The organism is Bacillus sp. Pc3 (genome assembly GCF_000815145.1).
Taxonomy (GTDB): Bacteria; Bacillota; Bacilli; order Bacillales; family Bacillaceae; genus Bacillus; species Bacillus velezensis.
Window position 1 is genome coordinate 1,262,769 of sequence record NZ_CP010406.1, and the last position, 57,671, is coordinate 1,320,439.

General features: G+C 47.6%; 59 protein-coding genes (2 of these 59 cut by a window edge). 23 read left to right on the forward strand and 36 right to left on the reverse strand.

Annotated features, from left to right (window positions below; all coding sequences use genetic code 11):
- From lpdA to SB24_RS05790, 10 genes are all read right to left on the reverse strand, one after another.
- Nucleotides 1–477: the start of a dihydrolipoyl dehydrogenase gene (gene lpdA / locus SB24_RS05750; RefSeq protein ID WP_015239408.1), read on the reverse strand. The gene continues 903 nt to the left of window position 1, outside the view; the window shows 477 of its 1,380 coding nt (coding positions 1–477); its start codon is at nt 475–477; its stop codon lies beyond the left edge, outside the window.
- A 14-nt stretch (nt 478–491) separates the two neighbouring features.
- The gene (locus SB24_RS05755; RefSeq protein WP_039252311.1) at nt 492–1,685 is read right to left on the reverse strand and encodes a dihydrolipoamide acetyltransferase family protein; all 1,194 of its coding nucleotides are present in this window, start codon (nt 1,683–1,685) and stop codon (nt 492–494) included.
- A gap of 14 nt (nt 1,686–1,699) precedes the next feature.
- On the reverse strand, nt 1,700–2,728 hold the full coding sequence (acoB, locus tag SB24_RS05760; RefSeq protein WP_039252314.1) for an acetoin:2,6-dichlorophenolindophenol oxidoreductase subunit beta: 1,029 nt from the start codon (nt 2,726–2,728) through the stop codon (nt 1,700–1,702).
- Between the two features lies 1 nt (nt 2,729).
- Complete coding sequence (gene acoA / locus SB24_RS05765; RefSeq protein ID WP_003155540.1) at nt 2,730–3,731, reverse strand: acetoin:2,6-dichlorophenolindophenol oxidoreductase subunit alpha; 1,002 nt, start codon at nt 3,729–3,731, stop codon at nt 2,730–2,732.
- 256 nt (nt 3,732–3,987) lie between these two features.
- Complete coding sequence (locus tag SB24_RS05770) at nt 3,988–4,488, reverse strand: DUF6884 domain-containing protein (protein WP_039252315.1); 501 nt, start codon at nt 4,486–4,488, stop codon at nt 3,988–3,990.
- 156 nt (nt 4,489–4,644) lie between these two features.
- Nucleotides 4,645–5,628, reverse strand: a complete 984-nt coding sequence (locus SB24_RS05775; RefSeq protein WP_007408522.1) for a tRNA dihydrouridine synthase — start codon at nt 5,626–5,628, stop codon at nt 4,645–4,647.
- Between the two features lie 704 nt (nt 5,629–6,332).
- Nucleotides 6,333–6,632: a YfzA family protein gene (locus SB24_RS05780; protein ID WP_039252317.1), complete on the reverse strand. Its 300-nt coding sequence runs from the start codon at nt 6,630–6,632 to the stop codon at nt 6,333–6,335.
- A 266-nt stretch (nt 6,633–6,898) separates the two neighbouring features.
- A complete protein-coding gene (locus SB24_RS20190; protein ID WP_202631770.1) occupies nt 6,899–7,018 on the reverse strand; it encodes a class III lanthipeptide in 120 nt (39 codons plus the stop codon).
- Between the two features lie 400 nt (nt 7,019–7,418).
- Nucleotides 7,419–8,819: a 23S rRNA (uracil(1939)-C(5))-methyltransferase RlmD gene (gene rlmD, locus SB24_RS05785; protein WP_007408520.1), complete on the reverse strand. Its 1,401-nt coding sequence runs from the start codon at nt 8,817–8,819 to the stop codon at nt 7,419–7,421.
- A gap of 134 nt (nt 8,820–8,953) precedes the next feature.
- On the reverse strand, nt 8,954–9,817 hold the full coding sequence (locus tag SB24_RS05790) for a DNA-3-methyladenine glycosylase family protein (protein WP_031378890.1): 864 nt from the start codon (nt 9,815–9,817) through the stop codon (nt 8,954–8,956).
- A 106-nt stretch (nt 9,818–9,923) separates the two neighbouring features.
- Here SB24_RS05790 and corA point away from each other — a divergent pair, with 106 nt between their 5' ends.
- From corA to SB24_RS05805, 3 genes are all read left to right on the forward strand, one after another.
- A complete protein-coding gene (corA, locus tag SB24_RS05795; protein WP_012117086.1) occupies nt 9,924–10,883 on the forward strand; it encodes a magnesium/cobalt transporter CorA in 960 nt (319 codons plus the stop codon).
- 63 nt (nt 10,884–10,946) lie between these two features.
- Nucleotides 10,947–11,594 carry a hypothetical protein gene (locus SB24_RS05800; RefSeq protein ID WP_039252319.1) on the forward strand — a complete coding sequence of 216 codons (648 nt, stop codon included), beginning with the start codon at nt 10,947–10,949 and terminating at the stop codon, nt 11,592–11,594.
- A gap of 50 nt (nt 11,595–11,644) precedes the next feature.
- The gene (locus SB24_RS05805) at nt 11,645–12,505 is read left to right on the forward strand and encodes an NAD(P)-dependent oxidoreductase (protein ID WP_015417037.1); all 861 of its coding nucleotides are present in this window, start codon (nt 11,645–11,647) and stop codon (nt 12,503–12,505) included.
- A 34-nt stretch (nt 12,506–12,539) separates the two neighbouring features.
- Here SB24_RS05805 and pdaA read toward each other — a convergent pair whose 3' ends face one another.
- Together pdaA and SB24_RS05815 are read right to left on the reverse strand one after the other, a co-directional pair.
- Nucleotides 12,540–13,331, reverse strand: a complete 792-nt coding sequence (pdaA, locus tag SB24_RS05810) for a delta-lactam-biosynthetic de-N-acetylase (protein WP_003155556.1) — start codon at nt 13,329–13,331, stop codon at nt 12,540–12,542.
- 100 nt (nt 13,332–13,431) lie between these two features.
- Entirely contained in the window at nt 13,432–13,617 is a 186-nt protein-coding gene (locus SB24_RS05815) for an SE1561 family protein (RefSeq protein WP_003155558.1), read from the reverse strand.
- A gap of 146 nt (nt 13,618–13,763) precedes the next feature.
- Between SB24_RS05815 and yfkAB the strand changes: the two genes are divergently transcribed.
- Nucleotides 13,764–14,885, forward strand: a complete 1,122-nt coding sequence (gene yfkAB, locus SB24_RS05820) for a radical SAM/CxCxxxxC motif protein YfkAB (RefSeq protein ID WP_039252324.1) — start codon at nt 13,764–13,766, stop codon at nt 14,883–14,885.
- 6 nt (nt 14,886–14,891) lie between these two features.
- Nucleotides 14,892–15,725, forward strand: coding sequence for a mechanosensitive ion channel family protein (locus SB24_RS05825; RefSeq protein ID WP_007408513.1), 834 nt, complete (start codon nt 14,892–14,894; stop codon nt 15,723–15,725).
- Between the two features lie 28 nt (nt 15,726–15,753).
- Here SB24_RS05825 and SB24_RS05830 read toward each other — a convergent pair whose 3' ends face one another.
- Both SB24_RS05830 and cax read right to left on the reverse strand, forming a co-directional pair.
- Nucleotides 15,754–16,548 (reverse strand): YfkD famly protein, encoded by a 795-nt coding sequence (locus tag SB24_RS05830; RefSeq protein WP_023356782.1) that lies wholly within the window; start codon nt 16,546–16,548, stop codon nt 15,754–15,756.
- A 70-nt stretch (nt 16,549–16,618) separates the two neighbouring features.
- Complete coding sequence (gene cax, locus SB24_RS05835) at nt 16,619–17,674, reverse strand: calcium/proton exchanger (protein ID WP_007408511.1); 1,056 nt, start codon at nt 17,672–17,674, stop codon at nt 16,619–16,621.
- A 158-nt stretch (nt 17,675–17,832) separates the two neighbouring features.
- Here cax and SB24_RS05840 point away from each other — a divergent pair, with 158 nt between their 5' ends.
- A complete protein-coding gene (locus SB24_RS05840) occupies nt 17,833–19,011 on the forward strand; it encodes an MFS transporter (protein WP_039252327.1) in 1,179 nt (392 codons plus the stop codon).
- 184 nt (nt 19,012–19,195) lie between these two features.
- Here SB24_RS05840 and SB24_RS05845 read toward each other — a convergent pair whose 3' ends face one another.
- Genes SB24_RS05845 through SB24_RS05855 form a run of 3 tightly spaced genes read right to left on the reverse strand, consistent with a single transcriptional unit; the run spans nt 19,196 to nt 20,860 of the window.
- Nucleotides 19,196–20,035 (reverse strand): YihY family inner membrane protein, encoded by an 840-nt coding sequence (locus SB24_RS05845; protein WP_007408509.1) that lies wholly within the window; start codon nt 20,033–20,035, stop codon nt 19,196–19,198.
- Between the two features lie 11 nt (nt 20,036–20,046).
- Nucleotides 20,047–20,373, reverse strand: coding sequence for a hypothetical protein (locus SB24_RS05850; protein WP_015239397.1), 327 nt, complete (start codon nt 20,371–20,373; stop codon nt 20,047–20,049).
- A gap of 13 nt (nt 20,374–20,386) precedes the next feature.
- The gene (locus tag SB24_RS05855) at nt 20,387–20,860 is read right to left on the reverse strand and encodes a low molecular weight protein-tyrosine-phosphatase (protein ID WP_012117078.1); all 474 of its coding nucleotides are present in this window, start codon (nt 20,858–20,860) and stop codon (nt 20,387–20,389) included.
- Nucleotides 20,861–21,015: 155 nt separating this feature from the next.
- Here SB24_RS05855 and SB24_RS05860 point away from each other — a divergent pair, with 155 nt between their 5' ends.
- From SB24_RS05860 to SB24_RS05880, 5 genes are all read left to right on the forward strand, one after another.
- The gene (locus SB24_RS05860; protein ID WP_003155571.1) at nt 21,016–21,231 is read left to right on the forward strand and encodes a DUF1128 domain-containing protein; all 216 of its coding nucleotides are present in this window, start codon (nt 21,016–21,018) and stop codon (nt 21,229–21,231) included.
- A 336-nt stretch (nt 21,232–21,567) separates the two neighbouring features.
- Entirely contained in the window at nt 21,568–22,761 is a 1,194-nt protein-coding gene (locus SB24_RS05865) for an MFS transporter (protein WP_015417032.1), read from the forward strand.
- 26 nt (nt 22,762–22,787) lie between these two features.
- Nucleotides 22,788–23,549, forward strand: a complete 762-nt coding sequence (aroD, locus tag SB24_RS05870) for a type I 3-dehydroquinate dehydratase (RefSeq protein WP_031378887.1) — start codon at nt 22,788–22,790, stop codon at nt 23,547–23,549.
- A gap of 64 nt (nt 23,550–23,613) precedes the next feature.
- Nucleotides 23,614–24,498 (forward strand): shikimate dehydrogenase, encoded by an 885-nt coding sequence (locus SB24_RS05875; RefSeq protein ID WP_007408504.1) that lies wholly within the window; start codon nt 23,614–23,616, stop codon nt 24,496–24,498.
- Nucleotides 24,499–24,633: 135 nt separating this feature from the next.
- Entirely contained in the window at nt 24,634–25,665 is a 1,032-nt protein-coding gene (locus SB24_RS05880; RefSeq protein ID WP_039252333.1) for a LacI family DNA-binding transcriptional regulator, read from the forward strand.
- A 20-nt stretch (nt 25,666–25,685) separates the two neighbouring features.
- Here the strand turns inward: SB24_RS05880 and SB24_RS05885 are convergent, their stop codons facing one another.
- Nucleotides 25,686–26,201 carry a type 1 glutamine amidotransferase domain-containing protein gene (locus SB24_RS05885; protein ID WP_039252337.1) on the reverse strand — a complete coding sequence of 172 codons (516 nt, stop codon included), beginning with the start codon at nt 26,199–26,201 and terminating at the stop codon, nt 25,686–25,688.
- A 220-nt stretch (nt 26,202–26,421) separates the two neighbouring features.
- Here SB24_RS05885 and SB24_RS05890 point away from each other — a divergent pair, with 220 nt between their 5' ends.
- From SB24_RS05890 to SB24_RS05900, 3 genes are all read left to right on the forward strand, one after another.
- Entirely contained in the window at nt 26,422–30,714 is a 4,293-nt protein-coding gene (locus SB24_RS05890) for a multifunctional 2',3'-cyclic-nucleotide 2'-phosphodiesterase/3'-nucleotidase/5'-nucleotidase (protein ID WP_099686867.1), read from the forward strand.
- A gap of 208 nt (nt 30,715–30,922) precedes the next feature.
- Nucleotides 30,923–32,062, forward strand: coding sequence for a YibE/F family protein (locus tag SB24_RS05895; protein WP_007408501.1), 1,140 nt, complete (start codon nt 30,923–30,925; stop codon nt 32,060–32,062).
- Nucleotides 32,059–32,820, forward strand: coding sequence for a YibE/F family protein (locus SB24_RS05900; RefSeq protein ID WP_007408500.1), 762 nt, complete (start codon nt 32,059–32,061; stop codon nt 32,818–32,820). The genes SB24_RS05895 and SB24_RS05900 overlap by 4 nt, the downstream gene beginning before the upstream one ends.
- Before the next feature lie 35 nt (nt 32,821–32,855).
- Here SB24_RS05900 and SB24_RS05905 read toward each other — a convergent pair whose 3' ends face one another.
- The 4 genes from SB24_RS05905 to treP all read right to left on the reverse strand — a co-directional run bounded on the left by SB24_RS05905 (nt 32,856) and on the right by treP (nt 37,568).
- Entirely contained in the window at nt 32,856–33,521 is a 666-nt protein-coding gene (locus SB24_RS05905) for an NAD(P)H-dependent oxidoreductase (RefSeq protein WP_020955501.1), read from the reverse strand.
- A gap of 132 nt (nt 33,522–33,653) precedes the next feature.
- Nucleotides 33,654–34,370, reverse strand: coding sequence for a trehalose operon repressor (gene treR / locus SB24_RS05910; RefSeq protein ID WP_007408499.1), 717 nt, complete (start codon nt 34,368–34,370; stop codon nt 33,654–33,656).
- 21 nt (nt 34,371–34,391) lie between these two features.
- Nucleotides 34,392–36,077, reverse strand: a complete 1,686-nt coding sequence (gene treC, locus SB24_RS05915; protein ID WP_007408498.1) for an alpha,alpha-phosphotrehalase — start codon at nt 36,075–36,077, stop codon at nt 34,392–34,394.
- A gap of 75 nt (nt 36,078–36,152) precedes the next feature.
- A complete protein-coding gene (gene treP / locus SB24_RS05920; protein ID WP_020955500.1) occupies nt 36,153–37,568 on the reverse strand; it encodes a PTS system trehalose-specific EIIBC component in 1,416 nt (471 codons plus the stop codon).
- A 270-nt stretch (nt 37,569–37,838) separates the two neighbouring features.
- Here treP and SB24_RS05925 point away from each other — a divergent pair, with 270 nt between their 5' ends.
- The 3 genes from SB24_RS05925 to SB24_RS05935 are packed head-to-tail and all read left to right on the forward strand — an operon-like array spanning nt 37,839 to nt 38,803.
- Nucleotides 37,839–38,099, forward strand: a complete 261-nt coding sequence (locus SB24_RS05925) for a spore germination protein (protein WP_014417185.1) — start codon at nt 37,839–37,841, stop codon at nt 38,097–38,099.
- Nucleotides 38,100–38,113: 14 nt separating this feature from the next.
- Nucleotides 38,114–38,356 (forward strand): spore germination protein, encoded by a 243-nt coding sequence (locus tag SB24_RS05930; protein ID WP_003155595.1) that lies wholly within the window; start codon nt 38,114–38,116, stop codon nt 38,354–38,356.
- Nucleotides 38,357–38,371: 15 nt separating this feature from the next.
- Nucleotides 38,372–38,803: an Hsp20/alpha crystallin family protein gene (locus tag SB24_RS05935; protein ID WP_038457280.1), complete on the forward strand. Its 432-nt coding sequence runs from the start codon at nt 38,372–38,374 to the stop codon at nt 38,801–38,803.
- A gap of 9 nt (nt 38,804–38,812) precedes the next feature.
- Here the strand turns inward: SB24_RS05935 and SB24_RS05940 are convergent, their stop codons facing one another.
- Nucleotides 38,813–39,190, reverse strand: coding sequence for a DnaJ family domain-containing protein (locus tag SB24_RS05940; protein ID WP_039062771.1), 378 nt, complete (start codon nt 39,188–39,190; stop codon nt 38,813–38,815).
- Nucleotides 39,191–39,435: 245 nt separating this feature from the next.
- On the opposite strand from SB24_RS05940, the gene SB24_RS05945 reads away from it, so the two are divergent.
- Nucleotides 39,436–41,373 (forward strand): lipoteichoic acid synthase, encoded by a 1,938-nt coding sequence (locus tag SB24_RS05945; RefSeq protein WP_007610031.1) that lies wholly within the window; start codon nt 39,436–39,438, stop codon nt 41,371–41,373.
- A gap of 40 nt (nt 41,374–41,413) precedes the next feature.
- Here the strand turns inward: SB24_RS05945 and SB24_RS05950 are convergent, their stop codons facing one another.
- Together SB24_RS05950 and nagE are read right to left on the reverse strand one after the other, a co-directional pair.
- Entirely contained in the window at nt 41,414–41,857 is a 444-nt protein-coding gene (locus SB24_RS05950) for a YfmQ family protein (protein WP_007408492.1), read from the reverse strand.
- A gap of 125 nt (nt 41,858–41,982) precedes the next feature.
- Nucleotides 41,983–43,365: an N-acetylglucosamine-specific PTS transporter subunit IIBC gene (gene nagE / locus SB24_RS05955; protein WP_015417023.1), complete on the reverse strand. Its 1,383-nt coding sequence runs from the start codon at nt 43,363–43,365 to the stop codon at nt 41,983–41,985.
- A gap of 164 nt (nt 43,366–43,529) precedes the next feature.
- Here nagE and map point away from each other — a divergent pair, with 164 nt between their 5' ends.
- The 4 genes from map to SB24_RS19460 all read left to right on the forward strand — a co-directional run bounded on the left by map (nt 43,530) and on the right by SB24_RS19460 (nt 45,199).
- Nucleotides 43,530–44,279 (forward strand): type I methionyl aminopeptidase, encoded by a 750-nt coding sequence (map, locus tag SB24_RS05960; protein WP_003155605.1) that lies wholly within the window; start codon nt 43,530–43,532, stop codon nt 44,277–44,279.
- Between the two features lie 56 nt (nt 44,280–44,335).
- Nucleotides 44,336–44,647, forward strand: coding sequence for a DUF3243 domain-containing protein (locus tag SB24_RS05965; RefSeq protein ID WP_003155607.1), 312 nt, complete (start codon nt 44,336–44,338; stop codon nt 44,645–44,647).
- Nucleotides 44,648–44,729: 82 nt separating this feature from the next.
- Nucleotides 44,730–44,885 (forward strand): hypothetical protein, encoded by a 156-nt coding sequence (locus tag SB24_RS19940; RefSeq protein ID WP_003155608.1) that lies wholly within the window; start codon nt 44,730–44,732, stop codon nt 44,883–44,885.
- A 179-nt stretch (nt 44,886–45,064) separates the two neighbouring features.
- Entirely contained in the window at nt 45,065–45,199 is a 135-nt protein-coding gene (locus SB24_RS19460; protein ID WP_003155609.1) for a YflJ family protein, read from the forward strand.
- A gap of 40 nt (nt 45,200–45,239) precedes the next feature.
- Here SB24_RS19460 and SB24_RS05970 read toward each other — a convergent pair whose 3' ends face one another.
- Entirely contained in the window at nt 45,240–45,899 is a 660-nt protein-coding gene (locus SB24_RS05970) for an MOSC domain-containing protein (protein WP_015239385.1), read from the reverse strand.
- Nucleotides 45,900–45,966: 67 nt separating this feature from the next.
- Between SB24_RS05970 and SB24_RS05975 the strand changes: the two genes are divergently transcribed.
- A complete protein-coding gene (locus SB24_RS05975) occupies nt 45,967–46,239 on the forward strand; it encodes an acylphosphatase (protein ID WP_003155611.1) in 273 nt (90 codons plus the stop codon).
- Here the strand turns inward: SB24_RS05975 and nosA are convergent.
- From nosA to SB24_RS06025, 10 genes are all read right to left on the reverse strand, one after another.
- A complete protein-coding gene (gene nosA, locus SB24_RS05980; RefSeq protein WP_015417020.1) occupies nt 46,233–47,324 on the reverse strand; it encodes a nitric oxide synthase in 1,092 nt (363 codons plus the stop codon). The two genes, SB24_RS05975 and nosA, sit on opposite strands and share 7 nt — an antisense overlap.
- 123 nt (nt 47,325–47,447) lie before the next feature.
- On the reverse strand, nt 47,448–48,242 hold the full coding sequence (locus SB24_RS05985) for an MBL fold metallo-hydrolase (protein ID WP_033574973.1): 795 nt from the start codon (nt 48,240–48,242) through the stop codon (nt 47,448–47,450).
- A gap of 51 nt (nt 48,243–48,293) precedes the next feature.
- A complete protein-coding gene (locus tag SB24_RS05990) occupies nt 48,294–49,592 on the reverse strand; it encodes an Mg(2+)/citrate complex secondary transporter CitM (RefSeq protein WP_015417018.1) in 1,299 nt (432 codons plus the stop codon).
- 192 nt (nt 49,593–49,784) lie between these two features.
- Complete coding sequence (locus SB24_RS05995) at nt 49,785–50,747, reverse strand: tripartite tricarboxylate transporter substrate binding protein (RefSeq protein ID WP_033574972.1); 963 nt, start codon at nt 50,745–50,747, stop codon at nt 49,785–49,787.
- Nucleotides 50,748–50,759: 12 nt separating this feature from the next.
- A complete protein-coding gene (locus SB24_RS06000) occupies nt 50,760–51,440 on the reverse strand; it encodes a response regulator (protein ID WP_015417016.1) in 681 nt (226 codons plus the stop codon).
- Nucleotides 51,437–53,041, reverse strand: a complete 1,605-nt coding sequence (locus SB24_RS06005) for a sensor histidine kinase (RefSeq protein ID WP_033574971.1) — start codon at nt 53,039–53,041, stop codon at nt 51,437–51,439. The genes SB24_RS06000 and SB24_RS06005 overlap by 4 nt, the downstream gene beginning before the upstream one ends.
- A gap of 183 nt (nt 53,042–53,224) precedes the next feature.
- The gene (locus SB24_RS06010; RefSeq protein WP_033574970.1) at nt 53,225–55,141 is read right to left on the reverse strand and encodes an NTTRR-F1 domain; all 1,917 of its coding nucleotides are present in this window, start codon (nt 55,139–55,141) and stop codon (nt 53,225–53,227) included.
- A 114-nt stretch (nt 55,142–55,255) separates the two neighbouring features.
- Nucleotides 55,256–55,954, reverse strand: coding sequence for a hypothetical protein (locus tag SB24_RS06015; protein ID WP_031379289.1), 699 nt, complete (start codon nt 55,952–55,954; stop codon nt 55,256–55,258).
- Between the two features lie 106 nt (nt 55,955–56,060).
- Nucleotides 56,061–57,497, reverse strand: coding sequence for an anion permease (locus tag SB24_RS06020; RefSeq protein ID WP_015417012.1), 1,437 nt, complete (start codon nt 57,495–57,497; stop codon nt 56,061–56,063).
- A gap of 124 nt (nt 57,498–57,621) precedes the next feature.
- Nucleotides 57,622–57,671, reverse strand: the 3' end of a protein-coding gene (locus tag SB24_RS06025; RefSeq protein ID WP_033574969.1) for a pectate lyase. It continues 1,216 nt past the right edge of the window; the window shows 50 of its 1,266 coding nt (coding positions 1,217–1,266); its start codon lies off the right edge, out of view — the gene reads right to left on this strand; its stop codon occupies nt 57,622–57,624.

Consider the following 57,671-nt stretch of genomic DNA (forward strand, 5'->3'; position numbering starts at 1 on the left):
GTCGATCACCCAATCGCCGTCAAATGGGGCAAACGGCAGCTCCGCCGGTTCAGATCCGGATGCAATCAATATCCGATCCGCTTCCAGAATGTCTTTTGCGCCTCCTTCTCCTTCAACAAGCAATGTCTGCTCTGTGAGAAATGAAGCTGTCCCGCTGATGACTTTAATCTGATTTGCTTTCATTAAGTATTGAATTCCCTGCACGAGCTGGCTGACGATTTGCCGTTTGCGCCCCTGCATGCGGGCCCAATTGAGTGTAATGTTTTGCGGCAGTTCGATGCCGAATGTATCTGCGTGCCTGATTTTATCGAGCACATTCGCGCTTTCCAAAAGCGACTTTGTCGGAATGCACCCCTCATTGAGACAAGTGCCTCCGAGCGGCCCTTTGTCAATCAGAACGACTTCTTCTCCCCTCCGCGCGGCAGTCACGGCAGCTGCATATCCGGCAGGCCCGCCGCCGATAATGGCTAGTGTCAATCTCTTCACCCTCTCTATAAAATCAATCCGGCCGGCTCTTCAAGCAGCGCTTTGACCGTTTTCAGGAAGTCCGCAGCCGGTGCGCCGTCACATACTCTGTGATCAAAGGTAAGGCTCAGCGGCAGCATGGTGCTTTTGACAAGTTCATCTCCTTTAAACGCAGGCGTTTCATAGCTTGCGCCTACTCCGAGAATACCGGCTTCAGGCGGATTAAGAATCGGGGTGAAATGCTCAATTCCATAACCCCCGAGATTTGTAATAGAAAATGTCGATCCGTGCAGGTCATCTCCGGAAGCATTGCCTTCCCGCGCCCGGCGTGCCGATGTGCTGATGTGATCCGCAAGCTCAAGGAATGAAAGCTTTTCCGCATCCCGAATCACCGGCACAACGAGACCGTTTTCAAGAGAAACCGCCATCCCGAGGTGGACATATGGATAGGTGATGATCCGCTCCTCTTGATAAGAGCTGTTCAGCTCAGGATGCTGTTTCAGCGCAAGCACCGCGGCCCGGGATACGAAATGTGTGACCGTCAGTTTAACACCGCTCCGCTTTTTCGCGCTGTCGGCGAGCTGCTGCTGCCATTTTACAAGCTCCGTAATGTCCGCTTTCATAGTCAGCGTCAGCTGGGCGCTGTTTTGCAGGCTTTTGTGCATTCGGTCTGCAATTACTTTTCTCATCGCTGAAGCCGGTTTTCCCTCCGGCTGTGCCGTCTGAACCGAAGACTGCGGTTCAGCTTCCGTCTTCATGGCCTTGATGACGTCAGCTTTTACGATTCTGCCTCCGGGCCCCGTCCCGTTCAGCGTTTCAACTTTCAACCCGGCTTTCTCCGCCATTTTTCGGGCAACGGGAGATATTTTCACGCGGTGTTTACGCTTTTGCCCGGCTTTGGGAGCGGGAATATGTTCAGGTTCAGATTGCGGTTTCCCTGCATTTTCAGGAGCCGGCGTCTCCTTCTCCCGCACTTCTTCGCCGTTTTCCCCGATATAACAGATGGGCGTTCCCGGCGGGACTCCTTCTCCCTCTTTGACTTTAATATGGAGAAGCGTGCCGCTTTCAGGCGCTTCTATTTCCATTTCTATTTTTTCCGAGTTGATGCTGGCGATGCTTTCTCCCTTTTCAACCGGGTCGCCGACTTTTTTATTCCAGACGGATACTTCACCTTTCTTCATCGCCATTCCCAGCTTCGGCATTACTACTTTTACAGCCATTCTATATCCCTCCTTTAATTCATTGCCGGCTCGCCAAGCAATTCAAGCGTGACGCTGACAATTTGGTCTGGTGTCGGCAAATATTGATCTTCAAGCACCGGCGAAAACGGCACTGGTGTATGCGGCGCTGTAATCCGCTTAATCGGCGCATCAAGCAAATCAAAGCCCTTATCGGCGACAATCGCAGCAATATCCGTGGCGATGCTGCAGCGCGGATTGGCTTCGTCAATGATGATCAGCCGGTTTGTTTTTTCTAACGATGTGAAAATCGCTTCCTCATCTAAAGGAGACAGACTCCGGGGATCAAGCACCTCGGCGTCGATGCCTTTCTCAGAAAGCTGCGCAGCCGCTTCAAGCGCAGTATTGACCTGCTTGCCGACCGCAAACAGTGTGATGTCGCTGCCTTCGCGTTTGATATCCGCTTTTCCGAGCGGAATTGTATAATAATCTTCCGGCACCTCGCCCTTCATGTTGTAGGACGTTTTATCTTCAAAAAAGAATACCGGATCATTGTCTTCTATTGCCGAAAGCAGCAAACCTTTGGCGTCATACGGATTGGATGGAACAACTGTCTTCAGTCCAGGGATGCTCGTGAACAGGCCATACAGCGCCTGCGAATGCTGAGCGGCTGCCCGGAACCCGGCTCCGTATGTGGTGCGGACGGTGATCGGCACTTGCGCTTTACCGCCGAACATATAGCGGAATTTCGCCCCTTGGTTGATCACTTGGTCAAAGCACGTTCCGATAAAATCGTTAAACATCAGTTCCGCAATCGGTCTCAGCCCCGTGGATGCCGCAGCCATGGCCGCACCCATGTAGCCCGCCTCAGAAATTGGTGTGTCCAGCACCCTGCTTCTGCCGAATTCCTGTACGAGCCCCTTTGTGACCCCCAGTACACCGCCCCATGCTTCATCATCTTGCAAGTGATCGACCGCCGCTCCCCCGGCGACATCTTCACCGATTACAAGCACATTTTCGTCTTTTCTCATCGCAAGCTTCATTGCTTCATTGAGCGCGTCCGACATGCTTATGACTCTCGCCATCTCACATTCCCCCTTTTTCATATGACACGTAGACGTCTGTCAACAGCTCTGACTCTTTCGGATATGGACTCTTTTCGCTGAACGAGACGGCTTTTTCAATCGATTCGCTGACACGCTGTTCGATGTCTGACAGTTTATTTGCATCTGTTTCTTTTAGAAGATAGTTTTTAAAGCCTTGGATGGCATCCTTTTCTTCAAGATGCTCAGTCTTTTCATCCTTTGTTTTATAAGTTTGGGCATCCCCTTCGAAATGTCCGTAGTTTCTGTAAGTCATACATTCAATCAAAGACGGGCCTCCGCCGTTTCTTGCTCTTTCTATCGCTTCCCCGGCTGCCTGATAAACTGCTAAAATATCTTTTCCGTCCACCGTGACCCCCGGCATGTTGTAGGCAGCCGCCCGATCGGCGATTGAATCACAGGCTGATGCGTACTCAAATGTCGTGGCTTCGCCGTAACCGTTGTTTTCGGCGATGAACACGACAGGAAGATTCCATACTGCCGCTAAGTTCAGCCCTTCATGGAAGGTCCCTTGGTTATTGGCTCCGTCCCCAAAAAAGCAAACGCTTACATTTTTAGTTTGTTTATATTTAGCCGTGAGCGCTGATCCGCATGCGAGCGTGAATCCGCCCCCGACGATTCCATTTGCGCCTAACATGCCTTTATCAAGATCCGCAATGTGCATAGAACCGCCTTTGCCTTTACACAGTCCGGTCGCTTTTCCGAATATTTCCGCCATCATGCCGTCCAGATCACAACCTTTGGCGATACAATGGCCATGTCCCCTGTGTGTGCTTGTAATGCTGTCGCCATCATCTAAATGAGCGCACACCCCCGCAGCTACCGCTTCTTCACCGGCATACAAATGGACGAATCCGGGAAGCACTCCTTGCGCGAACAGTTCATGCACTTTGTCTTCAAAGCCCCTGATTTCCAGCATCTTTTGGTACATCCACAGCGCTTTCTCCTCAGTTAATGACAAGCCTTCTCGTTTTAACAATTCCATTTTGTGCGCCTCCTTCTATTTAGGGTTCACACTTATAAATGCAAGAAGCATGCCAGCCTTTGAAGCCCGTAAAATGAATGTTTTTATTTTTACAATGGAGACAGTTTGAGACAGGTGTCTCATTTTGTCTCGATCTGTTCCCTTTGTCTCGTTTTATGGCATACAAAAAAGACCGGGCATCACCCTGTCTTTGACAATGATCGACGTATTTATTTCCTCGGAAATCTTTTAACTGCTTCATTCTTTTGCATACAGTCTATCGCGGCGTTTGAGTGGTTACACTCTTTTTTTTCATATCCGCGTGCTGCAGTTCATGCTTTTCTTCAACAGCCCGATTCAGCGCTTGAAGCATGTAGCCAATGCCTTTATACGATGACAAAGGCCAGGTGATATGCTGATGCTCTCCGATGACGGCGTTTAGGACGCTTCGGTATTTTTTCCCGCCAAGCATGATAAACTCTTCGATGTCGGAAAAGCCTTTTTCATGAAATTGACGGCGCAGCTCGTCCGCTGCCATGATCTCCGGATGACCGGTTCCAAAAGTGACATCGTAATTTCCGGGAACCATATCATCCGGACGAAGGAATCCGTGCTTTGCCGACAAAATTACCCACTCATCGAAAAATGCTTTCGCATATCGCTCGCACGCCTGATGAAACGGGCTGAGATAAGCGTCTTCCGCCCTTACCGGACCTGTATCTGAATGGACATCCCAAATTTTTTTCTTGCCGCAGGGGATGATGCACAGTCGTTTCATTTTTCTCTCCCCTTTATGATGTATGTCCTATCAATGTACCATGATTCGTTTATTTCTGCATGACGAAACTGGCCATGGATCTGTCTGGGTAAAAACTGCACACAAAAAGACCCGGAATTCAAACCGAAATCCGGGCCGGATGAAGAGTTATTTATGTCACTCTTGCTCCATCCCATCAAGATACTTTCTCTCAAAGTCATCGAGCAATGCACGCACTTCATCTGTTGACTTTGTATTCATGCATTGATTTCTTAATTCACTTGCTCCACGGAATCCGCGGAGATATATCTTGAAAAAGCGGGGGAGCGGTTTATATGCTCGAGCTTCTGCTTTTGAATATTCATCATGAAGATCCAGGTGCAATCTCAAAAGATCAAGCAATTCCTTACTGCTATGCTCTCTCGGCTCCTTTTCAAAGGCGAATGGATTAGTAAAAATGCCTCGTCCAATCATAATCCCGTCAACACCGTATTGTTCAGCGAGTTTCAAGCCGGTTTCACGGTCAGGAATATCCCCATTGATCGTCAATAGGGTATCCGGCGCTATCTCATCACGAAGTTTCTTGATTTCCGGGATGAGCTCCCAATGCGCATCTACTTTACTCATTTCCGCTCTTGTACGCAGATGAATGGAAAGATTCGCAATGTCTTGTTTCAGTATGTGTGTCAGCCAGCCGCGCCATTCGTCTATATCCGTGTAGCCAAGTCTGGTCTTCACACTTACCGGCAGACCTCCTGCTTTCGCCGCCTGTATTAATTCGGCTGCAACTTCAGGACGGCAAATCAGGCCGCTTCCCTTTCCATTCCCCGCCACATTAGGTACAGGACAGCCCATATTGATATCCAGGCCCTTAAACCCTAATTCCGCCATCCCAATACTCATTTGGCGAAAGTTTTCAGGCTTATCTCCCCATATGTGGGCAACCATCGGCTGTTCATCCTCCGTGAAAGTCAAACGGCCGCGCACACTATCCTTCCCATCCGGGTGACAATAGCTTTCTGAGTTTGTAAACTCTGTGAAAAACACATCAGGTCTGCCTGCTTCACTCACAACATGGCGAAAAACGACATCCGTCACATCTTCCATTGGTGCCAGTACAAAAAATGGCCGTGGTAATTCACGCCAGAAATTATCTGTCATAACAAATCCAAATCCTTTCATGATGGGATACAGCCAAACCTTTATCCCAAAATTAAAAACTGACCATGCTTCTTTTACACTTATAGCATGTGTCAGCACTTCTTATCAAACGATAGTAAATTTTGAACATTTCACTTTTTACACGTAAAAAAGTGAAAAAGCAAACTGAAGCAGAACGCCTTAATTGAGTTAACGTAATAGACTATCGCTATAGTTAACCCCATATCGTTCATTTCTGATCAACTCAGCCAACTCCTTAACCTTTAAAAGGGTTTGAGAGAGAAAAAAGTGTGATGATTATCTACACCTATTTTTTTATTTATATTGTGGTTTATTAATAGTAGCGCTGACCTTCGTCTTTCTTAGCGGCCTTACTTTTGCTCTTTTTGGATAAAAGGATTCCAACCTAAATAGAATATCATATGAGTTCTCCCTATTACCAATGCAAAATAATTGTCCATATGTCAATATCTTTATAACGTTTTAGTTTTAAAGTTATTACTTATAAACAAAATATCTGCATAAAAAAAATAAATAATTACATTTATAAGGTGCCACAGTAATCATCTATAAATGTTTGTATAAGGTTACGATTCGGTAATCCTGATCCAAAACCAATAAAATAGACTGCTGACTAAGTGCCGCAGTCTCATTCATAAGATTAATAAAAAAGTGTTCATTTTCTTTCATTATTAAATAAGGCATCAGAAGTTATTGCTTTCATTTCGAATATCCTTTGTTATACCTGTGATGATTTGTATAACAGTGAAAACCCCCAAGAAAACAGTGACAATATTAAACCATGGATTATCATAGAATGAAAGATATGTTTGAAAGAAATCCAGCTCAACTATGTTTGCTGGGAATCCATTCATTTCTCTATAATTAGGACCCCATCCCGTTAATTCTGCAAAATTAAAATAAAGCTGTGAAACTAAAAATGCCAACAACGTTTGAAACCAACTTCTTTTAAATAACGGTCGTTTTTTGTTTACTTTATCCATTTCATTATCCATTTCCTTTTCTGCAATACTTTTTAGCCAAGTGTCAATCTAACATCATTATATGATGAAGTATGATTGTCGCAATAATTACTTATTAAGGATATAACCATCGCAGGTATTACTGTAATAGTTGTTATCACTTGCGTTTCCGCCTCGGATTTATTTCTTCTTTGGGAATAAGGAAAATAATCGGGGTCCTTTTTTCCTGTTTAGGCTTTCATATCATGTTAAACGACCAAACATGCTTTTTTAGTGTGTTTGATCTTTTATCCACAGTTGTTGCTAATAGTAGATGTTCCAACTGCCGTTGTGATTAGTGTAAGTAAGCCAACCTTGCCTTTTACACCTTCTGCTTCAGAACCTTCGTTCAGTGGTTGAGGTTCCAATATCTCTCATTCGGTTTCACCTCCTTTTTATCATTTATTACAACTATCGCCAATAGTAGAAGTGCCGATGAGTGTCGGGAACTTTATTCTTTAAGAAAGAAGTTTACAAAATATTAACTGAGATTACAAGTATTCACGGAACATGAACGACTTGTTATTGCTTCTGGTTCACAACAAGATCTTCATATTTTGTCTGTAATGCCGTTTCCAAACGAAAAAAAGAAAGTGAAGCAGCCTACTTGGCTGTTTTTCACTTGCTTTTCCATACGTTTTTTCAACTCTTTTTATCAGTTAAATAAAGACAAAAGACAGATAGGACAAGGGCACAAAACATAAAAAAACCCGGAAATCGGAATTGTTTAATTTACCGAAATCCAGGTCTGATTACGAATTGTTTATTTTAGTTAGACGATTTTAATACAAGCTTCGCCACGGCTTCCACATGAGCCGTCTGCGGAAACATATCAACAGGCTGAATATATTCGACGCGATAGTCCTTCGACAGCGTCTGCAAGTCTTTCGCCAGTGTGGAAGGATTGCAGGATACGTAGACGAAGCGTTTCGGTTTTACTTTTTTGATGGTATCTAAAAATGTTCTGTCACAGCCCGTTCTCGGCGGGTCGACGATGACCACGTCAGGGCGGAAGCCTTCTTTCGTCCATTTCGGGAGCCAGTGTTCGGCTGTTCCTGTGACATATGCCGCGTTTTTGATGCCGTGTTTCTTGGCGTTTTTCTTCGCATCGTCAATTGATTCTTTAATGACGTCCATGCCGCGGATCTCTTTTGCGCCGCTTGAAACCCACATGCCGATCGTACCGACGCCGCAATACGCGTCTACGACTTTTTCTTTTCCTGTCAGCTGAGCCGCTTGTTTCACTTCGTCATACAGCTTGACCGTCTGCTCCGGGTTGAGCTGGAAGAAGGCGCGGGCGCTCAGTTCAAATGACACGTCACCGAGCACTTCTTGAATGGCATGGCTTCCGGCCAACGCTTTTGTTTTGTCACCGAAAATGACGGATGTGCGCGCGCCGTTGACGTTTTGAATAATCGATTTCACTTCCGGCAGACGGTTCTGAATGGCTTTGACGATTTCGTCTTTATTCGGCAGTGTCTCTTTCGCGGTGACAAGCACGACCTGCACTTCGCCTGTTTCAAAACCGACTCTCGTCACGATGGTGCGGACATCGCCTTTTTTGGTCCGTTCGTTATAAACGGATACGTTGTGTTTTTCCAAAATACGGCGGACGATACCCGTTGTTTTGTTTGTCGCCGGATGCTGGACAATGCATTCCTTAATCGGAACGATTTTATGGGAATCCAGTCCGTATAAGCCGGCAATGATGCTGCCGCTTTGCGAGCGTCCGACTTGGAACTGGCTTTTGTTCCGGTAATTCCAAGGGTTGTCCATTCCGATCGTATCTTTAATGTTCATTTCTTCGACATTGAATCTCGTATGACGTTCCAGAGACTGAATGACGATGTCGCGTTTTTCGCGAAGCTGCTGGGTGTATGCCAGATGCTGAAGCTGACAGCCGCCGCACTGGTCGTAGACCGGGCATGGCGGCGTGACGCGGTGTTCAGACGGCTTGCGGATTTTTTTGACGCGTGCTTCTGAAAATTTCGGCTGCACATTTGTCGCTTCGGCAACGACTTCTTCACCGGGCAGAGCGCCGGGAACGAAGACAACTTTTTTCTTAAAATAGCCGACGCCCTCTCCGTTAATGCCGAGACGTTTGATGGTCAGCGGAAATGTCTGTCCGATTTTCAATTCGGCAGGCGCCTTTTTTTGATGTTGATTCACGTTTTTTTCTCTCCGTTTCTATATAAAGCCTTTCTCATGGGAAAACGGCTGATTTGAAATATCACATCTTTTCAGTATAACATGCAGCCGGCGGTTCCTTCATGTTTTTCACTGGAAGTTTCCAAAAATCCTCATCATTCAATACTTCTCCACAAGTACAAGGACGCATAGCTTAAATACGGCGCCCATTCGCTGCTTACCTGGAGCATCACGTCTTTTGACGGTTTATCCTCAAGGGCGAAGCGGCGTTTGACGGCGTTTTGCAGGCCGATATCCGCCAAAGGAAACAGATTCGGGCGGCCGAGGCCGAACATGAGGACGTTTTGGACGGTCCACGGGCCGATGCCTCTGATGGCGATCAGCTTTTTCATAATGTCTTCATCCGATAAATGGGTAAGTTCCGCCAGATTGAGCGCTCCTTCTGCAATCATCCGTGAAATGTCAATCGCATATTCCGCTTTTCTCATGCTGAACTGGAGCTCCCGCAAGTCCTGATACTCAAGCGCCGCGATCGTTTTCGGCTCGGGATAGCACCAGACGCCGTCTTTTTGTTCACCGAAGGCATGGACGAACCGTTCCGTTAAAGTAAAAGCGAAGGACAGGTTGAGCTGCTGGTGGATGATGCATTTCATGAGACAGTTGTAGACGTCATATTCCAAGACGAGCGGGGTTCCCGCATGCTCCTCAAAAAGCGCCGACAGATTTGTTTTTGAGAAATGATCAAGCACAGGCTGAAGCGGCTGCTCCCACTGAAAAATGTGTTTGATCCGTTCAATCATCTCCTCGCGGTCCGTTTCTCCGCTGACGAGAAAGACCGGGTCTGCGGCGGTGCCTTCCGCTTGAACCGTGATGACGGACAGTTTGCCGTCCCGTGTTCTGAGCGGCACTTTGATTGATCTTGCATGAAGATCGACCGCATTCAGCGGATCGAGCGACAGCCTTTCAAGGACTTTATCAAAATGATACGGCGGTGTGACCGAAACCGTTTCCTTCCACATATGCTCCACCCCTTTTTGTCCAAGTATATCATGAAGCGGCCGGGCGGCAATTCGTATACTTTTCTTCATAACGCCGCATGATATAATGGCAGGCGGAGGGTTGTTTATGATACATATAACCGCAATCACAACACATAATGAGATATTAGATAATATCCCCCTATCACGTACAGAACAACCGGACATCGCATGGTACTGGATTGATTTTTTCGGCGCTGAGATGCATGAAACCGAGCTGCTGCGTGATTATTTTCACTTTCATCCGCTTGCGATCGAGGATTGCTTTCAGCATATGCAGCGGCCGAAAATCGACCATTATGACGGCTACCGTTTTTATGTGCTCCACGCCTTGAACCCGGACACACTGGAAATGGAAGAGGTGGACATTTTTCAGTCCGACCGTTTCATCGTCAGCTTCCATTTGCACGAATCGCCCGGCGTCTCAAAGGTGAGAGAACGGTTTTTCGCTTCTCCGGGATTAGCCAAAAAAGGGCCCGGGCACATCACTTATATGATGATGGATCAGCTTGTCGATGAATATTTCCCCGTGCTGTACAAAATTGAAGACCGGCTGAATGAAATTGAAGACAGCAGAACACATAAATCTTACGGCACTTTAATGAATGAAGTGTTTGAATTGCGGACTGATCTTTTGAACCTGAGGCGGACGATCATTCCGATGCGCGATTTAATGTACCGGATTTTGAGCCTTGACCATGTAAAAGAAAGCCGTGAAACGAAAGCGTATTTCAGCGATATTTATGACCACCTGTTAAAACTGGCTGAGCTGATCGAGTCAAACCGTGATATGACGTCAGATTTGCGGGACAGCTACGTGACGCTGAATTCAAACCGGATGAACGCCATTATGATGACATTAACCATCGTCTCGACCATTTTTATCCCGCTGACGTTCATCGCGGGGGTTTACGGCATGAATTTCGATAACATGCCTGAGCTTCACTGGAAATACGGGTATTTTATCGTTTTGGGCGTCATGGCCGTTCTTGTGGCCGCCATGCTGTTTTGGTTCGCCCGTAAAGGCTGGTTTAATATTTTCAAGTAAGAACGGCTGCCGGCTGTTCTTTTTTTTGAGAAAACATGATAGTCTGAAAAAAAACGTAAAGAGGTGTGCGCCGTTACCATCCTTTCTCACAAAATCATTTCTTCTGTCCTCCTGGCTTTCAGTGTCATGTCCATTGCCCCGCTGTATAACGGCCGTACGGTGTCTGATTACATCTTTGAGTTACTCGGCTTTTCCTCTTGGCCGGAAGATGGAGCCCATATCTCCGTCATTCCCGGGGTTGTGCTTTACTTTGCGGCGTTAATCTGGTGTGCCGCCGCGTTCAGGCGGACGCTTCCCGCGGCGGGGCTGTTTCTGATCTTTCTCAGTATGGGGGCCGCTTCCGGTATCAGTCCTGCCACCGAATATGCCGTTTTTTCCTTAAAACAGTTCGCGCCCGAAAAAGAGGCTGTCGAATATGTGAAGCACCGCAGCGAATGCAGTCATCTGGTTGAGCGAAAAAGAGCGGGCATGAGCTGCACGCTTTATATCAATCATTACGGAAAAGGGGAACAAACTATTTCTGTCACCCCGGATTTATCAGAAAACATAAAGGACGTCACATTCAAATCAAAAACGTTCACTGTAAAACCCCGTTCAAAAACAATCATCAAAATCCGATTTACCGGATTTTATAAGGGGAAAGCCGCCTCAGACTCCGGATGGTCTTCACAACCTGAACTGAAAGTGGCAATCCTGTACACAGCAGATTAACCATTTTGCATGTATAATGGTGGAAAACTTTTCATTGGAGGGACTGTGAAATGAAGATCGCCATCGTCGGACTCGGCAATATGGGCCGCCCCATCGCCGAAAATATCATGAAAGCCGGATACAGTCTGACTGTATATAACCGGACGAAAGAAAAAGCGGCTGACCTGCTGGATAAAGGGGCAGAATATGCCGAAACGCCCCGACAGGCAGCTGAACATGCGGACATCGTGCTGTCCATGCTGTCAGACGATGACGCCGTAACAGACGTGACTTTCGGAGCTTGCGGCATTATTGCCGGGTTATCTGAAAACGGCATTCATATTTCAATGAGCACGATCAGTACGGCGCTGTCAGAACAGCTTTCCGCCGCACATTCGGGCAGAGGGCAGTCCTTTATTGCCGCTCCCGTCCTCGGCCGCCCCGATGCCGCCGAGAAGGCCGAGCTTCGCATCATCACAGCCGGACCGGCGGAAGCGAAGAAAAAGGCCGAACCGCTGCTTAACATCCTGAGTCAGCAAGTATTTGACACTGGTGAAGAAACAAAAACGGCCAATGCCGCGAAAATCAGCGTCAATTTCTTGCTCGTGTCCATGCTTGAGGCGTTATCTGAATCGTTCTTAATGATGGAGAAGTACGGGTTAGAACAAAAACAATTTTTAGAAATCGCCGGCGCGCTCTTTGGCTCTCCCGTCTATCAAAATTACGGCACGATCATGGCTGAGGAGAAATTTGAGCCGGCCGGTTTCAAAATGTCTTTAGGGCTGAAGGATACCAACCTGGCGCTCGCCGCCGCAGAACAGGTTTCCGCAAAACTCCCTCTTGCCGAACTGGCCAAGAGCCATTTTGAAAGCGGGATCGCACAAGGCTTCGGGGATCTGGATTGGGCCGCTTTGATTAAATGCCTGAAATAACAAAACACCTCTCCATTACCAGGAGAGGTGTTTTCTACAGGCGCGGCAGCTTCATTTCTTTCTCAAACATCAGGTCATCAATGCTTTTAAACGTGTAGCCTTCTTTTTTCAAATCGGTAATGGCATCGTCCAGAGCTTCTGAATTGTCCTTTGAAACGGTGTGAAGAAGGTAGATCGCGCCGGGATGCGCCTGCTTTATCATGTGATCATAGGCGTATTGTTTCCCTTTTTGCTCGTTAACCTTCCAGTCGACAAATGCGACGGACCAGAAAACGGTTTGGTAGCCGAGGCGCTTCGTTTCTTTGAGGACATATTCGCTGAATACGCCGCGCGGCGGACGGAGATACAGGTTGTCCCGCTTTCCGGTAATGTTGTACACGGCTTCCGTGACTGAATCGAGTTCGTCTTGAATCTGATCGCCCGTTTTTGTCGTCAGATCAGGATGATGAAAAGAATGATTGCCGATGATATGGCCTTCCTTTGACATCCGTTTAATCAAATCAGGCTGCTCTTTCACAAAATGACCCGTGACAAAAAAAGTGCCCGTGACGTGATGTTTTTTTAACACATCAAGCACTTTCGGGGTGTACCCATTTTCATATCCGTTATCAAATGTTAAATAGATGGTCTTTTCTTTCGTATTGCCCAAATAAAAGGCATCATATTTTTTGACCAGATTGTCCAGCTGTCTGCCGGCATCCGGCGGCTGATGATTGACGCTGCGTTTAAAGCCCCAGTTTATCCGTTCATTCGGCACGGCTTCTGCGCTGTTGATGCCTCCCGCAAGTAAAACGGCCATGCAGCAAATTGAACAAAACCATTTCATGACCAGCACTCCTTCTGCATTTTTCCTTATTTTGCAGTAGGCCCTGCCCTTTTATACAGCCGCATTATGGAAAAAGAAAAACCCCGGCATCCGCCGGGGTTTATTCCCAATCCTTTTTAAAGCGTTCGTATTTTGCTTCCAGATCATCAAGCATGCCGATGAGCCGGTCTATATCTTCAACGTCCGTTGATTCAGGGTCTAATGAATCAATGACATTCATAAACATATCGAGTCTGTTCTTCAGGTAATCGAGCTGCTGATCTTTGCTGTTTACTGCATTCCCCATACTTCCACTCCATTCATTTTTTATAATGGTAGCGTATTTTTTGCCGTTTTTCAATGGTTCCGCTACTTGCGATCTTGGCAGATCAGGTCTAAAATTAACAGTTGGCAGACGTTAGTATGCCCCATTTATAAAGGAGTTAGATAGTCATGACACAAAACACAACACTGCGTCCGATCACACCGGAGTACGATCCTTGGGAAGCGTACATGGATGTCGACCAGTATGGAGATATGAAACTGACGAACGTTGAATTCACAACGACGACTTTGTGCAATATGAGATGCGAGCACTGCGCCGTCGGGTACACGCTCCAGCCGAAAGACCCGAATGCGCTGCCGATCGACCTTTTATTAAAGCGGCTTGATGAAATTCCTCTGTTACGCTCTATCAGCATTACGGGCGGCGAACCGATGCTTTCGCTGAAATCGGTAAAGGAATACGTCGTCCCGCTTTTGAAATATGCCCATGAACGCGGCGTCCGTACACAGATCAATTCAAACCTGACGCTTGATATCGGGCGCTACGAACGGATTATTCCTTATTTGGACGTCCTTCACATTTCTCACAACTGGGGAACGGTCGAGGACTTTGCCGACATCGGATTTGCGATGATGGAGAAGAAACCGACATTTGAACAGCGGGCGCGCTATTTTGACAAAATGATTGAAAACAGCCGCACGCTGGTCGAAGCAGGCGTAATGGTTTCAGCGGAAACGATGCTGAACAAACGGACGCTGCCGCATATTGAACATATTCACCGGCAGATTACGGAAGAAATGAAATGCCAGCGGCACGAAGTCCATCCGATGTATCCGAGTGATTTCGCCAGCGCTCTTGAATCACTCAGCCTGAAGGACATGAGACAGGCCATTCATCATCTGCTCGACATTCGCGATGAAGAGACATGGATGCTGTTCGGTACGCTCCCGTTTTACGCATGCAGCCCTGATAAAGAAGATCAGAAGCTCCTCCTCCGCCTGCGGGAAGCGAAAAACGTTACGGTGCGAAACGACCCTGACGGCCGCTCCCGCCTGAATGTCAACATTTTTGACGGAAATATCATTGTCACGGATTTCGGCGATACACCGCCGCTCGGCAATATTAAAACAGACAGCCTTCCCGAAGCATATGACAAGTGGAGACAGACGAAGCTGAGCAAAGAGCTGAACTGCCGCTGCACAAACGTCCGGTGCCTCGGCCCGAACGTCCTTGTCAAAAACAGTTATTATCAGGACACGGATTTTTCATTACGAAAAGCCAGAGGTTAACAAAAGATGGAAACGACAATTACGGACATTTTGAAAAGCAAAGTGGTTGAGATCATCATCGTCGCTCTCGTGCTTTACGCCGGTGTTTTTCTGATCAACCGCTTTGTCCAGGTGTTATTTAAACGCACGGATTTCTTGGAGGAACGGAAAGGGAAGACGATTGAAAGCCTCGTCCGATCCATCACCCAGTATACGGCGACGATCGGTTTTATCTTTTACGTCATTTCTTTATTCGTTCATGATTTCGGCCGAATTTTAGCCGGGGCGGGTGTTGCCGGTATCGTCATCGGTTTCGGCGCCCAGTCGTTAATCAAGGACATATTGGCCGGTGTCTTTTTAATATACGAACGCCAGCTTCATAAAGGTGATTATGTGACGATTAACAATCTGTTCAACGGCACAGTCGAAGAAATCGGACTCCGTTCCCTCCAGATCCGTGAGTGGACCGGCAAGCTGCTTACCATATCTAACGGTGAGGTCAGACAGCTTCAAAACTATAACATTGATTTTATGCGGATTACCGAGTCCGTCGTGATCAGTTACAAGGAAGATCCCGAGCGGGTATATGCCGTCTTAGAAAAAGCCTGCGATATGCTCAATGATGAGCTTCGCGATTCACTGAAGCGGGATGAATTTCTCAATGCGACGGAGCCGTTTCAAGTGCATGGAATTATGAGTTTGAACAAATTAACCAGAGGCATTGAATTTACAGTGAAAGGCATGGTTCAAGACACAGAATACTTCTCGGCGAGCCTTGCGGTGAGACGCGTTCTTGCCCGGGAGCTGTACAACAACAATGTGCAATTGCTCGAGGAAATGTATCACACACAAAAAAGCTGATTCCCGAACCGGAATCAGCTTTTTTTATTTATCTCGGCTGCGCTGTCATTTGAAAACCGAATGTGACGTGATCCTGCACCGGAATCCAAGCCCCGATTCCTTGCGAAGTCACATTTTTGACGACAAGTTTCCGCTTGCTGCCTTTCAGCACCAAATACACTTCACCGTATGTTACTTTTCCTTTTTCATTAACGGCCGGAGCGTAGGCGTGCAGGTAGCCGAGCCGCTGCGGAGAAATTTTGTAGGTTTGATCGCGTTTTGTGCCTGCGCCGATAACCGTTTCAAACGCGAGCGGCAGTTTTGTTTTCTTCATCGCTTTTTGCATCATCATGCTTTTTACGTCTTCTGCGTTCGGCACCTTCGCTGTGAGACCGCCTTTGATTTTGTATTGCTGTTCTTGGGCGTATGAGATAACCGCGGTTTGCTGTCCGCCCCGGTTATCCGCTCTGTTTGTGTTGATTTTTTTATATTCCCAGTTGGCGACCGTTTCGTTCGACTGATAGCCGAGCGCCCATTTCCCGAGAAATATTGTCGCCCGGTATCCGATGGCAAGCGGTGAACCGGAAACCGAGGATTCATTCAGCATCTTTATCAGATGTGGATTTTCGATGTTGATCTCGGATGTATCTAACAATTCCTTTGCCAGTTTGCTCGGCTGAAGCATCGGCTGGTCCTGTGAAGCATTCGGATACGTATTTTCCTTTGAAATGCTTACGACAGAGTTGGGAACCTTAAACGGTTTTTTTGCAGCGGCAGACGGCGTTGCGAAAAAACTAAAGGATAACAGCAGAATCAGTGTGGCATGAAACAGCTTTCTCATCATATCACTCTTTCTATAGCATTTTCCTTTAGTCTTTTCCTCCGCAATCGTTGTTATCCGCATTTTTTACAGGTTAAAGCAGGAAAAAACCGATCGCCATAATGACATAAGCGGCAAGGAGCGTAGCCCCTTCAAACCAGTTCGAATCACCGTCATTTGAAATCATCGTCATCAAAAGGACGGATGAGATCATCGCGACAAGCTCGGGCAATGTGAATACAAGCGGCATATTGACCGGAAAAAAGATGGAACAGATCACAAGAACCGGAGCCACAAACATGGCGATCTGCAAAGTCGAGCCTACCGCGATTTCAACGGCGACATCCATCTTGTCTTTGTACGCCATAATAATCGCCGACGCATGCTCTGCGGCATTTCCGACGATTGCGACGATAATCACTCCGATAAACAGCTCGCTCCAGCCGAACTGTTCAGCCACCGCATGAAACGTATGGACAAGGTTTTCAGATATGTAGGCGACGATAATGGTTGAAATAAATAAGACGGCTGTCGCTCTTTTCCCCGACCACTCAGGCTGCTCCTCTTCTTCCTTTGCCTCCGGCTGATTCGGCTGATAAACACCGCGGTGGGTGACGAGCTTGAAATAAAGAGCTGCCACGTACAAAAGGATCATGATGATGCTGATGCCGACACTCAAATCAAGCTTGTTTTTTTCCCCCATATCCATGGAAAACACTTCGGGAATGACAAAAGCAACGATAATGGCAAAAATCAGCAGGCCAGAATTATGCCGGGCATCATGAATATTGAATTCCTGCCGCTTGTATTTCAAACCGCCGATAAAAAACGACAGTCCCGCGACGAGCAGAAGATTGCCGAGCACCGAACCGGTCAGTGAAGCAAGCACGATGCCCGTCAGCCCTTCTTTTAAGGCGAAAAGCGATATAATCAGCTCTACCGCATTGCCGAACGTGGCATTCAGCAGACCGCCGATCCGCGGTCCCGCGATAATGGCAAGAGATTCAGTCGCTCTCCCCATATAACTTGCAAGCGCAATAATCGTCAAGCAATAAATAATAAACAAAACCGCTGACGGCCAGTGCATCAGGCCGCCGATGACTGAAAGCGGCACTCCCGCCGCAGCTGTAAAGAAAAAAATCCGATTCATATCTGCCTGGCTCCTTTTTTCGAATGAGTCTTTTTATATCCTTCTCAAAAACTCCCTCAATTACACTTCCGCGGCAGCCCGAATTGGCATTTTTAGGTTGCCGGACGCGACAAATCCGTGTACGATCAAGAAAGATACTGAAGAAGGAGAAATACGCGATGTCACGACTGTACTTCTTTATTTTGGTTCTGCTTGTTTCCATCTCCGGATTTTCCCAAGGCATGCTTCTGCCGGTGATCTCCGTCATTTTTGAAACGAACGGGGAATCAGCCGCTATAAACGGACTTCACGCAACCGGCCTTTATATCGGCGTGCTTCTGGCGTCGCCGTTTATGGAGGCCCCGCTGCGCAAGCTCGGATTCAAACCTCTGATGGTCATGGGCGGATTTCTTGTTATCATCAGCTTATTCAGTTTTATTTGGCTTCAATCCATATGGTTATGGTTTTTTCTTCGGCTGCTTATCGGAATCGGTGATCATATGCTGCATTTTTCAACCCAAACGTGGGTGACGTCAAAGTCAACGCCCCGAAACAGAGGAAGAAACATTTCGCTGTACGGACTGTCCTTCGGGCTCGGATTCGCTGTCGGCCCGTTCATGGTCCCTCTTGTGAAAACAAGTCCGCCCCTTCCGTTTATCGTATCCGGCTGTATCAGTCTTGCCGCCTGGCTGTTTGTATTTGTCTTACGTAACGAGTACCCGGCGCAAGGTCCGGATGAAACATCCGGGGATAACAGCGCAAAACGGTTTTACCGCGCCCTTCTTTTCGGCTGGGTCGCTTTTCTCCCGGCTTTCGGGTACGGTTTTTTAGAAACGGCGCTGAACGGAAGCTTTCCCGTGTACGCCCTGCGCTTAGGCATATCCGTCGATGCCGTCGCGCTGATATTGCCCGCTTTTGCCATCGGAAGTATTGTATTCCAGTTCCCTCTCGGTTTATTAAGCGATCGATTCGGGAGAAAACGTGTCCTGCTCGTCATCTTATTAACGGGTGCCCTTTGCTTTTTGACGGCCGGACTGTTTCCGTCGCCTTCTGTCATCGGCTGCTGCTTTTTCACGGCGGGAATGGCGGTCGGCAGTATGTTTTCCCTCGGCATCAGCTATATGAGCGACCTGCTGCCCTCCCATCTGCTGCCGGCGGGCAATCTGCTCTGCGGCATTTCCTTCAGCCTCGGCAGCATGATCGGCCCGGTGGCGGGCGGCTGGTATATGCAGCGGTTTGAAAGCGCCAATTTGTTTTACTTTATTACGGTGATTCTGGTCTGTATTTGGCTTGCGCTCGTCTTCGGGAAAACAAAGCACAGTCCCGCATCCGAATCCCATTCTTTTCCATCCTCATAAAAAAGCCGCCTGATCTAAGTCAGGCGGCTTCTTTCTAGTGGTATCCGTTCTGCCCGTTAGCGCTTCCGCTTGTTTTATTCTTCGGGCCGTTTTTGGAGTTTTGTTTATTATGGCTTCCGCCTTTTTTCGTATGCTTGGTCATAGCCGATTCCCTCCGTTTTTCAGCTTGAACGTCTCCGTTCCTCTATAGCTTGCTCCCGCGGTACGGATTTTCATCAGGAAGCTTTTTACGTTTATGTAAAAGCGCGTTGATTTCGCCTCCTAAAATCAGCAGTGTTCCCGTAAGGTAAAACCAGATCATAAGGACGATAATTCCCCCGATGCTCCCGTATGTAGCGCTGTAGTTGGCAAAGGTGCCGACGTAAAATGAGAACAGCATACTGACGATAATCCAGCCGGCTGCCGCAAATACGGCTCCCGGCAGCACAAAACGGAGGGAAAGCCTTTTATTCGGCGCGAAAATGTAAAGCGCGGTAAACACGATTAAAAGGATAAGCGGACTGATACCCCAGCGGACAACCGACCACACCTGCAAAAACAGGCCGGAGGCGCCGATGAAATCTGCGGCCAGCATTCCGATTTCTCTGCCGAACACCGGCAGAAGCAATGCGATTAAAATCGTAACCACCATCGCGATGGTTAAAAAAATTGAGGTCAGGCGAATGATGATAAATGAGCGGTTTTCCTCGACTTCGTAGGCATGGTTAAATGCTCTGACAATCGCGTTCATACCATTCGAAGCCGACCAGATGACGGCGATAATCCCGAATGACAAAAGCCCGCCGCTGCGCTTGTTCAGCGTTTGCTCCGTTATGGATTTCACCATAGACATGGCGCTGTCGGGCGCGTATTGATCGACCGCCCCGAGCACGTCTTCTGCCGATATGGGAAGATAGGCGGTGAGCGTCAGCATGAAAATCATTAACGGAAACAATGACAGCAGGAAAAAATACGCCAGCTCCGCCGATTTACTTTGTCCTTCATGGAGAGAAAACCTTGCAAACAGCTCCTTTATAAAACTCATGACATCCCACCTCAATGATCGTTTTTCGAAAAATGCTCCTTCGTTTCTTTTAACAGGTCAATGACCTGCGGTGTCGTCTGCTTCAGCTTAGTGATCTGGCCGTTTAAAAAACTCAGATCATCCGATACGGTATTGGCGATGGTCTTCACTTGATCAAGTTTTGCAGATGCCTGCTGTTTCAGCACTTCAGGATGTTTTCGGTAGAATGCCGCACGCTGCCTGCACGCGTCCATGTTCCGGAAACATGCCTCTCTTGTCGGCTTATGTAATAAGGACAGTGCTCCCCCGGCGGCAGCGCCGATAAGAATCGCTTTTGCCATGATGCGTGTCTGCTTCATCGGTCAATCCCCCTTATAAATGATGGTCTTTCTTTATTGTCTCCAGCAAATGACGGCACCCGGACTCGACCAAAGCGTACACCTCGCTGAAATTCCCGGTATAATACGGATCGGGCACGTCCGCAAGGTCCGACTCCGGTACATAATCAAGCAGCCTTGCAATACGCGGCGCCGCTTTTTTATAACCGGCCATGCTGCGCAGATGTCCGATATTTTCTGCATCCATCGCAATGACGTAATCAAAATCGGTCAGATCAGACTCACGCACCTGCCTCGCCGTGATGCCGCTTGCGCTGATCCCTTTCTTCTTTAGGATCTCCTTTGTCCCTTCATGCGGCGGATTTCCCGCATGCCAGGCGCCGATTCCCGCTGAATCAATGTTAATCTGCCCGTTCAGCCCGTTTTTCTTCACCATATCAGAAAATACCGCCTCTGCCATAGGAGACCGGCAAATATTTCCCAGACAGACAAACAGCACATGTATCATATCGATAACCTCCCTATTCTTTCCCCGCATTTTGAGGATCAAAAACCTTATCATCATCTTAGCAACTTTTCTGCCGCTGTGGAAATAAGCTTTTATTCTAAATGAATTCTGTTAAAATAAAGGGTACGAAAACGGTCATGAAAGGATGCATGAATTTGCCGAGCCAACAAACAGAAACGTTAAACAAAATGATTGAAGACATTTCGCAAAAGCTCAACATGCTCAATGTCGGCGTCATCAGAGCGGAAGATTTCAGTGATGAAAAAATAGAAGATCTTACATACCTTCATCAAATGGTCATGAAAAAAGCATCATTCAGCCCGAGTGAAATGCAGGCCATTGCCGAGGAGCTCGCCTCTCTCAGAAAATAAACCCATGTCAGACCTGCCGAAAAACGGCGGGTCTTTTTTTGATTTAAAAAAGTAAAAAATAAAAGTTCATCGGTTTGACACATATAAAAAGAAGGAGTATAGTAACTGTGAACTTGGTAGAACGATATACTAAATGAGCGGGCCGCTTATCTTTTTTTATTTAGTAGAACGATATACTCGTTGTTATATCAGCGTTAGTCAAGTTTGTATCTGCAACCGTTTTATCAAACCAGTTTTCAAAGAAAGGCAGTGGTTCAATAAAGGGGAATGGTTCTGTGCTTTTGTTAATTTAAAAATTAATTTAATTCTTTATTAACCGCATTAGGGGATGTCATCATGAAAAACATATACACCAAAATGGCAGCGGGTCTTTATATTAATTATTTCCTGCTGGGCATGATCAATATTATTATCGCTTCCAATATGGAGGCATTATCAAAACAGCTTCATACATCCGCAGCCGGGGTCAGCTATTTGGTCTCCGCCATCGGGATCGGGAAGCTGATTTCGCTTCTGTTTGCCGGGAAGCTTTCGGATACATTCGGGAGACGGCCGTTTATCGTATCGGGCGCCTTTCTGTATCTGATTTTCCTAATCGGAATTCCGCTTTCGACAAACTATACGGCCGCGTTTATCTTCGCCATTTTCGCCGGGATCGCCAATTCCTTTTTGGATTCCGGGACATATCCGGCGCTTATTGAAGGATTTCCGAAAAACGCAAGCTCTGCAACCGTGTTAATCAAAGCGTTTGTATCCATCGGCGCGACGGTGCTTCCGTTTTTTATCGCGTTTATTGCGGACAGGCATTTGTTTTACGGCTGGACGTTTTTCGTACCGGGCATTATTTTCTTCCTGAACGGCTTTTTCCTGTTAAAAGTTCCGTTTCCGAATCATAAGCAAAAAGAAGGCGGCGGCCGGACGGAAGCTTCTCCGTCTGATGACGCGTTCACATCACAGCCGTCGATATGGCGCGAAGGCCTTGCGATCATTCTGTTAGGCTTTTCATCTACGGCGCTGTTTATGCTCGTTCAAGTATGGCTTCCTAAGTTCGGGCAATCCGTTTTGGGCATGCCTGAGGTGCAGGCCGTCAAATTGCTGAGCTATTACAGCATCGGTGCGCTTGTGTCCGTGTTATTGCTGGCTGTGCTGTTAAACAGAGTGATTCAGCCGATTACGGTAATGGTGCTGTACCCTGTGATCGCGGCAATCGCGCTGCTTGCTCTGATTTTCATTCATCAGCCGGCCGTATCAGTCATCAGCTCCTTTGTCATCGGACTTTCAACTGCGGGCATTCTGCAATTGGCGATGACGGTTATGGCTGTTTTATTCCCTAAAAATAAAGGTACGATCACATCTTTTGTTAATATAGCATCAAGCTTATCTTTTATTGTCATTCCGCTTGTAACGGGAGCGATATCCAAAGCGGCCGGCCTGACGCCTGTTTTTCTGCTTGATATCGGAATTGCGGTTGTCAGCGCCCTTCTCGCATTGTTTATCGGAATCCGCTTTAAGCAAGTGATGAAAGCCTGACTATTTTTTAAGGGAGAGGATTTATCATGCAATCTATCACGATCAGAAACACGGTCATCGGCGAAGGGCTTCCGAAGATCATTGTGCCGCTGATGGCGCCCGGAGAGAAAGAACTGCTCGAAGAAATTGAAGCCGTCAACAGGCTTCGCCCGGATATCATTGAGTGGCGGGCGGATGTGTACGAGCACGTTGACAGCCTGGACGCCGTAAAAGGCATGCTTGAAAAGCTGCGGAAAGCCGCAGGCGCAACACCGCTGCTTTTCACATTCAGAACTCATAACGAAGGCGGAAATAAAGTTATTGATGATCGCTTCTACATTGAATTGCTTAAAACCGCCATCGAAACAAAACACATTGACCTTGCAGACGTTGAGTTGTTTACGGGAGAAGCGGAAGTCAAATCAATTGTGAAAACCGCTGAAGACAACGGCGTATATGTCGTCATGTCCAATCATGATTTTCATCAGACACCGAAAAAAGAAGAAATCATTTCCCGGCTGCGGAACATGCAGGCGTACGGCGCGCACATTCCGAAAATCGCGGTGATGCCGCAAAGCACTGAAGATGTTTTCGTCTTATTGGATGCCACTCACACGATGAAAACACAATACGCAGACCGGCCGATCATCACGATGTCAATGGCGGGAACAGGTCTGATCAGCCGCCTGGCCGGCGAAGTCTTTGGCTCAGCGTGCACGTTCGGAGCGGGCAAAGAAGCATCAGCGCCCGGACAGATTCCCGTTGAAGAATTGCGCAGCGTACTCAGCATTTTAAATAAACATATGTAATCAGCGTTTTTTGCCCTCAAAGCGGGTTGAAAAACAAATGAATGGACTAACGGAGGAATACATCATGAAGAAAGATTTAGGACGGATTAACGGAAAAACTCAGCTTATCGGATTATTCGCGACACCGATCGGACACTCTTTATCTCCGGCGATGCACAACCTGGCGTTTAAAAAATTAGGATTGAACTACGCTTACCTCGCGTTTGAAGTCGGCAATGAACAGCTGGAAGATGTGGTAACGGGAATGCGGGCCTTAAACGTCAGAGGATTCAATGTCTCGATGCCGAACAAGATGAACATTCTCCCTTACCTCGATGAACTCGCGGATTCAGCGAAATTCACCGGCGCGGTAAATACAGTCGTTAATGAAAACGGCAGACTGATCGGACACTCCACCGACGGTATGGGATACGTCCGCAACTTAAAAGAACACGGCATCGATATCACGGGCAAAAAAATGACGCTGGTCGGTTCCGGCGGGGCCGCCACTCCGATAGCGATTCAATCCGCATTGGAAGGCCTCGGAGAAATCTCTATTTTCGCCCGCAATGACGCATTTTTCGAAAAAGCGGAAGAAAACGTCCGCATCATCAATGAAGAAATGAAGGGATCTTCTTGCAAAGCGAAAGTCTTCCCGCTCGAAGATCAAGATGCGCTGCGTGCTGAAATCGCTTCAAGCGATATTTTCACAAACGGAACGGGTGTCGGCATGAAACCGCTTGAAGGCTTGAGCGTCATTGAAGATACATCCATGCTCCGTCCGGATTTGATTGTGACAGACGTCGTTTACAACCCCGTTACGTCGAAATTGCTTGAACAAGCTCAAGCGGCCGGCTGCAACACCATTAACGGCCTCGGCATGATGCTTTGGCAGGGCGCCATGGCGTTTGAATATTGGACAGGCCGTGAAATGCCGGTTCAGTATATTAAAGAGCAAATGTTTGAATAACCTATTGTGACAGAAGCGCCGAAGGACAATCCGTCTTCCGGCGCTTTGTCATTTTCTCCCCTCTCTCTTTCTTCTCATGCGCCAAAACGCTTATAATGGATGTAACGAATAAAAACCAAGTGAGGAATGCGACGTATGAAACAGCAAAAAAAACGCCGGGTGACATTGCAGCAGGTCGCTGAACATGCCGGCGTCTCAACATCCACCGCTTCATTAATCGTCCGCAATAATCCGCGAATTTCCGAAGCGACCCGTGAGAAAGTGCTGCAATCCATGCGGGAGCTGGGGTACGTATATGATCGGGTCGCCGCGAATTTACGATCACAGACGTCCACAACGGTAGGATTGATTATTACTGACATTTCCAATACGTTTTTCTCAGAGTTTCTGATCGGCGTTCAGAATACGCTTGAGGAAGTCGGATTAACGGTGCTGTTAGGCACGACATTTGATTCCGTCGCCAAGCAGGAGCAGCTGATCTCGACCATGCTGGAGCACAGGGTCGGCGGATTGATTTTGTGTCCGGTTTCAGGTACGGCTGAGGAAACCCTTTCCCGCCTTGAGCAGCTTGACATTCCGGTCGTGCTCGCCGTCAGGGAGATTGCCGATGCCGACTGTGATTTTGTCGGAGCCGATTATGAGGAAGGCACCTATAAGGCAGTGTGTCATTTCATTGAGAAAGGCCATCAGGAGATTGCGTTTCTGGGCGGCGTGAAGCACTCATCAACATGGACGAAGCGCATGAAAGGGTTTAAAAAAGCGCTCCGTGAAGCGGATCTGGAAGTGAAAAATGAATATGTCATTGACAGCGCGCCGACCCGCGAAGCAGGCTGTGAAGCCGTGACGGAGCTCCTCCGCCGGTCTGAGCGCCCGACCGCGATTTTCTGCTTCAGTGATTTGGTCGCGTTCGGCGTCATGCAAGGGATCAGAAAAGCCGGGCTCATTCCGGGCGAAGATATTGACATTGTCGGCTTTGATAACGTGCCGGAAGCTGAAATTTCTTATCCCCCGCTTACAACCGTTTCTTCCTTTCCGCGGCAGTCGGGAAAAGAAGCGGCTCAATTGCTGCATCATAAAATCACCAGTTCCCAGCACAAAAAACAACGCATTATTCTGGCGCCTGAGCTGGTCATCCGGGAATCTTCACAAAAAAAGCGGAACGCCTGATACGGCGCTCCGCTTTTATATTACGCAAGCAGTTTTAATGATTCGCGGTTGAATGCCGGTATGTCATCCGGTGTGCGGCTTGTGACCAGCTGGTTCTGGCAGACGACGACTTCTTCATCCACCACATTTGCGCCCGCGTTTTCCATGTCGATTCGGATTGATGTAAACCCTGTCGCTTTGCGCCCGTCCAATGCTTTCGCGTTGATGAGAAGCTGAGGTCCGTGGCAGATGGCGAACACCGGTTTTTTATCATCCATAAACGCTTTGGCAAATTGGACGAAACGGTCATCCGCACGCAGCATGTCAGGAGAGAATCCGCCCGGGATCAGCAATGCGTCAAAGTCTTTCGGATTTACATTATCGATGGACGCGTCCACTTTCACTTCGGCTTCCCCTTGTTTGCCTTTGACTGTTTTTCCTTTTTCCTGTTCAATTACGGTTAATTCATGACCCGCATCTTTAAAAGCTTTCGCAGGTTCAGTATACTCGACATCCTCAAAATAATCGGTTAATACAACTGCAATTTTTTTACCCATAGTTACTACCTCCTGCTTGATGAAGTCTACATAAATCCATGTACCCCAGCCACACTAACATCAAACATAGGTAACGCGTTTGCCGCTCATCCGTTTTACATAGGTCATTATCCTCATTTTTCATCTTTTTACAAGAATCATCATGAAATCTATATAAACTTTCACAAAATATTCTTACAATGGTACTGCATGACAAAATTTGTTGAAAGGTGGAGAACAGGTGAGAATACAGAAAAGACGATGCAGCGTCAATATGACACTCCGTATTCTGCTGCCCCTAGTTATGATACTTAGTCTAATCCTCCCAACATCACCCATTAAAGCAGAAGAAAACAAATCCTCCAGTGTGAATCTCAGCATTCTAGCCACAACTGACGTTCACGCTAACATGATGGACTACGATTACTACAGCGACAAACCGACAACGGAATTCGGGCTGGCCCGAACGGCTCAGCTTATTGAGAAGCACAGGCGCGAAAACCCGAATACGCTGCTTGTCGATAACGGAGACCTGATTCAGGGGAATCCCCTCGGAGAATACGCCGTAAAATATGAGAAAAATGATATTATTTCAGGCGCAAAGACCCATCCGATCATTGAAGTGATGAACAGTCTGCATTATGACGCAGGAACACTCGGCAATCATGAATTTAATTATGGGCTTGAATTTCTGGACGGGACAATCAAAGGCGCTGATTATCCGATCGTTAACGCCAATGTGAAAACATTAAGCGGCGAAAACCGTTATACGCCTTATGTCATAAAAGACAAAACCGTCACGGATGAAAACGGCGGCAAGCATCAGATAAAAGTCGGCTACATCGGCTTTGTTCCTCCCCAAATCATGACGTGGGATAAGAAAAATCTCGAAGGCCGCGTTCAGGTCGAAGACATTGTGGAATCCGCAAAGAAAACCGTTCCGAAAATGAAAGCTGAAGGAGCCGATATCGTCATCGCCCTCGCCCACAGCGGCATCGAAAAAAAAGCGCAGTCTTCCGGAGCGGAAAACGCCGTTTTTGACCTGGCAACGAAAGTCAGCGGAATTGATGCGATCGTATCCGGCCATCAGCACGGGCTTTTCCCTGATGCCGAATACAAAGGCGCTGATCAATTTGACGTCGATAAAGGCACGATTAACGGCATCCCCGTTGTCATGTCAAGCAGCTGGGGCAAATATGCGGGCGTCATCGACCTCCGGCTTGAAAAAACAGACAGCGCGTGGCATGTGGAAGATGCAAAAGGCAGCATCGAGCCGATTGCCGGCAATGTGACGTCGGAAAACGAAACCGTCGTCAATACCGTCAAAAAAGCGCACGAAGGCACATTGAAATACATCAGAGAACCCGTCGGCCAGACAAAAGCCGATATCAACAGTTTCTTCGCCCAAGTCAAAGATGATCCGTCCATTCAAATCGTAACGGATGCGCAAAAATGGTACGCCGAAAATAAGATGAAGGATACGGAATACAAAGATCTGCCTATCCTCTCGGCGGGCGCCCCGTTTAAAGCCGGCGGGCGGAACGGCTCAAATTACTATACAAACATTTCCGCTGGCGACCTCGCCATCAAAAACATCGGCGATTTGTACCTGTATGACAACACGGTTCAGATCGTCAAGCTGAACGGAAGCGAAGTGAAAGACTGGCTCGAAATGTCCGCGGGGCAATTTAATCAGATCGATCAGGCAAAAGGCGGCAGCCAAGCGCTTTTAAATGACGCCTACCGCTCATACAATTTTGATGTCATTGACGGTGTCACCTATCAGGTCGATGTCACAAAACCGGCGAAATACAACGAAAACGGAACAGTCATTCATCCCGATGCAAGCCGGATCGTCAACCTTTCTTATCAAGGAAAGCCCGTCAGCGCCAAGCAGGAATTTCTGATCGTCACAAATAATTACCGCGCTTCAGGCGGCGGAGGATTCCCTCACTTAAGCAATGATAAAATCGTATACTCTTCTGCCGATGAGAACAGGCAGGTCTTAATGGATTACATCATCCAGCAGAAAACGATTAATCCGCAGGCTGATCATAACTGGTCCATCCTTCCGGTCAAAGGGGCAAACATGACATTTGAATCTTCCTTGGCCGCAAAGCCGTTTGCCGACCGCGCAGATGACGTCGCCTATATCGGTGAATCACAAAACGCGGGCTACGGACAGTACAAGCTCCAATTCAAAGATGATGAACCGGGCACAGATCCGCCGAAAGATGACGCATGGAAACTCACCGTTATGCATACAAACGACACGCACGCCCACCTTGATAACGCGGCGAGGCGGATGACGAAAATCAAAGAAATCAGAAGCGAAACCGACCGCAGCATTTTGCTGGATGCGGGAGACGTTTTCTCAGGCGATCTCTATTTCACAAAGTGGCAGGGGCTGGCTGATTTAAAATTGATGAACAGCATGGGTTACGACGCAATGACTTTCGGAAATCATGAGTTTGATAAAGGCCCGGGTGCTCTCGCCAGCTTCCTGAGCGGGAACGGAAGCGCGGCTGACCCGTCCGGAAAATACAATTTTCAAGCGCCTGACTTTCCGCTCGTCAGCTCAAATGTCGATGTGTCCAAAGAGTCAAAACTCAGACCATTCATGAAAAAAGCAGACACATTTACGGCAGGGAAAAAGAAAAAAGCAGGCATCTATCCATACATTCTGCTTGATGTAAACGGAGAAAAAGTCGCCGTATTCGGCTTAACGACAGAAGATACGTCCGTCACATCAAGCCCGGGAAAAAGCATTGTCTTTCATGATGCCTTCCAATCCGCACAAGATACGGTAAAAGAAATACAGAATAAGGAACATGTCAATAAAATTATCGCCCTGACCCATATCGGGCATCAGCGTGATCTCGATCTTGCCAAAAAGGTAAAAGGCATCGACTTGATCGTCGGCGGACATACGCATACGCTTGTAGATAAAATGGAAGTTGTCAAAAACGAAGAGCCGACCATCGTCGCCCAGGCAAAAGAATATGGCGAATATTTAGGCCGTGTCGATGTCGCATTTGACAAAAACGGCATCGTCCTGCCGGAACAATCCTCTCTTCAGGCGCTGCCAGTGAACGAGCAGACGAAAGAAGACCCGGATCTGAAAAAAGAGCTTGATCCGTTTAAAAAAGAGCTCGTCTCCGTCAAAAATGAAAAAGTCGGCTCAACAAAGGTCGCACTTGACGGCCAGCGCGAGCATGTCCGCTCCAAAGAAACCAATCTCGGAAACTTCATCGCGGACGGCATGCTGCAAAAAGCGAAGGAAGCGGCCGGCGCCCAAATCGCGATCACAAACGGGGGCGGCATCCGCGCGGGCATTGATAAAGGAGACATCACACTCGGCGATGTGCTGAATGTGATGCCGTTCGGCAACACGCTTTACGTCGCGGATTTAACCGGAAAACAGATCAAACAAGCCTTGGAGCAAGGGTTAAGCGGAATTGAGGCTCAAGGCGGCGCCTTCCCTCAAGTTGCCGGTTTAACATACACGTTTACACTGAATAAAAAGCCGGGACACCGCGTTCTTCAAGCTGCGGCCGTACAGGATGACGGCAGCGTAAAGCCGATTTCTGATAAGAAGACATACAGAGTCGCCACCAGTAACTTTGTCGGTGAAGGCGGAGACGGATATTCCGTCTTTAACGAAGCGTCCCATAAAGAAGACCTTGGCTTTGTCGACTATGAGGTCTTCACCGAGCAGCTTGAAAAAGCGGGAAAAGCGGTGGAACCGAAAGTTGACGGCCGCGCGCAGGAAGTGTACCTGCCGACGAAACAAAAAAACGGTTCGTGGACGCTTGAAGATGACAGCGCATTTGCCGCCTATGCCAAAAACGCAAACACGCCGATCGTGTATTACGATAAGAATGACGGCGCCAAAAAGCCGATTGATCTCAGCGTGACCAAAAAACAAATCGGCCTGTTAAAGGACAGAACATCGGATTCTTCCCTTACGATCCTGCATGACAAGTTCAGCATGAAAATGCCGATGGCAAACGCTGCTTCAGCTGATACACAATTCGGCGTGACGCCGAAAGGAAAAGTAAGCGGGGCGCTTTCAAATGTATACGACTTTACAATGAAGCAGAAAAACAAAGACATCAAAACATTTAAAGCGCCGGTAAAGCTCACCCTGCGCATTGAGAATACGAAAAAGGCGAAACAGCCGGGCATTTACCATGTAGACCGGAAAAAGAACGTCTATACAAAAACAGACAACGGTTCGGTTTCAAACGATCTCGTCACGGGCTATACAAATCATTTCAGTGAATACACCATATTAAACGCAAACACGAAGAGCGCACCGCCGACAAGCGGAGATCACGGCTCCGGAAAGCAGCCAAGCGGACAAAAACCGTCATCCGGCCCTGCACAGGACGGGGTATCGCCGGGCGGCCTGCTTCCTGATACGGCCACAACGATGTATTCCATCCTTCTTGCCGGGTTACTCATCAGCGTGCTCGGAACGGCACTGTATCTGCATCAAAGAAGAAAAGCAAAAAAAGTGAACGACGCATAAAAAGACCGCTTTTATCGGGCGGTTCATCCAAAAGCTCTCCTGATCTGGTATCAGGGGAGCTTTTTCTCTCGGTCCCCCTCTGAGTCGACAGCCGTACGGCCGAGTGATAAAATATGAACGTTATTCGCGAAAGACTGCATCCGCATCGTTTAACACTTCACGGCAGGGCCTCTCTTTCATACGGCGCCGCCTGTTTGGAGGACTTTTTTTGAAGATAACAGGACACAAACGAAACCGCATGTCTTACAAGAAAAAGCTGTTTTACGTGATAACAGCGCTCTGTTTTATCAGCTCGCTCATTTTTGTCACTCACAATGCTTCTTTTTATGAGCGGCCGATTGCCAAAGTGACGAAAACAACATTGGAACATCAGTCTGACGTACAGGACATGCATAAAAACAAAGATAAGATTTTCAATCAGACGATCACTGCCAGACTTGAAAACGGCAGTCAGAAAGGACAGCTCATTCATTTGTCCAATCAGTATTCATCATCCGGAGCGAATGATCAGAAATATTCGATTGGCGATGAAGTATTCGTTTCTATTGATAAAGGGAAACCATCAAACAAGGATATATCGGGAAGCATTATAGATAAAAAACGGGATAAACAGCTTTTGCTGATCGCTTGGGTTTTCATCTTCACCTTGCTTATCGTCGGCAAAAAACAAGGCTTCTTTTCGATCGTCAGCCTGATGTTTAACGCCGTTTTACTGTCGTTTGCATTAGATTTGTACAGGAAGCATCCTAATATAGGGTTAATTTTCATCTGCGGTATCTGTATTCTCATCTTTACTGTCATCTCATTGCTGCTTGTCAGCGGTTTTCACGCGAAAACATACGCAGCCATTGCCGCGACGCTCGCAGGCACTTTCGTTTCCCTGCTGATTACGTATCTGGTAATGCTGGCAACCGGTGAGAAAGGTCTCAGATATGAGGAAATGCAGTATTTAACCCGCCCTTATCACACGGTGTTTATGGCCGGGGTATTTATCGGATCACTGGGAGCGGTCATGGATGTAGCCATTACCATGACGTCATCTGTCTTCGGATTATATGAAGAAAACAAGGGAATCTCATTACAAGCTCTCAGACGTTCCGGGATGGAGATCGGAAAAGACATCATGGGGGCGATGACCAACATTCTGTTTTTTGCTTATATAAGCGGCTCTATTCCGATGATGCTTTTGTATTTGAAAAATGATTCCCCGATAGGATTCACTCTTTCTATGAACATTTCCTTGGAAATAGCCAGAGCATTGGCCGGAGGGATCGGAATCGTATTAGCCATACCCGCCAGTCTGTATGCTTCTATCTTTTTTATTAAACGAAAGAAGGCAAGCTCATGAATGTCATCGTAATTCTCGCGGCGATTTTATTTCTATTGATGGTCATCATCGGCGGAAAAAAAGGAGCGAGGTCTTTTATTGCGTTATTCTTAAATTTCGGTGTTCTCTTTCTCACCATCATTTTCATGACAGACCCGCATATCAATCCGATTGTTTTAACATTGCTCTCTTCCGCCGTGATTTGCAGCATTACTCTTTTTTATATTAATGGAGGAAACGTCAAAACCGTAACCGCCTTTATTTCTGCAATGCTGACGATTGTACTGCTGCTGTTTTTTATTATGTCTGTAACAAAACATACTTCAATTCAAGGATTCGGTGAAGAAGAATTGGGTGATATCGGCATATTCACACTGTTTGTCGGGGTGGATTTTGTGAAGGTTACCGCAGCCATGATCATCATGGGCACGATAGGGGCGATTACCGATGTCGCGATTTCCATTACTTCACCCATGCGGGAAATTTACAGTCATAATCCGTCCATGAGCAGAAAAGATCTGTACACATTCGGATTAAGCATCGGGAGAGATATTTTAGGAACGAATACGAATACGTTATTCTTTGCTTTTTTCGGCAGCTATTTGGCTTTAATTATCTGGTTTAAAGACTTATCATACTCAGCTGAAAAAATAGTGAACTCAAAAGTATTCAGTGCGGAAGCCGTCACCATTCTTTGTGCCGGAATCGGGATCGGCATCATCATTCCCGTTACGTCCTGGATCACCGCCTGTTTTTTAGCAAAACCAAATAAACGTTAAAAGCTGCCGGGACACGCCCGGCAGCCTTTTTTATCTTATACCCACTTTACAACGTCTTTTGAGGCAGATCTTGTTTTCGGGCGCGGTTCTCTGACACGGTAGCCGAATGCGGCCATAACAGAGATGTCGAAACTTCCGTTTTCCAGAAGCCCTTCTTCTTCAAGAATCCGGTGAATTTCTTTGTAGTTGAAGCCTTCTACAGGGCAGGAGTCGATTCCGATCTGCGCAGCGGCTGTCATCATATTGCCGAGAGCGATGTATGTCTGTTTGGATGCCCAGTCAAACAGCGCGCGATCTGATTCAATCAGATTGAAATCATTTTTCTGGAAATCTTCCGTTTTGCTGATATAGCCTTCATACATATCTTCCGGCATTTTTTTGACTTCCCGCAAGTGGTTTTTGACATAGTCGGCGTCAAAACGGATATCCTTTGCCGTCCGGGCAAGCAGAAGTACGAAATGGCTTGCGGTCGGCAGCTGCTTTTGCGCGCCCCATGTGAACTCGCGGAGTTTTTCACGAAGCTCCGGATTTTGAACGACGACAAATTTCCAAGGCTCCAAACCGAGTGAGCTTGGGGATAATCTTCCCGTTTCTAAAATGAATTCAAAATCGCTTTCTGAAATTTTTTTCTCAGGATCAAATTCCTTTGTGGCGTGTCTGAATTGATACGCTTCGATGATCTGCTGTTTTTTATCTGACATTCATGATCTCTCCTTTTCAATCGTTATGTACTATTGTAGCCATTATTTTTGAAAGTACCAGTACGCACATTTTTGTTGGATAGTATTCATTTTGATACTGACAAAAAAACGGGCTGCCGCGGCAGTCCGTTTTTATTTTTCTCTTCTCGCAAAGTCGACGAAACGGAATTTATCGAGCCTGTGCCGGCTTTCCGTGTACTGAAAGAGGCTGGTATCCTCCAAAAAGACGCGGTTTTTCACGACCGCCATATGGCTGAACCCGCCTAGATCCAAATACTTCCGGTCCTCCTCCCCCGCCGGCTCCACGACAATTTCCTTTTGCGCGTAGCTGATGGAGAGGCCAAGTTCTCCTTCGAGATACTCATAGATCGAATCTTCACAAATCGCCTTCGTCAATAGAGGCACATGTTTTTTCACAAAGTAATCCTTGTCCAAAATAATATGTTCTCCGTCAATCCGTCTTGATCTGACGACTTCCCACACCTTTTCATCCGCTTCTGTACCAAGCTCTTTTGCGGCTTCTGAGGGAGGCAGGATCAGCCCGAGACGGTGAACCGTCGTTCTCGTCTCTTTTCCGAGCGTTTCCGAAAGCTCTTTGAAGCTGATCAGGCCTGAGACGGGAAAACGCATTTTTTCTCTGTCTAATATGACGGAGCCTTTGCCTTTGATTTTCTGGATGTAGCCGTTTTGCGCCAGCATATTGAGCGCTTTGCGGACGGTTTCTCGTGATGTGCCGTATTGATCGCACAAATCATTTTCAGACGGAAGAACGTCTTCAGCCTGCCGCTGGCCGCTTTCGATCTGCCGCACCATATCTTTATAGATTGTGATGTATTTATTCACTTTCATTTGACCACCCAGATTAGTGTATCACGCTTTTGTCAGATGATAAACGATCGATTCATACGGACGGAGCGTCAATCGTTCCGGCCGCCCTTCCCTCGGTTCATCATTCGTCAGCAGCACCGTAAACCGCCAGCCGTCCGTGTCTTTAAACGGAACCGTAAAGTCCGCTTCTTTCCCGTAGAAGTTGTTGATGCACAGCAGTTTTTCATCCTTGCCGTGTCTGACGTACGCCAGAACCGCCGGATCGTCTTCAGCAAGCAGCTCAAACGTTCCTTCAGTCACGATGTCATATTCCTTTCTGAGCATGATGAGCTTCTGATAATGGTAGAAAATTGAATCCGGGTCCCGCAAAGCCGCTTCCGCGTTAACGTCCCGATAATCATCCGCCGCCGGAATCCAAGGCGTGCCCGTCGTGAAACCGCCGTGCGGCCCGCTGTTCCACTGAATGGGGGTTCTTGCATTGTCTCTTGATTTCTCTTTTAAAATGGCGATAATGTCTTTTTCGGGCACGCCTTCTTCCTTCATCTTTTTGTAAATATTCAATGATTCGACATCGCGGTATGAGCCGATGTCATCGAATTTCGGATTGCCCATGCCGATCTCTTCACCTTGATAAATGTAAGGCGTGCCCTGCATCATATGAATGGCCGCCGCCAGCATTTTGGCTGATTTCGTCCGGTATACGCCGTCGTCTCCGTATCTGGATACGGCCCGCGGCTGGTCATGGTTGCACCAGAATAATGCGTTCCAGCCTCCGCCTTTTTGCATCTCCGTCTGCCAAAACGCTAAAATCCGTTTCAGCTTCAGAAAATCAAACGGAGCGAGCGCCCATTTTTCACCATTCGGATAATCCACTTTTAAATGGTGAAAGTTAAAAGTCATATCGAGTTCTTTATTCTCAGGGTTTGTGTACCGGATGCAGTGGTCAGCCGTTGTCGAGGACATTTCACCGACCGTCATGCTGTCATATTTCGAAAACACTTCCCGGTTCATCTCATGGAGAAATTCGTGCACGCGCGGCCCGTCCGTATAATAAGGGCGCCCGTCACGCCCATCCTCGGCATCAGGAAACGATTGGTCTTTAGAAATGAGGTTGATCACATCCAGCCGGAAACCGTCGATTCCTTTTCGGAACCAAAAATGCATCATGTCGTAAACCTCTTTTCTCATCTCTTCATTTTCCCAGTTCAAATCGGCCTGCGACACATCAAATAAATGCAGATAGTGCTGGCCTGACGCCGGGTCGAGCTCCCAAGCGGAACCGCCGAATTTTGATTCCCAGTTGTTCGGCGCCCGGCCGTCTTCCTTTCCGTCTTTCCAAATGTAAAAATCCCGATACGGACTGTCGGGTGACGAGACCGCTTCTTTGAACCACCGATGCTCGACTGATGTATGGTTGACGACAAGATCCATAACGACCTTGATTCCTCTTTTGTGCGCTTCATCGAGAAGGCGTTCAAAATCCTCCATCGTTCCGTACTCTTCATAAACGGTGCAGTAATCGCGAATGTCATAACCGTTGTCATTCTGCGGCGAATCGTAAATCGGCGTAAGCCAAATGACATCAATCAAAAGCTTCTGCAAATAATCAAGCTTCTCGATAATACCGTTCAGATCACCGATCCCGTTTCCCGTCGTATCATTAAAGCTCTTCGGATAAATTTGATATACCGCTGCCTTTTTCCACCATGGTGTGCTGTCTGTTTTCATTTTTCTTCACCGCCTGTAATGTTTTGAATTGAAAGGGAAAAGGGACAGCCTGATAGAAGGCGCCCCGCAGGTTTTCTATTTTTGCCGTTTCAGCCGCGCATACCCGTATGTTCCCGCAAACGGGAGAATCAGCACGATCAGCATTCCGATCGCAAACGGACCCCAGTACCGGCTCATAATGGAGAAGATCCCCGGCACGCCGCCGACTCCGACCGAGCTTGCGAGAACGCCTTTGACGGAGATGAACATCCCCGCGATTCCCGAACTGATCATGGCAATCACAAACGGAAATTTGTAACGAAGATTCACGCCGAAAATCGCCGGCTCGGTAATGCCCAAATATGCGGAAATGCCGGCCGTCAGTGAAAGCCCCCGCTGTTTTTTATCTTTTGTAATCAGCATCATGGCCAAAGCCGCCGATCCTTGAGCGATATTTGACAATGCGAGCATCGGCCATAAAAATGTGCCGCCGAGCTTTGATCCGATTAATTGAAGATCGACCGCGAGAAACGTATGGTGCATCCCCGTGATCACAAGCGCCGAATACAGCCCTCCGTACAGCAGGCCTCCGATGGCGGAGAATTGTCCGAAAACGGCAATCAATCCCGCCGTCAGCGCGTTACCGATCGCAAAGGTAATCGGACCGATGATGACAAAGGATAGAAAACCGATGACCAAAAGCGTCACCGGCGCGACGACCAACAGCTGAATGCCCTCCGGCGTCCGTTTCGTCAAAAAGAGCTCAAGCCTGGCAAGTAAATAAGACGCCAGCAGAATCGGGAGCACCTGACCTTGATACCCGACTTTCTGCACCTCAAGGCCGAACAGGTTCCACACCGGAATATCGCCGCTCTGCTCGGCAGCCCCGTAGCCCCATGCGTTTAACAGATCAGGATGCACCAGCATCAGCCCGAGCACGATGCCCAAAAGCGGGCTTCCTCCGAACCGCTTCACTGCCGACCAGCCGATTAAAGCCGGCAGAAAAGCGAAAGCCGTCCCCGCGATCAGATTAATCATATTGGCGAGATCCGCCCATTGCGGATACACTTGGACAATCGATTTCGTGCTGTAGAAAATGCCTTCCGCCGTTAAGATATTGTTCAGACCCATTAACAGCCCGGCCGTGACGATCGCCGGCAAGATCGGAATAAAGATGTCCGCAAGCGTTTTCACAGCACGCTGTAAAGGATTCATTTTTTGCGCCGCCGCCTTCTTCACGTCATCCTTGGACGCTTCACCCATCCCCGTTTCCTTCACTAATTCCGCATATACTTTGTTGACCGTCCCCTGCCCGATCACGACTTGAAACTGCCCGTTTACCGCAAAAGATCCTTTGACAATGTCTATTGCATCAAGCATTTTTTGGTTTACCTTGGTTTCATCTATTAATGCAAACCGCAAACGCGTCACACAATGAGTCGCCGCCTCAATATTTTCAATTCCGCCGACAGCTTCAGCGATCTGCCGCGCAGCCCGGTTAAACTCACCCATGCCAACCCCTCCGTAACCGTTTTCATTTTGTCTCGCAAACTTGTATATACATGTTTATGACTCTATTGTAATGATGTATATACATGTCGTCAATCTATTTTTATAGCGCTTTCATCACAAATATACTGCGAAAGACCCTGAAACAAAAAAAGCCCCGCCGGAACCGGGCCTTGACTTCTTGTTTGGTCGGGAACATGTCCGGGCGAAATTCACAACAGGAGCACAAAAAGCATACAGTACTGTACAACTAAGTTAAAGAGGTGTGAAGAGATGCCATCCACTGTTATCAACCTGTACTATTTGAAGATTAACAGTATTTCTGGCAACGGATCTATTACGATTGGGGAAGCGGCATACAACAGTCCCACCACAAATAACAAATCACAAGGACTGAACTCTTCATTCGGCGATACGTCACCTATAGAATCGATGATGGAGAACTTGTTAAATGATCCTGATGTCAACGACCAGACAGAAATCGGAACCGCAGATACCGCAAATGTTATGCCGGTACCGCCGACTATAGATTAAAGGGGTTTTTATGAATGCCTTACCAAATTAACGTCGTCAATATAAAAGTAAACGGAGCAACGCAAAACGGAAACGTCGATATCGGTCAGACCGTACAAAACAGCCACACCGCCAACAGCAAATTTGTCGGCGCGAACTTTTCTTTAGGGGATTTTTCGCCGGCCGCCGGATGTTTGAATTCGGGCCATCTTGACCCTGACGTGAGCGATCAGGATCAGATCGCCAACCCGTCAATGCCGATCGCAAATCAAATATAGGGAGGTTCTGCCGAAGTGGATATCGAAAAAATGAGAAAGTGGCTTGAGATTACGAACGAGCACAAGCCCAGCGACTTTTGGACCAATGTCCTGAAACGGAAATCTCCCGAAGATTTTTTCTCCTTACAAAAAAACACCCTGACTTATGATATTTATCAGGATGAACAGTACACATTTGTCATTGTGGAAATGCCCGGCGTTTACGAAGAAGAATTGACATTGAGGCTGCTGTCAAGGACACGGCTGCATATAAAAGGCAACATCACACCCCTTTTCCCAAAGAACATGGGAGTTTGCCAGAACCGATATTACGGGGAAATCGATGAGACGATTGAGCTTCCTGAACCGGCTGAGCCCCACCTGTTACAGGCGCAGTGCGTAAACGGCCTGCTCCACATTTCCTGCCCGCGCCTTATGGAGCACATTCCTTTTCAGAAAAACATATAAGGAGCCGGCTTACGGGCGGCCCAGCCGTCTGTACACTTTCTCCTTATAATGAGAAGATGCGGGTTTTGAGAACATGGCTTTCTCCTCCGTCAGTTTGTCGAGTCTGACTTGTTTTTCCGTCCGTTTGTTCCGCAGGTGATCCAGCTCCGTTTCATTGCGGCACTTGGCGATCAAATAATCGAGCGTCATCAGCTCTTTCTTCAGCGCGCCCTCATCCTCGGCGACCCCGGCGTTTTTTAATATGCGGTAGCCCATTCTGAGCGACTCCGGAAGATGTGCGGCATCGTCTTTCGGCAGGGGCTTTCCCATTCCTTTGATGCCGGCGAATTCTCCATCCTTAATGGCGCGCTTGATTTTATCTTCAGCTACGATATGGGCAATATCCATCACTGTTCACCTCTTTTTTCAATAGAACCGGGTATGATTAAACGGAAACACAAAGCCCAGTTTGTGCCATTTATATGTTTTAAAGCTGTCATTCAACAGATCAACCCCCGTTGCGACAGCGTTTTTCGCCCTTTTTCCGATGAGCCTTTTCCACCTTTTCTATTTGCTGGTTTCATGGTATATTGATTACGTTCGTTTTTTCTATCGTTCCGTGTAAACCGTGATCGGAAAAAAGGAGTGTAACAATGAAAACATTTATAAAAGAAAGAGGACTTGCCTTCTTCTTGATAGCGGTCGTGTTATTGTGGGTGAAAACATATGTCGCTTATATTTTAAACTTTAACCTCGGCATAGACAACACGATCCAGAAAATATTGCTTTTTGTGAATCCGCTGAGCTCCAGCTTGTTCTTTCTTGGATTTGGGCTTCTTTTCAAGAAAAAATTACAGCAGACAGCCATTATTGTGATTCATTTTTTATTGTCTTTTTTGCTTTTTGCAAACATCGTCTATTATAGATTCTTTAATGATTTCATTACCATCCCGGTCATGATGCAGGCAAAGACAAACGGCGGCCAGCTCGGAGACAGCGCGTTCTCGTTAATGAGATGGACAGACGCCTTCTACTTCCTGGATACCGTCATTTTGATTATTTTGGCCCTTAAGATGAGAAAACCGGCTGAAAAACCGGCGAAGAAATCATTCAGAATCGTTTTGGCTTCCGCCGTGCTTATGTTCCTGATCAACCTCGCCGTCGCGGAATCCGACCGTCCTGAGCTTTTGACACGCTCATTTGACCGAAACTATCTGGTGAAATACTTGGGCACGTACAACTTTACGATTTACGATGCCGTGCAGAATGTGAAATCAAACAGCCAGCGCGCGCTTGCCGATTCAAGCGATGTAACGGATGTGGAAAACTATATGAAGGCCAACTATGACGTGCCGAATAACGTCTACTTCGGAAAAGCCGAAGGAAAAAACGTCATCTACGTCTCATTAGAGTCTCTGCAATCCTTTATCATTGACTATAAAATTAACGGCAAGGAAGTGACGCCGTTTTTAAATAAGCTGGCGCACGATAATCAAACATTCTACTTTGATAACTTTTTCCACCAAACGGGACAAGGTAAAACATCTGATGCGGAATTTATGATGGAGAACTCTCTGTACCCGCTTTCGCAAGGTTCGGTTTTCGTCAATAAAGCGCAAAACACGCTGCAGTCCGTTCCTGCGATCTTAAAAGGCAAAAAGTACACGTCTGCCGCTTTCCACGGAAATACGCAGACTTTCTGGAACCGTAACGAAATGTACAAAGCGGAAGGCATCGATAAGTTTTTCGATTCCGCTTATTATGACATGAGCGAAGAAAACACGAAAAACTACGGCATGAAAGACAAACCGTATTTCAAAGAATCCATGCCGCTCTTAAAGAGCCTGCCGCAGCCGTTCTATACGAAGTTCATTACGCTGTCCAACCACTTCCCGTTCGGAATGGATAAAGAAGACACGGACTTCCCGGCGGGAGACTTTGGCGATTCAGTCGTTAATAATTACTTCCAGTCCGCGAACTATCTGGATGAATCAATTGAACAGTTCTTTCATGACCTGAAAAAAGACGGCCTGTACGATAAGTCGATTATCGTGATGTACGGAGACCACTACGGCATCTCCGAAAACCATAATAAAGCGATGGCGAAAGTGCTCGGCAAAGATGAGATCACTGAATACGACAATGCCCAGCTTCAGCGGGTGCCGCTCTTTATCCACGCTCCCGGCGTGAAAGGCGGCCGCAATCACAAATTTGCCGGTGAAGTCGATGTCGCGCCGACCGTTCTTCATCTGCTCGGCGTCGATACGAAAGATTATCTCATGTCAGGTTCAGATATCTTATCGAAAGAGCACAGAGAAGTCATTCCGTTCCGTAACGGAGACTTCATCTCACCGAACTATACGAAAGTGTCCGGCAAGTATTACGATACGAAAACCGGAAGACTTTTAGATGATTCAGAAGTCGACAAAAAAGAAGACTCTCTCGTCAAGACTGAGCTTGAAATGTCTGATAAGATCATCAACGGCGATCTGCTTCGTTTCTATCAGCCGAAAGGCTTTAAGAAAGTGGATCCTTCACAATTCGATTATACGAAGCGTGAAGATTCCTCAGCAGATGATCAAAAAGAATAAACAAAAGCCAGATCATATCAATGATCTGGCTTTTTTATGTTCAGCTCCCGGCGGCGGCCATAGAGCGCTTTTGCAGGCTGTCGGAAAGAACTGAATAAGCGACGACTTTCTTTTTCTGCTGTTTGACGACATCTACATGATCTTCGTAGCTGTATACAAACACCGTCACATCTTTTTTTCCTTTTCTCGTCTTAATGACAAGCGGATCGGCTCCGTTTTGCGGATGAAGATAACGCTCTTCATCCCCTGGGTATATATAATGCCGTTCGATAAACACGGCTTCGTTAAAATCATCAATCACCCGGCGTTTGTCTTCGCCTTCCAGACGTTTTCCGCCGAGGGAAACGGCAGCGGACGCGTCACTGAGCTTTGAATGGGTTTCAAACTTGCGGAGGATCCATTCCACCGCTCCGGTAGGAAGGCATGTCAGCACAATCTTAATCAGGCTTATGACAACAATTGAAACAACTGCAATCCATGTCACCTTACATCATCTCCATACTTGTTCTACATGAATCTTAACATAGAAGAAAACATTATTTTTTGTACATTATGTGAAACTTGATATATGTTCAAAAAAATCCGGATCACAAAGGTGATCCGGATTTTTCAAGTCTGCTTCTGATCGTCACGGCGGACGGCCTCTCTCAGCTCTTCCGCGACAAATTCGACGTTCGGCCCGATAATGACCTGCGCTGTTTTATTCCCCGTTTTGATAACCCCTTTTGCTCCCGCTTTTTTAAGCGCCGCCTCATTAATGAGAGACGTATCCTGCACGGTCAGCCTGAGGCGGGTCGCACAGTGATCAATCGTTTCGAGGTTTTGCCTGCCGCCGAGCCCCCTGAGCATAGCATGTTCTTCGACGGAACCGGCCGTATCTTCACTAAGCACTTCTTCCTCTTCCTCATCATCTTCCCGTCCCGGCGTTTTCAAGTTTAACGTTTTGATGAGCATATAGAAGACAACAAAATAGATCACCGCATAACAAAGCCCGACAACGAGCAGCAAAAGCGGTTTTTCGGCAATGCCGTAGCTGAGGAGATAATCGATCGCCCCCGCCGAGAATGAAAAACCGGACCTGATTCCGAGAACATTCACGATAAATAAAGAGAACCCGGTTAATATAGCATGAACCCCGTACAAAAGCGGTGATAAAAACATAAATGCAAATTCAATCGGCTCTGTAATTCCGGTAATAAATGCCGTCAGCGCGAGACCGATCATCATTCCGGCCGTCGCTTTGCGCTTACTTGGCTTAGCCGCGGCAATCATTGCCAGACAAGCGGCCGGAAGCCCGAACATCATAATCGGGAAGAATCCCGTCATATAAGTCCCCGCCGTCGGATCCTTCGCAAAGAAGCGGGCCAGATCTCCCGTTTTTCCGTGAAAATCGCCAAACTGGAACCAAAAAATATTATTCAGCACATGATGAAGACCGAATGGAATCAAAAGCCGGTTAAAAATCCCGTAAATCCCGGCGCCGATCCCGCCAAGCCCGATCATCCATTCCCCGAAGGACGTAATCACCGACTGAATCGGCGGCCACACAAATCCGAAGATACCCGCCAAAATAATGGTAATCAGCGCCGTTACAATCGGAACGAGCCTGCGCCCGCTGAAAAACCCGAGATATTCGGGCAGCTTCGTATCCTTAAAGCGATTATACGTGTATCCCGCAATTAACCCCGCGATAATCCCTCCGAAAACGGCCATATTATTTGTCGAATTGATTGATTTTACAGCCGCGTCCAGCATGATATAAGAAATGGCTCCCGACAGAGCGGCGGCCCCGTTGCTGTCTTTGGAAATCCCGATCGCGATTCCGATCGCGAAAATCAGCGGCAGATGATCAAATACCGCGGTCCCCGCCGCGTAAATGAACGGAATATTTAATAAGTCCTCTCTGCCGATGGCCAAAATAATACCAACGGCGGGCAGAACGGCAATCGGAAGCATAAAAGACTTTCCGAGTTTTTGCAAAAATTGAAGCATTTTACCCATCCCCCTTCTTTTTTCTTAAATATACCACATAAGTTATCTAGTGATCTATACCAATTTTCCTTCATTTATTCACATAAGGCTTGTTGGTTTTCTATTTATAAACCAGTTGTGGTAAGCTTGAATCAGATGATTAAAAATAGAAAGCGGGAATGACAATGATTGTAACGAACGATCAAGAATTAGAAGGCCTTAAAAAAATCGGCAGAATCGTCGCGCTGGCGCGTGAAGAAATGAAGAAAAAAGCCGAGCCCGGCATGAGCACGAAAGATCTTGACCTGATCGGAAAGGCGGTGCTTGACGAGCACGGAGCCGCTTCCGCTCCGGAGAAGGAATACGATTTCCCGGGCGTGACATGCATCAGCGTAAATGACGAAGTCGCTCACGGCATTCCGAGCGCCTCTAAAATCTTAAAAGCCGGAGATCTTGTCAATATCGATATTTCGGCGGAGTTCGGCGGTTTTTATTCCGATACGGGCATTTCATTTGTGCTCGGAGAAGGCGATGAACGTCTGCAAAAGCTTTGTAACTGCGCAGCATCCGCATTTCAGAAAGGATTGGATCAGGCAAAAGCCGGCAAACGTCAAAACCAGATCGGCAGAGCCGTCTACCATGAGGCCCGCTCCAACGGATTTACCGTCATTAAAACGCTGACGGGCCACGGAATCGGCAGAAACCTCCATGAAGCGCCGAACCACATCATGAATTACTACGACCCGTTTGATAACGCGCTGTTTAAAAACGGAACCGTGATCGCGCTTGAGCCGTTTATTTCCACGAAAGCGGAAACGATTGTTGAAGCGGGAGACGGCTGGACGTATAAAACGCCGGATAAAAGCCTTGTCGCCCAAGTGGAACACACCATCGTGATCACAAAAGACAAACCGATTATTTTAACTGCATTGTAATGTTTCATCTCCCTCCCGAACAGGTATACAACAACTAACCCGAAGGAGGGAGACGCATGAAAAAAGATAAAGAAAAAATCAAAATCGAAAACGAAATACACGCCATGCACGGCGTAACGAAACAGCAGATTTTAGAGGATTTCGAGGAATTTAAGGCGTACCTTCATCAGAAAATTTCCGCCGGAAAAAAACTGGGTCTGGATGACAGCAAAATCATTAAAAGCGCCGCCATCCTCGGGGACTATCTCGCCAAACACGAGGAGCCCCGCAATGCGGAAGAAAAACTTTTACAAGAACTGTGGGACATTGCGGATGACAATGAAAAACAGCATTTGGCCCAGCTTCTCGTCAAACTTGCCGGACACTGATACAGTGCCCGGCTTTTTTATGCTCCGTTATAAGAGTTGTGCTACACTGGACATATGTCTGTGAAAGGAGCCATTTTTCAACATGTGGTTTATTATCTTCGGGTTTATTTTCTTTATTGAAAGCATCATTCTTACCGTTTACGGGGTGAAGAAAAAGAAGGGGATGCTGATTTATTTCGGCGTCGTTTTCGGAATCATGACACTCGGAACGGTGCTGTTAAAATTAACCGGCCATTAAGTATGAAAAGACCGCCCTTTACATATATATGTAAGAAAGCTTTACATCTCTGAATCGAAAGGCTCAGTTTTTGCGTTATCCCTTTTCAGCGTCTTTTTATAGATGTTACAATGCCAAAAGTTTGGCAAAAACTGAAGAAACTCTCCCCAGCGGGAGAACGGAGAAAGGAGTTTTCTGACATGCATTATGGCAGTAAAGGCTGGTATGTAGAAGAGTTAAAGAAAAAAGGAATTACCCACTATGAAGGAAGGAAGCTTCAAAGCTTCAAAAAGTACTTCCTTGCCAATCTGCTGGAAACAAAGAAACAAGCATAACGTAAATCAGCCGTGCTGTCAGTGCAGCACGGCTTTTTTTCTATACATTAGTGAGCCTGTCCCTTTTTTTAAGGAAGGACTCCCTCCAGCTTTCTGACAGCGCTTCTTCCCGCAGTATTTCTTCAATCGCTGACAGATTGCCTGAATCACGGTATTTCACTTCGTTCGCATACCAGACGGAAATGCTTTCTTTGCCTCTCGACAGACGCTTGAGAACGGGACGCGGATCGACATATCCTTCTTCAAGCACCCTGAAATAAAAGCCGGTAAATCCCGTCTGCTGTACACGGAGCACCATATCTTTGATGCCATATTTGAGCGCGAGTTTGACGCAGGGCTGGCGCGGCTGGCTTACTTGAACGACGGCTTCCCCCAGCTGAAAGACGTCTCCGATCCACACGTCTTGTTCGGCCAGTCCTTTGACCGTTACATTCTCTCCGAACGCGGCGGCGGGAAGTTTTCTCGCGAGCGTTGTTTCCCAATATGAATAATGCTCGGCGGGATACACGCACACCGCTTTATCGGGACCTCCGTGATGCTTCAGATCAGCCTGCCCGTCCCCGTCAAAATGGGTTTTATACAGCATGACGGGAGAATCTGCGGGCCGCTTGATGATGCCTGAATTGATTTGTCTGCCGGCAAATTCATGAATTGCGGGCTTTCCGAGATTGATAGATAAGACAGAATAGTCTTGCGTCATCTCGTTCACATCCTTTGCGAAATATCCTATCTTTCCTTTATCATAGTAAGAAAAAGGTGGTTTTTCCATGCTTCAGTATCATATGATTGCAGACGGCCGGGTTCAGGGCGTAGGTTTTCGCTACTTCGTCCAGATGGAAGCCGACAGACATAAGATAGCCGGCTGGGTAAAAAACCGTGATGACGGCCGGGTGGAAATCCTTGCCGAAGGCCCTGAAGAGTCGTTAAAACAATTTGCCGAAGCGGTCAGAAAAGGCAGCCCCTTCTCAAATGTCACAAACGTAACCATCGAAGAATCACACCGTCTGAAAGGGTACCGCACCTTTTCCATCAGTTACTGATAAGGCTTGTCCTGATAAAAATAATTCGGCTTCACAATCGTATCGTCATATGATTTATGAAAAATGTGGGTGGAAGCCGGCGAGATCGGCGGAATCAGCCAGGTCCAGTCGCCCGTCAGCTTTCTGCCCGCGTCTTGTTCCTGTTCTTCAAAGCGCTTAAATTGATTCGCGGCCGTATGGTGATCGACAATGCTGACACCGTGTTTTTTGTATGAATAGAGCACTGCCTTATTCAGTTCCACCAGCACCTGATCTTTCCACAGGTCAGTATTCAGGCTGGCGGAAATCCCCATGACCGAAGCGGCTTTTTTGAGCATATCATACCGCTTTTCGTCAGCAAGATTCCTTGCGCCGATTTCGGTTCCCATATACCATCCGTTAAAAGGCGCCGCGTTGTACGACAGTCCGCCGATTTCAAGCCTCATATCGGCGATAATCGGAACCCCGTACCATCTGAGATTTAAATCGGCAAACTCTTCAATATCCGGATGGGTGATCGGCACTTCTTTCACGAGCGTCTGAGGCAGGTCATACCAGACCGGCTGCCCGTCCCCTTTCATCCGGAAAAGCAGCGGCAGAATATCAAAATCGGTCCGCTTCCCGCGCCAGCCGAGTTTTTCGCAAACAGCCGTCAGCTCATATGATGCCGGATCACCGACTCTTCCTTTTTCAGTCTCATATCCCGCATAGCGGATGAGCTGGTGATTCCAGATTTCCACTTGTTTCTCCCCGTTCTTCTCAGGAGGGAAAATCGTAATCGTCGGTTTAATTTTTCCGCCGTTCGTGGCGATTTCAATATGTTCAAATAATGCGTCACGCACCTCTTCTTTCGTGTTCACATTGCGCCGGTCAATGACGTTCAGCGATTGCCAGAACAGACGCCCGATACAGCGGTTGCTGTTGCGCCACGCCATTTTCGCCCCGTGTTCAAGCTCTTCCGCCGTATGGACGTAACTTCCCGTCCGCTCTATCTCATCTTTTATCGCGTGCAGTCGCGCGTTGATTTGCGATTCCATTCCGAGTTCCCGATAGCAGACATCAATAAAATCCTTCGCCTCATCCCAAAGTATTTCCGTATGTTTCAAAAAACTCTCTCCTTCAATTTACATCTGTTTCCCATTGTATCGTTTTTAGGTGTGAACACAATGGTTTTTTTGTATCATACTGGAAACTGCAAAGAAAAAACACCTGTGATTTTCGCAGGTGTTTCACAAAACGGAATGCAGTTTTTCAGCCAGTGTAAGCAAATCCTCACGGTAGTTTTTTCCCGTCATTGGAATTCCGTGACCCGTCAAAAGCGCTTCCGGCTCCAGTTCCGCCAGTTTCTGAACGGATGCGGCCGCCGTCTGCGTATCCGCTGTAAAATAGGCGGGCGGCCCGTGAAGCTCTTGCTTTTGAATGACAACGTCCGCAAGCGATTCCTGTTCAACAGTGATCAAGGCATCACCGGCAAGCAGCACGCGGTCTTTATCCCGGAATAATGAAATATGGCCGGGTGTGTGGCCGGGCGTATGCACCCATCTCCATTCCTCAAGAAACGGAACGGTACCGTCTGAAGGCAGTGCCTGAACGGACGGAATGCGGATCGTATGGCGCGGAAACAGCGGTGACAGCTTTGCGACAAGCCCTTTTTTCGCATCGGGCCTGGCAGGCGGATAATCCGCTTTCCCCGTGACGTACGGGAGCTCCTTTTCATGAATGTAAACCGGCACATCCCAAAGCTCAAGCAGTTCTTCAATCGCACCGACATGATCAAAATGACCGTGTGTCAAAATGACCGCCTTCAGCTCATACCCCTCTTTGAATCGGCGTTTCATTTCTTCTGTTATCATCTCCGCCGATTGAGGCATTCCCGCGTCAACCAGAATGATTTCCCGCGGAGCTGAGGGACTTTCGATAAAGTAAACATTCGCAATCTGCACGGTCAGTCCGTAAACGCCATCCGCCGCTTTAAAACCGGCGCCGCTTCTCACTGAAAAAAGCGGCATAAACGGATCACTCATCATGGCACCTCCTCTGATGCCTTTAGTGTGCGACGAACCGGGTGTTTTATGTTAAAAAATCGTGATTGCGCCGATGATGAGCGCAAAGGCCGTCATGACGATAACGGCAAGAACCGCCCATTTCATCGCAAATTTCTGGTGTTCATCAATGGTGACCCCGGCAAGCCCGACTAATAAATGCGTCGACGGCACGAGCGGGCTTAACATATGAATCGGCTGGCCGATAATCGAAGCGCGGGCGATTTCCACCTTATCTACACCGTACGCCACGGCGGTCTCAGATAAAATGGGCAGCACGCCGTAAAAATAGGCGTCATTAGGCATCAGAAACGTAAAGATACCGCTCGTTAAGGCAACAATCGCCGGAATAAAACCTCCCATCTGTTCCGGAATAAGCGATACGAGGGAAATGGCCATTTCATCAACCATCTTCGTCCCCGTTAAAATTCCGGTAAACACGCCTGCGGCAAAAATCATCGAACCGATCGCAAGCACATTGCTCGAATGGGCTGAAATGCGCTCCCTTTGATCGTTAAGTTTCGGATAGTTGACAATCAGCGCGATACAAAACGCAATGATGAACAGCACGGTTAAATTCACTTTTCCTGACACTAAAAATCCCACTAAAGAAAGCGTCAACAGTAAATTGAACCACCACAGTTTCGGCCGCTTCCATTCATCTTCCGCAGCCGCAGCCGTTTCATTTGTATGGGACGGCTGTTTTAATTCGATCACCCCGAGCCGTTTCCTTTCCATCCTTCCGAGTACATAAGCGACCACAATCATACACACCATTCCGCTCGCGATGACGGGCATCATCGGCCCCGTCAGCTCTGCCGGGTCAACGCCGAGCGCACTCGCCGCACGCGGCGTCGCGCCGCCCCATGGTATCGTGTTCATGATACCCATGCCGACCCCGGCGATTCCCGCTAAAATAATCGGACGGATTCCGAGCATGATATACAAAGGCAGCATTGCGCTTGTCGTAATCATATACGTCGTCGAGCCGTCTCCGTCCAGTGCGACAAGCATGGTCAAAACGGCTGTTCCGACTACAATTTTGAGCGGGTCGCCTTTAACCAGCTTTAAAATACGCGACACCATCGGATCAAATAAACCGGTATCAATCATAATGCCGAAATAAAGAATCGCAAATATAATCATCACTGCGATCGGCGCCACCTGTTCAATGCCGGAGATCATCATCTCGCCGACCCGGTTAAAAGAAAACCCGGCAATCAGCGCAAACACGATCGGCGTTAATACGAGCGCCGTTAACACTGAAAGCCGTTTTGTCATAATCAGCACCATAAAAACAAGCATCATAAGAAAGCCTAAGATTGCTAACACAGTATGTCCCCCTTATTATGAATACGCTTACATTTTAAAGGCCCGATCCCCTTTATCCGCCTTTTTGCTATCTTATGAGAATTGGATATTGAAGTAAATATTTTGGATTTTAAAGATTTTTAATTTTTTATAACCTTTTCGTTCATTTTGTTCATTTATAAATCAAAAGCCTTCCGCAAATATGCGGAAGGCTTATTTTTCGCTGCTCATCATCTCTTTATAGAACTCGGTCTGCTCTTCTAAAAAGCGTTTTGCGCCGCTGCTGTTTTTATAAAAGCTCTCCCAATCCCGTTTTTTCAACATTTGCTTCCACTCCGCAGATGAGGTAATCTGTTTCAAAGCCTGATCCCAATAGGCGATCTCGCCTTCGGTCATGTCTTTCGGCCCCATGATGCCTCTCCAGTGCGCAAAGACAAACGGCACCCCCTGCTCTTTCCATGTCGGCACATCGCTGAAGCCGGAGAGCCTTTTGTCAGACGTAACGGCCGCCAATGTGATTTTCCCTTTCCGATAGACGTCTCTCGCTTCTGAAATGGTCATTGAGGCGGCGTCTATCTCGTGACTGATAAGAGCTTCAATGACTTCATTGCTGCTTCCGTATTGAAAAAAGCGGATATCAAATGGAGAAATTCCGGCCATTTCCGCCGCTCTCGCAAAGGAGAGCTGGTCATCATTTCCGAGGCCGGGCGCAAATCCGATTTTTATGCCGCCCGGATGTGCTTTAATATCGCCGAGCAGCCGCCTTCCGCTTTTTATCTTTGAATCCTTCGGAAGAGCGACGATCTGCCACTCTTTTGCGATAATGGCCAAAGGCGTAAAATCAGCTGCCTTCAGCCGGCTTTGTCCCAAAATTTCATTGCTTAACAGCAGACTTGAATTCATACTGATGACATCCGTTTTTCGTTCGTTTACATATTTCCAGCCGCTGTCTCCGCCTCCGCCGGGTTTATAGACGATCTTAACAGGCCGGCCTAATATTTGCTTCCGCTCTATTACCGATTGCAAAGCTTTTGCCGTTACGTCCCAGCCCCCTTGAGGCGCTGCCGGAACGACAATTTCAACCGGCCCTTCAGCTGAACGGATGCCCGCCATCTGCCGTCCGTCAAAAGAAACCAGCGCCGCCAGCATGACAAGAAGCACTCCCAACCGCTTCATTTCTCCCATCCCTTATTCATGTGCTAAATAATATTTCCGTTCCGGCCTGCCGATAATGCCGTACTCTAATTCAGCGAGAGCTTCTTCCCGAGAAACGAGAAACTCGGCGTAGCGCCGCGCCGTTGTTCTGGAGGCGCCCATTTTTTCGCCCAGTTCTTCAGCCGTCATCCCTTTTTGGGACGCCCTGAGCGCGTTTTTGATTTTTTGAAGCGTAATCGAATTAATGCCTGTCGGCAGATCATTGTGCTGTTTTTGTTCTTTCTGACCGCTTCCGAAAAACATGTCGATCACGGACTGGCTCAGCTCCGGCTGTGAGTGCAGCCATTCTCTTTTTTCACGGTACTGCAAAAGCACTTCTGTAAATTTATGTGCCGACACCGGTTTTATGACATAGTAGGAAACGCCTGATCTGAGCGCTTCCTGCAGCAGCCTTGTTTCGGCAGAAGCCGTAATAATGATGATATCAACGGAAGGAAAACGGCCGCGGATAAGCGGGAGCAGATCTGTCCCCAGCTCATCCGGCATATAAATATCCAAAAGCAGCAGATCAGGCTGCCGTTTCTCAAGCAGCGATATGGTGTCTTTGGCATTGATTGCTTTGCCGATGACATTGAATCCATCAAGATGTTCGATAAATTTTTCGTGAATTTGCGCTATTCGAAAGTCGTCCTCTGCAATCGCGATGTTAATCACACCGATTCCCCCTTTGGCCTTTCTTTCGGTATAAACACCGTAAATACAGCACCGCCGCTCTTTTGCTGCGAAATCTCTATCGATCCCTGCAATTCACTGACGGCTTCTTTCAGATTGGCTAAGCCGTATCCTCTCCTTGTCCCCTTTGAAGAGTAGCCCTTTTCAAATATCGTTTCTGTTTTTTCCTGAGGCACGCCGTCTCCTGAGTCCGCCACTTCGATGACGATATCCCTGCCGATATCGGTCATGAAAAAGGATACCTCTTTTTTCTCTTTTTCGGCGACGGCTTCGAAAGCGTTATCAATAAGATTTCCGATGATCGTAATGAGCTGGGATGAACCCACATGCTCCGGCAGCGATTCTAAAAAGCTGTTTTCATCTATTGAAAGCTTCACTTTCTTCTCAGACGCCTTTCCCATTTTTCCTAATAGTATGGCCTGAACCCGCTGTGAATGAATGTTTTGAAAGAGGATTTCATGCTGTTCATTCTGGATGGCGTACTCTTCTTTTATCAGTTCAATGGCTTCATTATATTCTCCCAGCTCTAACAGACCGAGTATCGCGTAAAGCTTATTCGAGAATTCATGCGTTTGCGCCCGGAGATCCTCCGAGTATTTTTTCATTTCAGTCAGCTTGTTGATCAGTTTCTTGAGCTCCGTTTTTTCGCGGAAGCTGATCACCGCTCCGTATACTTGTCCGGTCTGCTTCATTTCTTTCACGTTTAAGATAAATACTTTATCTCCGGCACGCACCTCCACGTTCGGCGGTAATTCTCCCCCTGCCAACACCGGCATGAGCTTTGCGCCCGGCATGATTTCTTTTATATGCCTTCCGATCATCGGTTCCGGAAGATTCAGCATATCAGCCGCAGATAAATTCATCATGGTTACCGCGCCTTCTTTGTTTACGGCGATAATCCCTTCTTTCATCGCAAGGAGCATCGCATTGCGTTCCCTGTACAGCGCTGCAATTTCATGCGGTTCAAGGCCGAGTGTATCTTTACGGATGCTTTTTGCGAGCGCCGCCGCTCCCCCGATGCCGATAAGAAACACCAAACATGCAAAATAGCCTAAATGCCGCAGATGCGCTTTCATATCTTTTTCTATCTCATCTTGTAGAAATTCGACTGTCACCGTTCCGACGACTTCGTTATGATTTTTTTCCTCCAAAATAACCGGGGCGCTTCCCCGGACGGCCTTCATTCCGTCGGAAACCGGAGACCCGCCGAACATGACGGTTTTGTTTTGCAGATTTTGATTTTCTTTCGGAATACTGCTTCGGGCCGAATGAAATGCAACATGCCCTTTTTGATCAGTGATGTAGACGGCGTGCACGCCTGCCTGTTCTTTCATTTGTTCAATGACATCTAACTTTGTAAAAGCCTCTTGATCCGCAAGCCGGAACGCCTCTTTTACGGGAGGCATATATGAAATGGTTTTTGCCGTTTGCACCGCCAGCTGTTCAGCCTGCTTCTGCCCTTCCTTTAATTGCTGAAAGGCAAATATAACCGTGAGCGTTCCGATGACAAGTATTAATAAAGCCGTAATTAATCCGGCGATTTTCATTTGCAGAGAGACATAAAACCGCTTCGCTTCCAACACAGCACCAGCCGTCCTTTCCTCCTAAAATCATACCATTTTTTAAATCTTTATTTCTCATTTTTGAGAATTTTCGTGATCTTTTTCTCTTGCGGCTTACCAAAAAGGTGATGATAGGTATATATTTACTTTTACACAATTGATATAACACATAAAAAAGACTGACCGAAGTCAGTCTGCAATCTATCAGGAAATTGTAACTCCCGCGCTTGCATATCCCGCCACTGTATTAATAAGCGAAAGGCCTGTAGCAGTGGCGGAGAATACCATTAACAGCCGGGTTTGAGGAGTTACCGCAATGTTCAGTCCTGTCGTGATTCCGTTGCTGATGCTGCCGATTGACAATACGCCGGTGAGGGGAGGAGCTAAAGTGACGGATGCTCCGGGGATCGGCGTGAACGTATTGTTCGGCACAGTAGAACTGTATAGTTGTGCGGTTATCGTAACAGTCGAGCCGACAAGCGACAATGCTGCGGTTGTACTGAAATAGGCGGCAATTGATGTAATGGTTCCGCTTCTCGGAGCAGAAAAAGCAAAGTTCAGCAGAGTTCCTCCAGCCCCGGTAAGATCAATTGCGCCTCCCCCTCCGACATTGACGCCCGTCACAGAATTGCCGAACCCGACAAGGCTCACCGTTCCGATTAATCCGCCGGCAATGGTCGTCACGGCAGTGGGAAGACCTGAAGCATAAGGAATGATCGCGCCTGCTCCGGTGATCCCAGTGGCTCCGGTTATCCCAGTTGCGCCTGTTACTCCGGTTATCCCCGTTGACCCAGTCACTCCCGTTACACCGGTTGTGCCGGTTGAGCCTGTCGATCCCGTTGCTCCTGTTACACCAGTTGAGCCCGTTACACCAGTTAGACCCGTTACTCCGGTTGAGCCGGTTGCTCCAATCGCCCCTGTTACTCCAGTTGAGCCCGTGGTTCCGGTTGCTCCAGTCGCTCCTGTTATCCCCGTTGCACCAGTCACTCCAGTTGCTCCGGTTTCTCCCGTTGAACCAGTTCGGCCTGTTGTACCTGTCGCTCCGGTTGCGCCGGTTGAACCGGTTACACCCGTTGCTCCAGTTACTCCTGTTGAGCCAGTCGCGCCTGTTTCTCCTGTCGATCCCGTTGCGCCGGTAATCCCAGTTGAGCCTGACGATCCAGTTGGACCGATCTCTCCCGTTGGACCCGTTACTCCGGTTGGGCCGATCTCTCCCGTTGGACCGGTCGAGCCGGTTACTCCCGTTATTCCCGTTGCGCCTGTCGCCCCGGATGCACCCGTTGCTCCGATGGGGCCGGTTGCTCCCGTTGCTCCCGTTGAGCCTGTCGGTCCGGTTGAACCAATTGCTCCTGTCGATCCTGTTGCACCAGTCACTCCGGTTGAGCCCGTTATTCCGGTTACTCCGGTTGCACCGGTTGAGCCTGTTACTCCAGTCACTCCGGTCGAGCCCGTGGTTCCGGTTGCTCCTGTTACACCAGTCGAGCCGGTAGCTCCAGTTACTCCTGTCGGACCAGTTACTCCGTTTGGGCCGGTTACACCCGTCGCTCCTCTTACTCCCGTTGCACCAGTTGCTCCCGTTGCACCAGTTACTCCGGTCGCTCCTCTTGCTCCGGTTACTCCTGTGGGACCCGTCACTCCTGTGGGACCTGTAATTCCTGTTACGCCAGGTTCACCCCCGGTTTGCGCCAATGAAACGTCATCTATTAAAACCGTTCCGGAAGAAACTTTACTTAATACAATGACGGCAGAGGCCGCGCCAGAAGGCACACTGCTTGTTTTATAGATTTCAGACCATGTGTGAAAGAGCACGTTCGGCAAATTTCCGGGTGTGATATTTTCTTGAATGGAACTGATTTGTTCACCTGCTGCGCTGACATAGATGATCTGGAGAGTGACTTGGGGACTTGGCTCATTTCCGAGCGTTGCGAGTGATACGAATAGAGTCACTGACTTGGCTGAAATGGGAACGATTTGACTGAGGTAAGCATATGGCTGAGCTCCAATAAATTGCGCAGAATATCTCCCTGAATGTGCAAACAAACTGTTAATCTGGGTATTTGCCGAACTCCACCCCGCTAATGTGCCGGTTTCAAAGCTTCCGTTTATAATCGGATTATTCATTCAATCTTTTTCCCTCTCCTTCCCGTTGTTGACCGTCTTACTTATTAAGACAGCATATTAATACGGGCTGTGTTTTGACAACCTAAATAAAAAAGGTGATTTCTTTTCATCACCTTAATCCGATCCTTGAATGGGGAATCCCGTCGCAATGAGGGAGCGGTTTGCCGCTGCGACTTGTGTTACGTAGTTCGAAGAAAGGACGGATAAATAGAGCTGATACGCGGCTGTTTCATCCGCCATCATTCCGTCGATGTACGTAAAAGGAATTCCTATGATTTGCCCGCCTGAAGAAAAGAGGTTCCTCTCTTGTCTCTGTGTTTGTATCGATACGCCATTTCTTTGCAGCTCGACAGCTAAGACCAATGAGAAATGAGACGCGAGCGGATCTAATTCCACATTTACTTGTATGACGGCATCCGTTTTCACCAATTGATCTGTCGGCGCAGCTATCACTGCGCTTAACACGTTTATCGGTGTTCCTTCTAACGGAATCGTCATTAGTTCTGCTGTATTTTGAAAAGCTACCGCAGGAACCGCTCCCGGCGGCCCCTCAGGCCCCGGGGGACCGGGCGGACCCGCCTCCCCTTGCGGACCGCGGGAGCCGGCGGGTCCTCTTTTGCCTTCGGGACCTCGCAGCCCGGGTACGCACAAGGCAGATCGATCTTCATCTGAAGACGGAAACCGTTTTTCCGTCCCTGTTTCCGGACTTTCATGTTCACATGGTAATTGTTCATACCGGCGTTTCATATGTCTGCTCATATATTTGTAAGGTTTCTGTTTCAATATCATGTATTGATTACGGCCGCTGCTCATATTATCACCCCGGCAATATTCTATTCGCACTGAAGTCATCATGTGCAGGCCCTTCCCATTCCTTACAGAAATAAAAAAAGGCAGACCTGAGTCTGCCTTTTTTCTTCTACCATAACCCTAATACTTTCCACCATAATCCGCCGATCACAAGCCATGTCACAATATGGACGATTGACAGGATAAAGCCGATGGACCACCATTTGCTTTGCGATATATAACCCGCTCCGAAAAAGACCGGAGCCGCTCCTGATCCGTAATGCGTCGTCGAACCGAAAAGGTTGCTGAAAAACGCCAGGCTGAGCGCCGCCAACAGCGGCGGAGCGCCTGCCGCCACGATGACGGCGAGAAATGCCGCATACATGGCGCTGATATGCGCGGTTGCGCTCGCAAAGAAGTAATGCGTGTAATAATACACGACAATCAGAATCATAAATGCCACAATCCATGAAAAACCGGAAACAGATGATTTCATCATATCGCTGAACCAAGACACCATGCCGAGCTCATTCAGGAAATTCGCCAGCATCACAAGCGCCGCGAACCAAGTCAGCGTATCCCATGCACCTTGTTCCTTTTTGATGTCCTCCCATGTTAATACCTGTGACAAAAGCAAAACGGATAATCCGATCAGGGCCGTCGTCGTTGCGTCGATATTTAAGCTTCCTCCGAAAATCCACAGCGCAAGCACCAATAAAAAGACGATGACCATGGAGAGTTCGGATTTTTTAAACGGACCCATTTCTTTCAATTTTTCCGTTGCGATTTTAGCCGCGTCCGGTGTTTCTTTAATTTCCGGCGGATACAGCTTATAAATGACGAGCGGCGTAATGATTAAGCTCGCCAATCCCGGTACAATGGCCGCGATTGCCCAGCTTGTCCATGTGATGTCCACCCCTGCGACATCGTGGGCCAGCTTGGCGATCAGCGGGTTCGCCGCCATTGCCGTCAAAAACATCGCAGACGTAATCAAGTTTCCTTGAAAACCGGTTTTTAATAAGAAAGCGCCGATTTTCCGCTCTGTTCCGTCTGCCGGCGTTGATCCGAAAGTTTCGGATAATGATCTGATAATAGGAAAAATAATGCCGCCCGCCCGTGCCGTGTTGCTCGGAATGGCAGGTGATAAAATTAAATCACTGAAAAGCAGTGAATAAGAAAGGCCGAGTGTTTTCTTCCCGAACCGTTGTACGAATACGTAAGAAATCCTGGCGCCGAGCCCGGTTTTGATAAATCCCCGGGAAATAAAAAAGGCGATGACAATCAGCCAGATTGTCTTGTTTCCAAATCCGCTTAACGTATTTTCAATAGATAGCGTTCCCGTTAACGCGGTGACTGCCAATGCAAAAATTGCAATTGCGCCCATTGGCAAGGGCTTGGAGATAAAGCCGATAATTGTTGCGACAAAAATAGCGAACAAATGCCATGCTTTAGGTTCAAGTCCGGACGGCGCGGGAATAAACCAAATGATTAATCCCACAGCAACAGTAATAAGCAAAGGAATGATTTTTACTGCCTGCTGTTTTTTTGCGTCTTTTTCTGAAGCCATTACAGGTCTCCTCCTATTTTGTTGTCTTCCATCCCCTATCCCATTTTACTACTTAACTAAGTTAATAAACGTTTTTGTTAATTAAAAAACACAAAGGAATATTTTCCTTTGTGCTTCTTGTTTATTATTTTAATATACCCGACCCGGCTTTAGATATAACATCTGATTTTACAT

Excerpts from the sequence above, each read along its gene's own strand:
- SB24_RS05755 (WP_039252311.1), bottom strand. The coding sequence starts at position 1,685 with ATGGCTGTAAAAGTAGTAATGCCGAAGCTGGGAATGGCGATGAAGAAA.
- acoB (WP_039252314.1), bottom strand. The coding sequence starts at position 2,728 with ATGGCGAGAGTCATAAGCATGTCGGACGCGCTCAATGAAGCAATGAAG.
- acoA (WP_003155540.1), bottom strand. The coding sequence starts at position 3,731 with ATGGAATTGTTAAAACGAGAAGGCTTGTCATTAACTGAGGAGAAAGCG.
- SB24_RS05770 (WP_039252315.1), bottom strand. The coding sequence starts at position 4,488 with ATGAAACGACTGTGCATCATCCCCTGCGGCAAGAAAAAAATTTGGGAT.
- SB24_RS05775 (WP_007408522.1), bottom strand. The coding sequence starts at position 5,628 with ATGACAGATAATTTCTGGCGTGAATTACCACGGCCATTTTTTGTACTG.
- SB24_RS05780 (WP_039252317.1), bottom strand. The coding sequence starts at position 6,632 with ATGGATAAAGTAAACAAAAAACGACCGTTATTTAAAAGAAGTTGGTTT.
- SB24_RS05790 (WP_031378890.1), bottom strand. The coding sequence starts at position 9,817 with ATGTGGAAGGAAACGGTTTCGGTCACACCGCCGTATCATTTTGATAAA.
- corA (WP_012117086.1), top strand. The coding sequence starts at position 9,924 with ATGATACATATAACCGCAATCACAACACATAATGAGATATTAGATAAT.
- SB24_RS05805 (WP_015417037.1), top strand. The coding sequence starts at position 11,645 with ATGAAGATCGCCATCGTCGGACTCGGCAATATGGGCCGCCCCATCGCC.
- pdaA (WP_003155556.1), bottom strand. The coding sequence starts at position 13,331 with ATGAAATGGTTTTGTTCAATTTGCTGCATGGCCGTTTTACTTGCGGGA.
- SB24_RS05815 (WP_003155558.1), bottom strand. The coding sequence starts at position 13,617 with ATGGGGAATGCAGTAAACAGCAAAGATCAGCAGCTCGATTACCTGAAG.
- yfkAB (WP_039252324.1), top strand. The coding sequence starts at position 13,764 with ATGACACAAAACACAACACTGCGTCCGATCACACCGGAGTACGATCCT.
- SB24_RS05825 (WP_007408513.1), top strand. The coding sequence starts at position 14,892 with ATGGAAACGACAATTACGGACATTTTGAAAAGCAAAGTGGTTGAGATC.
- SB24_RS05830 (WP_023356782.1), bottom strand. The coding sequence starts at position 16,548 with ATGATGAGAAAGCTGTTTCATGCCACACTGATTCTGCTGTTATCCTTT.
- cax (WP_007408511.1), bottom strand. The coding sequence starts at position 17,674 with ATGAATCGGATTTTTTTCTTTACAGCTGCGGCGGGAGTGCCGCTTTCA.
- SB24_RS05840 (WP_039252327.1), top strand. The coding sequence starts at position 17,833 with ATGTCACGACTGTACTTCTTTATTTTGGTTCTGCTTGTTTCCATCTCC.
- SB24_RS05845 (WP_007408509.1), bottom strand. The coding sequence starts at position 20,035 with ATGAGTTTTATAAAGGAGCTGTTTGCAAGGTTTTCTCTCCATGAAGGA.
- SB24_RS05850 (WP_015239397.1), bottom strand. The coding sequence starts at position 20,373 with ATGAAGCAGACACGCATCATGGCAAAAGCGATTCTTATCGGCGCTGCC.
- SB24_RS05855 (WP_012117078.1), bottom strand. The coding sequence starts at position 20,860 with ATGATACATGTGCTGTTTGTCTGTCTGGGAAATATTTGCCGGTCTCCT.
- SB24_RS05865 (WP_015417032.1), top strand. The coding sequence starts at position 21,568 with ATGAAAAACATATACACCAAAATGGCAGCGGGTCTTTATATTAATTAT.
- aroD (WP_031378887.1), top strand. The coding sequence starts at position 22,788 with ATGCAATCTATCACGATCAGAAACACGGTCATCGGCGAAGGGCTTCCG.
- SB24_RS05875 (WP_007408504.1), top strand. The coding sequence starts at position 23,614 with ATGAAGAAAGATTTAGGACGGATTAACGGAAAAACTCAGCTTATCGGA.
- SB24_RS05880 (WP_039252333.1), top strand. The coding sequence starts at position 24,634 with ATGAAACAGCAAAAAAAACGCCGGGTGACATTGCAGCAGGTCGCTGAA.
- SB24_RS05885 (WP_039252337.1), bottom strand. The coding sequence starts at position 26,201 with ATGGGTAAAAAAATTGCAGTTGTATTAACCGATTATTTTGAGGATGTC.
- SB24_RS05900 (WP_007408500.1), top strand. The coding sequence starts at position 32,059 with ATGAATGTCATCGTAATTCTCGCGGCGATTTTATTTCTATTGATGGTC.
- SB24_RS05905 (WP_020955501.1), bottom strand. The coding sequence starts at position 33,521 with ATGTCAGATAAAAAACAGCAGATCATCGAAGCGTATCAATTCAGACAC.
- treR (WP_007408499.1), bottom strand. The coding sequence starts at position 34,370 with ATGAAAGTGAATAAATACATCACAATCTATAAAGATATGGTGCGGCAG.
- treC (WP_007408498.1), bottom strand. The coding sequence starts at position 36,077 with ATGAAAACAGACAGCACACCATGGTGGAAAAAGGCAGCGGTATATCAA.
- treP (WP_020955500.1), bottom strand. The coding sequence starts at position 37,568 with ATGGGTGAGTTTAACCGGGCTGCGCGGCAGATCGCTGAAGCTGTCGGC.
- SB24_RS05925 (WP_014417185.1), top strand. The coding sequence starts at position 37,839 with ATGCCATCCACTGTTATCAACCTGTACTATTTGAAGATTAACAGTATT.
- SB24_RS05930 (WP_003155595.1), top strand. The coding sequence starts at position 38,114 with ATGCCTTACCAAATTAACGTCGTCAATATAAAAGTAAACGGAGCAACG.
- SB24_RS05940 (WP_039062771.1), bottom strand. The coding sequence starts at position 39,190 with ATGGATATTGCCCATATCGTAGCTGAAGATAAAATCAAGCGCGCCATT.
- SB24_RS05945 (WP_007610031.1), top strand. The coding sequence starts at position 39,436 with ATGAAAACATTTATAAAAGAAAGAGGACTTGCCTTCTTCTTGATAGCG.
- nagE (WP_015417023.1), bottom strand. The coding sequence starts at position 43,365 with ATGCTTCAATTTTTGCAAAAACTCGGAAAGTCTTTTATGCTTCCGATT.
- map (WP_003155605.1), top strand. The coding sequence starts at position 43,530 with ATGATTGTAACGAACGATCAAGAATTAGAAGGCCTTAAAAAAATCGGC.
- SB24_RS05965 (WP_003155607.1), top strand. The coding sequence starts at position 44,336 with ATGAAAAAAGATAAAGAAAAAATCAAAATCGAAAACGAAATACACGCC.
- SB24_RS19940 (WP_003155608.1), top strand. The coding sequence starts at position 44,730 with ATGTGGTTTATTATCTTCGGGTTTATTTTCTTTATTGAAAGCATCATT.
- SB24_RS19460 (WP_003155609.1), top strand. The coding sequence starts at position 45,065 with ATGCATTATGGCAGTAAAGGCTGGTATGTAGAAGAGTTAAAGAAAAAA.
- SB24_RS05970 (WP_015239385.1), bottom strand. The coding sequence starts at position 45,899 with ATGACGCAAGACTATTCTGTCTTATCTATCAATCTCGGAAAGCCCGCA.
- SB24_RS05975 (WP_003155611.1), top strand. The coding sequence starts at position 45,967 with ATGCTTCAGTATCATATGATTGCAGACGGCCGGGTTCAGGGCGTAGGT.
- SB24_RS05985 (WP_033574973.1), bottom strand. The coding sequence starts at position 48,242 with ATGAGTGATCCGTTTATGCCGCTTTTTTCAGTGAGAAGCGGCGCCGGT.
- SB24_RS05995 (WP_033574972.1), bottom strand. The coding sequence starts at position 50,747 with ATGAAGCGGTTGGGAGTGCTTCTTGTCATGCTGGCGGCGCTGGTTTCT.
- SB24_RS06010 (WP_033574970.1), bottom strand. The coding sequence starts at position 55,141 with ATGAATAATCCGATTATAAACGGAAGCTTTGAAACCGGCACATTAGCG.
- SB24_RS06015 (WP_031379289.1), bottom strand. The coding sequence starts at position 55,954 with ATGAGCAGCGGCCGTAATCAATACATGATATTGAAACAGAAACCTTAC.
- SB24_RS06020 (WP_015417012.1), bottom strand. The coding sequence starts at position 57,497 with ATGGCTTCAGAAAAAGACGCAAAAAAACAGCAGGCAGTAAAAATCATT.